Consider the following 53,732-nt stretch of genomic DNA (forward strand, 5'->3'; position numbering starts at 1 on the left):
GGCGTCTTCGACGCGGGCCGGATCATCAACGACAAGGCGGCCCGCAGCCAGCTCATGGGCGGCATGATCTGGGGTGTCTCGGCGGCCCTGCACGAGGGCCTGGAGATCGAGGCGAACGGCCGGCTCGCCAACGGCGACTTCGCGAGCTACCTGCTCCCGGTGAACGCCGACATCCCGGAGGTCGACGTCCAGTTCGTCGAGTACCCGGACACCCTGCACAACGCGGTCGGCGCGCGGGGGCTCGGCGAGATCGGCACGGTCGGCATGGCCGCAGCGGTCGCCAACGCCGTGCACAACGCCACCGGCATCCGGGTCCGGCACATCCCGATCACCATCGAGGATCTGCTCGAAGACTGACTCCCGGGGCGGGGCACGCGAGTGTCCCGCCCCGGCGCGTTGGTCCACCTGGCGCAACGGGCCCGGCCCGTTATCCATCCGCGACAACTCCCGCGACGGTTCGCCCATGACGGCGGCCCGTCCCCGGTCCTAGGCTGACGGGCGCTCGCCCGATCTTCCTCGAAGGGACCCCCCGGCATGACCGACCCCGTCGTCCCCACCACGTCCGGCGCGGTCCGCGGTCAGGTCACCGCCGCCGGCTTCGCGCTGTTCCGCGGGATCCCGTACGCCGCCGCGCCGGAGGGCGACCTGCGCTTCGCCGAACCCGTCCCCGCCCCACCGTGGGAGGACGTCCGCGACGCCAGCAGACCCGGGCCGACCGCGCCGCAACGCCGGCACGACGTGCCCGGGCTCGACCTCTCGCCCCTCACCGGCACCGGCTGGCGGCCGGGCCCGGAGTACCTGACGGTCGACGTCTGGACGCCGCAGCTCGGCGCGGCCGGCCTGCCCGTGCTGGTGTTCGTGCACGGCGGCGCCTTCCTCGGCGGCACCGGGTCGGCGCCGGTCTACGACGGCACCTCGTTCTCGCACGCCGGCGCGGTGCTGGTGACCGTGCAGTACCGGCTGGGCGTCGACGGCTTCCTGCCGCTGGACGGCGGCACGACGAACCTCGGGCTGCGCGACCAGCTCGCGGCCCTGCGGTGGGTCCGGGAGAACATCGCCGGCTTCGGCGGCGACCCCGGCAACGTCACCTTCTTCGGCGCCGCCTCCGGCGCGGTGAGCGTCGCCTGCCTCCTCGCTTCCCCCTCTCGCAAGGACTCTTCCACCGGGCCATCGTCCAGAGTGGACACCCGGACATGGTGCGCGACGGCGTCCAGGCACGCCGCCTGGCCAAGGTGATCGCCGACGAGCTGAAGGCCGAGCCGACCGCCGAGGCGTTCCGGAAGGTGTCGACCGAGCAGCTGCTCGACGCGCAGGACGCCGTCCTGCGCCCCGGTGGCGCCCCCGACCTGCGGGACGCGCTCGGCTTCGACCGCGGGTACGGGCTCAGCCCGTTCCTCCCGGTGGTCGGCGACGACGTCCTGCCGCAGCACCCCGCCAAGGCGATCCGGGCGGGCGCGGGCCGCGACGTCGACCTGGTCGTCGGCAGCTGCAGCGAGGAGATGCGGCTCTACCTGGTGCCCACCGGCGCGCTCGACGCGGTCACCGACGACCAGGCCGTGGCCTCGCTGGCGGTGTCGCACCCCGACCCGGCCGGTGTGCTCCACCGGTACGGCCTGGGCTCGGACCGCTCGGCGGGCGAAGTCCTCGTGGCGGCCCTGACCGACCTGGTCTTCCGCGACGGCGTGCGCGACCTGGCCGAGCACCACGGCGGCCGGACCTTCCGCTACGAGTTCGAGTGGGGTTCCCCGCTGCTCGAGGGCAGCCTGGGCGCGTGCCACGGGCTCGAGCTGCCCTTCGTGTTCGACGCGCTGGGACCGGCGTCCGGGCCGCGGGGCCTGCTGGGCGAGCACCCGCCACGGGAGCTGGCCCGCGACCTGAACGGCGCCTGGTACCGCTTCGCCGCCACCGGTTCGCCCGGCTGGGAGGAGTACACCGGCGAGGAGACGCTGTTCCACACGTACTGACCCCACCCCGGGAGCGGTTGACGACGCCCCTGCCGCGCTGCCAGGCTCAGACCGCCCGGACGGCCGGATGAAATGGGGACCACCGATGCCCGAGGCGGGCTCCGCCGCGCCGCCGCGCGCGCTCGTTCGCACGCTGCTGCGCAGCGGCACACCCGCGGAGCCGGCCGAGCCGCCCGACGAGCTCGGCGACCTCGCCGCCGTCGGGGACGCGACGCTCGCCCGCGCCGCGCGCTACTGGGTCGTCGTGCCGCTGGCCTACCGGATCGCGGCGTTCGTCAAGGTGTTCATCGGGTTCGCCGCGGCCAACGGGCGGCTCGGGCTCGGGCCGGTGCTGGCGGCCACCGTGTTCGCCGTCGCGGCCAACACCGCCGCGGTGGCTTGGGTGCTGCGCTCGGGCGGGCTGCGGGCCCGCCTCACCGGCCGCGCCCTCGCCCTGGACCTGGCCGTCGGCGTGGCGCTCAACTTCGCCGTCGCGGCGACGGCCCCGGCGTCGGTGCAGCCGTTCGCGGTCGACGTGTCGTGGACCTGGCTGGTCGGCGCGGTGGCCATGTGGGCGGGCACGTCCGGGCTGCCGTCGGCGCTGTGGCTGCTCGTGGCGGCCGTCCCGCTTCGGGCGGCGCTCACGCTGGCCGGCGGCCTCCCGCTGACCGACCAGCTCTCCGTGACGCGCTCGATCGGCTGCATGATCGCGCTGGGGGTGGCGATCGTGCTCGCCGCGGGCATCCTCATCCTGCTCGGCGCAGGAACCCGGTTCGCGGTCGACATCGGGATCCGGCGCGGGCGCGAGGCCGAGCGCCGGCGGACGCGGCGCATCATGCACGACAGCGTCCTGCAGACGCTGGAAGCACTGGCCATCTCGGCACCCGGCGACGACGCCCACGCCGTGAGCCGGCTGTCCGAGGTGCGCTCGGTGGCGAAGGCGGAGGCGGCCGAGATCCGCCGCCAGATCACCGAGCCGGTCCCGAACGGGACGACGCGCGGCTTCGCGGTCGAACTGGCCGACGTCGCGACGGAGATGGCCCGCGACGGCCTGCGCACCCAGCTCGTCGCCGCGGACTTCGCGGACGACCACAAGCTGTCCCAGGACCGCCGCACGGCGATGTGCGAGGCAGTGCGGGAAGCGTTGCGCAACACGGTGAAGCACTCCGGGACGAAGCAGGTGGTGCTGCGCGTGGAGGAGCGCGACGGCGGGATCGCGGTGGTGGCCCGCGACCAGGGCGACGGCTTCGACGTCCGCGAGCGGCCCCCGGGCTTCGGCATCACCCAGTCGATCGTGGCCCGCCTGGCGGAGGTGGGCGGGCACGGCACGGTGGACTCCCAGCCGGGCCGCGGCACCCGCGTGACCATGTGGGTGCCGAGCTAGACCGAAACGATCCGGGCGATCTCCGGGGCGTGGGTGAAGACCAGGCCGTGGTCGGCGTCGAGCCACGAGGTGGCGATGTCCGGTCGTGCCCGGACGAGCCGTTCGACGCCGGCCCGCCAGTTCCGGTTGCACCGCACGGCGAGGCCTTCGCCGCCCTCCCCCGCCATCGCCGTGGACATGATCATGCCGATCGGGCAGTCGATGTCCCGGTACCGGTCCAGGATGTGCGAGCGGACCTCGTCGATCTCGACGTTCAGGTCGAGGTTCTCCGGCCCGGTGAGCAGCACCTGGCGCGCGGTGCCCCGGCGAGCCTCGTTCTCCGCCGCCATGGCGTCCCGCATCGCGCGGAACACCGGCAGGTCGGCCTCGGTGAGGAACGGCTCCGGCACGGGGTTCGCCCCGTCGACGAGCACGAGCCGGCCGACGGTGCCGGGTGCGCCGCGGCGTAGTGCAGCGCCAGGTCCGCGCCCAGCGGCCGGACGGCGACGCGAGGCCGTGGCCCGCAGGTCGAAGGTCACGACGTCGTGGTCGCGCCGCAGCAGCTCGGCCAGTTCCCGCAGATAGGCCTGGGTCGAGCTCAGGCCGGGACACCGGTCGAGTGGCCGGCCGCGGCCGCCTCGGGACACCGGGATCGTGACGTCGTCGTGGTGCAGCGTGAACTGCCGCATCGCCTGCCCACCCTGGTCCCGTCAGGCCGCGCGCCGGGCGTCGCGTTCGGCGGCCAGGCTCGCGCGGCAGGCCGCGGTCAGCCGGGTGGTGGCGGCGCTGCCGCCGTGGCCGCAGCGCGGGCAGGTCATCGAAACCCCGAGCGAAAGCTCGTCGACGGCGACGGACAGCGCGGTCCGGCAGCCGCGGCACCAGCGGTGCCGGGTGACCGGGCTGACGTGCGTCGGCGAAGCGACGCACTGGTGGATCCACCGGCCGTGCACGTGGCAGGTCAGGCGGTCGTCCGGCGCCAGCAGGCCCATGTCCTCGGCGTCGTCTTCGGTGGCGAGCAGGACCGGCAGGCTGCGGACCCGGGTGGTGGTGCACGTCGTGGCGGTCATCGCGATCCCCTTTCTCTGCCTGTTCGTCGAAGGGGGACCGCCGGATTCGACATCCGGACACCCTTGGCCGGATCTCGGTGGCTCTTGGCATTCCAGCCACTGCCGGGCCCGCGGGCGAGCGGATAACTTCGGCGCGTGTCGAAATTCCTGCTCTCGGTCCACGTCCTGGCGGCGGTGCTCGCCGTCGGCCCGGTCGCCGTCGCGGCCAGCATGTTCCCCGCCGCCGTCCGGAAGGGAAACCTCGAGATCGCGAGGATGCTGCACCGGATCTGCCGCGTGTACGCCTACGCCGCCATCGCGGTCCCGGTGTTCGGCTTCGGCGTCGCGGGCATGATGCACGTCATGGGCGACCCGTGGCTGCTCGTGTCCATCGGGCTGACCGCCGTCGCGGCCGCGGTGCTCGCCGTGCTGGTGCTGCCGCGGCAGCGACGACTGCTGACCGAAGAGTCCACTTCGGACAAGCTGGGCCGGCTCGCCATGGTCACCGGGGTGTTCAACCTGCTGTGGGCGGCGGTGACGGTGCTGATGATCGTGCGGCCGGGCTCCTCGACCGGCGCCTAGTGTCGGGTGTCTGAGGTTCGTCGACAGCGGCCCGGGCCCTGCGCGCCGAAGTGGCGTCGGGTGCATCGGAGCTGGATCTGCCGAGGGTCGCGGCGGCTGGTCCGGCGACATGAATGAGTCATTCATGTCGCCGGACGAGGTGAATGGGTCATTCACTGCATCGCGGCCGGGGCCTGCACGGGCCGGGCTCTCCTGGCGCAGGTTCCCGCCGCCCCGAACGTCGAACACCTTGCAACGCACGACACTAGCCGGGCACGCGGACCGCGACGAAGTCCGGCCGCCGCCGCTGGGCGAACCCGAGGGAGAGGTAGAGGCGGATCGCGGAGGTGTTGCTCGCGGCCGCGTGCATCATCGGCGTTTCGCCGCGCTCGCGGATGCCCGCCGCGACGGCGAGGACGAGCCGGGTCGCGAGGCCCTGCCCGCGGTACGCCGGGTCCGTGCAGACCGCGCTGATCTCGGTGTAGCCCGGCGGGTGCAGCCGCTCCCCGGCCATCGCGACCAGTGCGCCGTTCCGCCGGATCCCGAGGTACGTGCCGAGCTCGACGGTCCGCTTCCGGAACGGCCCCGGCTTCGTCCGCTCGACGAGGTCGAGCATCTCCGGCACGTCCGCGAGCCCCAGCCGGACGGCTTCCGGGTCCCGCGCGGCCGCGACGCCCTCGTCGACGAGCTGGACGCCGGGAAGCGCATCGAGCACTTCCCAGCCCGACGGCGGCCGCGCGGCGGTGCCGGCGAGCACGACGACCGCTCCCGGCCCGGCCAGCTCGGCGACGTCCAGCCAGTCCCGCTCTTCGGGAGCATCGGGAAGGGCGAGGAAGGGAGCGACGTCCACGGGGTAGCGCAGCACGCGTCCACGCCGTTCCGCGAAGTGGGCGTGCGGGCCGGTCAGCGACGCCCGAGTCGGGTTGTCCAGCGGAGAATCCACGGCACCAGGATGCTCGAAACCGCCGGCCTCGCGGCGGCACTCCCACATCCTGAGCAAGCGCTCAGCCGACCGTCGTCAGCTCGTCGTCCGAGAGCACGCCGGACCCGGACGAGACGACGAGCCTGCCGCCGCCGACCTGGTAGGTGTAGTCGCCGTTCTTCGCGACGAAACCGTCGCCCGAAGCCTGGGCCGGCAGCGCGATGTGGGTGTCGTCCGAGGCCGCCTGACCGCGGGCCTGGCCGTCGTAGAAGATCCGGCCGTCGGGCACCTGGCAGATCGTGATCAGGGACTTCGCGGTCTGCGCCACCAGCAGCGCCGTCCCCTGGCCACCCGGCAGGTACCGGGCAGCGTCGCCCGGGCACGGCTTCCCCACCGGTGTGGCCGAGGTCGACGTCGGCGTGGACGTCGACGGCGTGACCGGCGGGGTGAGGGCGTTCGCGGTCGTGACCACGGTCTTGGTCGTCGGCAGGGCGGGGGTCGTGTACGACGGGAACGGCCCGGCCGCGTCCGGCGTGGGCTTCGAGCGCCCGGTGAACAGCAGAACGCCGCCGATCGCGACGCCGGCGACCAGCATCAGGGTCAGCAGCACCCACAGCGCCCGCGCGCGAGCCCGGCCCGGGGCCAGGCTCGCGCAGGTACCGCACCGCCCGGCCGCGGGGTCGTTGACCGCGCCGCACTGTGCGCACGTCCAGGGGGAACCCGTCATCGGGCCTCCTTCGCCCCGGCGCGGAAGCACGCCGGCCCCTCATCGTCACCGACGCGGGCTCGGGCTGCAACGCCCCGTTACGCCTGATGGACGACGTTGACCATCCACGGGATGCCGAACTTGTCGATGCAGGCACCGAAATGTTCGTGCCCGGGGTGTGGTCCATCCCGGTCGGCGTGTCCGCGGCCATCAGCCTGAAGCCGTTTTCCGCCACCAGCTGGGCGTGCATGATCTTCTCCGCGTCCGCCCCTTCGGGTGATCCGAATTCCCCGAACGTGTTCACCGTGAGGGTGCCGCCGAAGATGCACTCGTAGAACTCCATGGCCTGGCGCGCGTCATCGCGGAGGCCCGTGACCTCGACAAACGCGGGAATTTCAGACGACGAACCGGCGGTGCGCGTGCGGTTCCAACGGCAGCGCGCCGTGCAGCGCGGCCCGGGCGCGCAGCTCGAGCGCGCGGTCGAGGGGTGCGGTGCCGGCGGCGGGCGCGGTGTGGAACGTGCCGCGGTCGAACAGGTAGACCAGCGCGAGCTTGCGGTCGCGGCGCCCGGTCGGCTCGGCGAACTCGACGCTCGCGGACCGCAGGCAGCCGCCGTAGCCCGCCCGGGTCAGCCGGTCCGCGACGTCGACCAGGTCGGCGGTCAGCACGCGCAGGTCGCGGTTGCGCCGCCAGCAGCGGACCGTCGAGCGACCGTGGAGATCCTGCGTCACCAGCGGGTGCACCGGCAGCCGGGCCGACGTCGCGGCGATCAGCTCCGCCTCGGTGCGGGCCAGGGCGTCGCCGTCCACTTTGAAGCCGACGGTGCCGCCGCCGGTGGGCGTGAGGCCGAGCGCGGCGCGCATCCGCGGGGCGGCCGCGGCGAGGGTGTAGAGGGACTGCAGGTGCGGACGGGACGTCCAGCAGCGGACGAGCTTGCTGTCCAGCAGGGTCACGGGCGGTGTGTCCTATCTCCGGTCGAGAAGACCGCCGGGCCGGGCGCACTGGCAATGTCCACAGTGGACGTCAGGCACGGGGACGCGGGGTCGGAAAGGACAGCATGCGCCCGCGGCCACCGGTTCCGGACCGGAACCCCGCGATCACGCGGCGAACGGCAGCACTTCGCCGCCGAACGGTCACTCCGAGTCAGGTTCAGCCGATCAGCGGTATCCCTCTCGCCTCACGCCGCCGAAACGACGACCTTCCCGAGGTTGCGGCGGCTCCGGAACCGGTCGAACGCCGCGACGGCGTCGTCGAACGGGAAGACGCTGTCGACGACCGGCTCGATCAGGCGGACCGCGAGCCACCGGACGAGGTCCTCGGTGTCCTCGCGGCTGCCGACCCAGATCTTCCGCACGGTCGCGCCGCTGCGGAAGAGGTCCATGAAGTCGACCGGGGCGCCCCCGGTGCCGACGAACCCGACGAGCGCGATGTCGGCGTGGTGCGTCCCCGCCGCGACGAGCGACTGCGCGAACGTGCCGGGCCCGCCGACCTCGACGATCCGGTCCGCGCCCCGGCCGTCCGTCGCGTCGAGGACGGATTTGCCCCACTCGGGCGTCGCGGTGCAGTCGATGACGACGTCGGCGCCGAGTCCGGTCAGCTTGGCCGCCTTCGCCGCGCTCGACGTCGTCGCGACGACCCGGGCGCCGTGCTGCTTGGCCAGCTGCAGGGCGAACAACGACACGCCGCCCGTGCCGAGGGTCAGCACGACCTCGCCCGGACGCAGCGGCGTCCCGCCGTTCAGCGACGTCCACGCGGTGACCGCGGCGCACGGCAGCGTCGCCCCTTGTTCGTAGCTCAGGGAATCCGGCAGCGCGACGAGCGCGTGCTCGCCGACGGTGCGGTACTCCGCGAGCCAGCCGTCCTGGCCGTTCCCGTAACCGACCAGGGCGTCCGGCAGCCGTCCGGCGATCCAGTTCGAGTGGAAGGCGTTGATCACCCGGTCCCCGACGGCGAAGCGCGTCACGCCGTCGCCGACCGCGGCGACCTCGCCCGCGGCGTCGGACACCGGGATCAGGTTCCCGGGCCCGTTGGTGAAGTGGCCGCCGTCGAGGATGAGCAGGTCCCGGTAGTTCAGCGACGTCGCCCTGACCCGGACGAGCACCTCCCCGCGCTGCGGTTCGGGAACGGGCTCTTCGTGCCGGACCAGGCGTCCGGATTCGGGACGGTAGACGCGCACCGCCGACTCCCTCATGTTAATCGATTGGCTAACATCGACCATGGCACAGCCGGCCGCGTCCCGGCAACCAGGGATACTCGGACCATGGCCAGCCGCACCGCGACCCCCCTGGAGCACCCTGCCCTCGAAGACGTTTCGTTCCCCGAGGCCCTGGAAGCCCTGCGCGACCCGCACCGGCTGGCCATGGTCGCCGCCCTCGCGCGCGAACCCGGCCAGTCGTGCGGCGCGATCATGCCGCCGGTCAGCAAGCCCGCAGCGTCCCGGCACTTCAAGATCCTCCGCGCGGCCGGCCTGCTGAAGCAGTGGGACAGCGGCACGCAGCGGCTGAACGCGTTGCGCCGCGAAGAGTTCGACGCCCGCTTCCCCGGCCTGCTCGACCTGGCCCTCGCCGAAGCCGCGCGCCTGCCGGACTGAGTTCCGCCCATTTCTCCCCTACCAGACATTTAGCGTTGCTAATAGATCTGAGTCAGAGCTACCTTGACGGCATGACCGAACTCGCCGAACGGCTGCTCGGCGCCGTCCAGGGGATCCGCCGGGTGGTGCGCCGCCGGGTGCGCGCCGACGTACCCGGCTTCCCGCTGCCCGGCGCGCAGGTCGAGGTCCTGCGCGTGGTGGCCGACCAGCCCGGCGTCGGCGTCGCCGCGGCCGCGCGCGAGCTGCACCTGGCCGCCAACTCGGTCAGCACGCTGGTGAACCAGCTCGTCGACGCCGGCCTGCTGCGCCGCGAAGCCGACCCCGCCGACCGGCGCGCGGCCCGGCTGGAGGTCACCGACGCCGCGCGCGACCGGATGGCGTCGTGGCGGCGCGCCCGGACCGGGCTCGTCGCCGAAGCGCTCACCGGACTGTCCGAAGAGGACACGGCGGCGATCGAACAGGCGTTGCCGGCGCTCGAGAAACTCATGGGCATCCTGAAGGAGCAGCCATGACCGAACCCGCGGTGCGGTGCACCGACCTGAGCCACTCGTTCGGCACGACCCGGGCGGTGGACGGCGTCGACCTGGAGATCTCGCCCGGCGAGGTGTTCGGCCTGCTCGGCCCGAACGGCGCCGGCAAGACGACGACGCTGCGGATGATCACCACGCTGCTGCCCACCACGCCGGGCCGCATCACGGTCTTCGGCGTCGACGTCGCACGCCGCCGGATGGCCGTGCGGCGGCTGATCGGCTACGTCCCGCAGCAGCTGTCGGCCGACGGCGCGCTGACCGGCCGCGAGAACGTCGCGTTGTTCGCACGGCTCTTCGACGTGCCGCGCGCGCGACGCGACGCCGAGGTCCGGCGCGCCCTCGACCTCGTCGGACTGGCGGACGAAGCCGATCGCGTCGCGAAGGGCTACTCCGGCGGCATGATCCGCCGGCTCGAGCTCGCCCAGGCCCTGGTCAGCTCGCCCCGGCTGCTGATCCTCGACGAGCCGACGATCGGGCTGGACCCGGTCGCCCGCTCGGCCGTGTGGGAGCGGATCACGCAGATCCGCACCGACACCGGCATGACCGTGCTCGTCACCACGCACTACATGGACGAGGCCGAGCAGTACTGCGACCGCGTCGCGCTCATGCACACCGGCCGGATCCGGGCGCTGGGCACCCCCGCCGACCTCGAGACCGACCTCGGCCCGGGGTCCACATTGGACGACGTGTTCCGGGCGGTCACCGGCGACCGCCTCGAGACCGACGAAGGAGGGATCCGCAGTGTCCGTGCCGCTCGCCGCACCGCCCGCCGTCTCGGCTGACCCCGGTCCGCTGCGCCAGGTGCGCATCCTCGCCGCCCGCGTCGGCGCGATGTGCCTGGTGGAGTTGCAGAAGCTGCGCCGCGACCAGACCGAGCTGCTCACCCGGGCGATCCAGCCCGCGCTGTGGCTGCTGATCTTCGGGGAGACGTTCACGCGCCTGCGCGCGATCCCGACCGGCTCGACGCCGTACCTGGACTACCTGGCGCCCGGCATCCTCGCGCAGTCGGCGTTGTTCATCTCGATCTTCTACGGCATCCAGATCATCTGGGAGCGCGACGCGGGCGTGCTCGCCAAGCTCCTGGTGACCCCGACCCCGCGCGCCGCGCTCGTCGCCGGAAAGGCGTTCGCCGCCGGTGTCCGCGCGCTCGTGCAGGCCCTGATGGTGCTGATCCTGGCGGCGATCCTCGGCGTCGGGCTGACCGTGAACCCGCTGAAGCTGCTGGCGATGGCCGTCGTGCTCGTGCTCGGGTCGGCGTTCTTCTGCTGCCTGTCCATCGTGATCGCCGGGATCGTGCTGTCGCGGGAACGGCTGATGGGCATCGGCCAGGCGATCACGATGCCGCTGTTCTTCGGCTCGAACGCCCTGTACCCGGTGGACCTGATGCCGTCGTGGCTGAAGGTGCTCAGCCACGTCAACCCGCTGAGCTACCAGGTCGACGCGCTGCGCGGGCTGCTGATCGGCACCCCGTCGCACCTCGGACTCGACTTCGGCGTGCTGGCCGCGGCGACCGTCGCCGCGATCGCCGTCGCTTCGGCACTGCTCGGCAGGTTGGCCCGGTGAGGCACATGTCTCACCGAACGGAACCTTTATCGCGGAATGCCTAATCTTGATTCCGTGAATCGTGGCCGGGGCGTGGTCCCCTTTGTCGGATTGTGCGTGCTCGCCGGAATTCTGGTGGCCGGGACGGCGGCGCCCGCCGCCATCGGCGCGGGCTTGTTGTCGAATCAGGTCAGCGATTCGGTCGACGCCATTTCCGCCCAGCTGGCCGCCGCCGATCCGCCGCTGACCACGACGGTGACCGACCGGGACGGCACGCCGATCGCGACGCTGTACGCGCAGTACCGCCTGCCGGTGACCCCGGCGGGTATCGCGACGACGATGAAGGCCGCCATCATCGGGATCGAGGACCGCCGGTTCTACACCGAAGGCGGCGTCGACCTGCAGGGCATGCTCCGCGCAGCGGTCAACGACAGCGCCGGCGGGTCGCTGCAGGGCGCGTCGACGATCACCCAGCAGTACGTCAAGAACTACCTCGTCAACGTCGTCGACCGGAACAACCCGATCGCGCAGCAGGAAGACCGCGAAGACTCGCTCGCGCGCAAGCTGCGTGAGGCGAAAATGGCCGTCCAGCTCAACGACACCACGAGCAAGGACGACATTCTGGCGAATTACCTCAACGTGGTCGAATTCAGCGGAACCGTGTACGGGGTCGGCGCCGCGGCGAAAGCCTACTTCGGGACGACGGCGGACAAACTGACCGTGCCGCAGGCGGCGTTGCTCGCCGGAATGGTGAACAACCCCAGCGTCTACAACCCGTACACGCACCCGGACAAGGCTCTGCAGCGGCGCAACCTCGTCATCGACGCCATGGTCACCAACGGCTCCCTCCCGGCGTCCTACGCGGCCACGGCGAAGGCGGCACCGCTCGGGCTGCTGCCGAACGGGCCGGTCACACCGTCCGGAACGTGCATGGGCGCGGCGCCGGACGCGGGGTTCTTCTGCGCGTACGCGGAAAGCTACCTGGTGCACGCCGGGTTCACCGCGGACCAGCTGGCCACCGGCGGCTACACGGTCAAGACCACCCTCGATCCGCGCGTCTCCCAGGTGACGAAGGACGCCGTCGACGCGAACGTGCCGACCACGCAGGACGGCGTGGCGAACACCTTCGCCGTCGTGCAGCCGGGCTCGGGCGGCCACCAGGTGCTCGCCATGGTCGCCAACCGCAACTACGGCACGGACCCGGCGCAGGGCGAGACGTCCACCGACATCGTCGCGGACGCCAGCAACGAGTTCGGCGCGGGTTCGTCGTTCAAGATCTTCACCTCGGCCGCGGCGCTCGTCACCGGCAAGGCGGGCCTGGAGACGCCGCTGCCCAACCCGGACAGCCAGTGCTTCACGCCGCCGGACGCCGACGCGCACACGGCGTGCTACACCGTCCACAACGACGGTCACTACGCCGACCCGATCACCCTCGCCGACGGTCTCGCGACGTCGCCGAACGTCGCCTTCGTCGGGCTCGAGAGCCAGGTCGGGATGCCCGCCGTGCTCGACATGGCGTACAAGCTGGGCCTGCGGAACACCCTCGCGACCAACGACGCCGGGGCCGCGCCGAACCCCGCGTCGAGCAACCCGCAGTACAACGAGCCGCAGTCGAAGTACTTCCGGAACCTGCTGTCGTTCACCCTGGGCAACAGCCCGGTCAGCCCGCTGGAGATGGCGAACGTCTCGGCGACGCTGATGAGCGGCGGTGTCTGGTGCCCACCGAACCCGATCCTGTCGGTGACGGACCGGAACGGGAACGCCGTGCCGGTGCAGCAGCAAGCGTGCGAGCAGGTCATCCCGGCCGGCGTGGCGAACACCCTCGAGGCGGGCCTGAGCAAGGACACGACGGACGGCACGTCGGCCCAGGCCGCCCACGCGGCCGGCTGGACCCGCCCCGACATCGGCAAGACCGGCACGACGCAGCAGAGCGAGTCCGTGGCGTTCGTCGGCGGCGTCGACGGCTACGCGGTCTCGTCGATGGTGTTCGCCGACGGCCCGCGCCCGCGCGAAATCTGCCCGGGCACACCGGTGCACCTGGGCGACTGCGGCCACGGCGCGTTCGGCGGCACGGTCGCCGCACCGCCGTACTTCCACGCGATGAGCGAGTTGCTCGCGGGGGTGCCGGACCAGGCGATCCCCGGCCCGGACCCGGCGTACCTGACCGCGCGGACCTAGCGCGGTTCGAGGAAGACGAGCGGGATCTCACGCTCGGTCTTCGTCTGGTACTGCGCGTAGTTCTTGAAGTCGCCGGAGATCTTCAGCCAGAGCTTCGCGCGTTCGTCGGCGTCGGCGACCCGCGCGTGCATCGGCCGCTTCGGGGCGCCCTTGAGCGACACCTCGACGGCCGGGTTGTCGCGCAGGTTGAGGAACCACGCGGGGTGCGTGTCGTCCCCGCCGCGCGAAGCCACGACGACCAGCGTGTCGCCTTCCTGGTGCGGCGAAGTCAGCAGGACCGACCGCGGCTGCCCGCTCTTGCGGCCGGTGGTGGTGAGCTCCAGGACCGGCATGGCGGCGTGCCAGCCCACCCGGCCGCCCGTGAGCTTGATCAGGCCGCGGTGCACGGCGTTCATGGTCTTGAGGGCGAAATCGCTCGGCATGATCACAATCTAGCCCCCGAGTTCGGGGAAACCGCCACGCGGCGGCGCACCGGTGTGCGAGGCTGCGCGGCGAACACAGGACCTGGGAGAAAGAAGTACCGATGCTGATCTGGGGCTGGCGAACGCGGATCTACGTGCTGGCGATGACGACCTTCCTGTGCGGCCGGTGCGGCAACCCCGCCTCGCACGCGGTGCGCAAGGCGGTCACGAAGTTCACCCTCTTCTTCATCCCGCTCTTCCCGATCGGCGTCAAGTACTCCGCGCAGTGCACGTTCTGCGGGATCGAGAACCGGATCCCGAAGGAGGACGCCGTCCGCCTGCAGGCGCAGGAGGAGCAGGGGCAGCAGCAGGCGCCGGGGTACCCGCAGCAGCCGCCGTCGCAGGGTTTCCCGCAGCAGGGGGCGCCGCAGGGCTTCCAGCAGGCGCCGCACCCGTCCCAGCCGCAGGGTTTCCCGCAGCCGCAGCACCCGTCGCAGGGGGCTCAGCAGCAGTATCCGCAGCAGGGCCAGTTCCCCCAGCAGGGTCAGTTTCCCCACCAGGGCAGCTGATCCGGCCGACGCTCGAGCGCCGGAACTGTCACTGACCGGCCTCGGGGGTCGGAAGCCTGGGCCGTCCTTTTCGGACAATCAGGCACAAAACTCGCTTTACCGACCTCCCCGCAATCAGGCGAGGGCTACCTGCGGCCGGCGCGTCAGGCACCGACCGGCGCGAACCGCGTGGCCCGGCGCGCGATCAGGGCCGACATCCCGGCGAACCGGCCGTAAACCGCCGCGAGCAGCACCACGTCGACCGCGGCCGCCGCGCCACCCTCGCGCGCCTGTTCGCGCAGCCCCCGCTCCGCCGCCACGGCGAGCGCGACGGCGTCGCCCACCCCGGCGTCACCTTCCCCGGCGAGCAGCCCCTGCAACGCCCTGGCGGCCGCCACCGCGTGCCCGCCCAGCCGCCCGAGCGCGGGCCGCACGTCCACCGGCACCCGCCGCGGCTCCGCGACCTCCCGCGCAAGACCACCCATCCGAGTGAGATCCGCGGCGGTGTGGGCGGCCGCGACGACCGCCTTCACGTCCTCCTCCCGCGGCGCGTGCAGGGCCAGCAGCGCACACGCCTGGTCCTCGCACGCGGCCCCGAGCGCGGCGATCGCGGCAACGTCTTCCCGCACCCGTCCGCCCAGCGTGTGGTCACTTTCGAGGACGGAACGGGTGGCCTCTTCGAACGCGTTCGCGACCAGCGCGCACAGGTCCGCCAGCCGGTGGGCGAGCGTGCCCAGCTCCTTCTGAAACGCCGTCGGCATGGCGGCAGGAAACCAGCCCGGCCGGGTGTCGGCATCTCGTCGCCCGGCCCGGAACTGTCGGACCCCCGTGCTCTCCTCGTCGGCGAGAGCGGTGCACCCCGCACCCGGAGGAGAAGGAGGAGACCGATGGCAGGCGAAACGCTGGTCACCGTGGTCGGCAACCTGACGACCGACCCCGAGCTGCGGTTCACCCCGTCCGGCGCCGCGGTCGCGAACTTCACGGTCGCGTCCACGCCGCGCACGTTCGACCGCGAGTCCGGCGCCTGGCGCGACGGCGAGGCGCTGTTCCTGCGCTGCAGCCTGTGGCGGCAGTACGCGGAGAACGTCGCGGAGTCGCTCGGCCGCGGAGCCCGCGTGCTCGTCCACGGCCGGCTGAGACAGCGGTCGTACGACACGAAGGAGGGCGAGAAGCGCACCGTGACGGAGCTGGACGTCGACGAGATCGGCCCGGCCCTGCGGTACGCCACGGCGAAGGTGACCAGGCTCAGCCGGGCCGCGGGCGGCGAGGCGAGCAGTTCGTGGACACCGGAGCCGGCGGTCGCCGGGTCGCCTCCGTTCTGAGCCCTTCCGGGCTCGTCCGGCGTCCGAACGCCGTCGACGGGAAATCGACCCGGGCTCGACCGGCGGCGGTGACGATGGACGGACGCTTCTGGCCGGGCCGGTTCCGGATGTGCTGTCGAAATCCCGTCAGCTGGTTCGACGCATGGGTAGGACGAGGTCGAACCACGAGCGGGAGGGACCGAGATGAACGGGAACGAACAGACCGCAACGCCGGCCGTGCGCCCCCTGGTGAACCACCGGATGCTGGCGATGCTGCGAGCGGTCGGTGTGGGCCGCGGCCGGGTCTCCTGCAGCAGCGAGCCCGATTTGTTCATCGACGGCCTGTCGTGCGGCGACCAGTTCGCCGCGCACGCACTGGCCCACCAGGGCCTGGTCCGCGCGGGCCGCCCCGGTCTGCCGGGCGAGCTGGTCCCGGCGATCCTGACGGCCGAGGGCCGGGCGGTCGTCACGGCGCAGCAGCAGCACCACGCCGCCTGACCCGGCGGCGCGAAGATTGACAACTCCACAAAGCGAACACGGCCGTCCCCGCGCCTCGCGGCCCGACCCACCCGGGGCCTCCCGTCCGCTCACCGAGACCGAGTGCGGGCGGGGCACGCGACTACCGTGGCGGACATGAGCAACACCGAGGCCGCCCCCGCCGAGCTCGCTTGTGGCGACCGGGCCACGACCGCCGACCCCGAGCACCCGGCCCTCGAGATCCTCACCCCGCGTGAGGTGCCCCTGGGCGGCCCGCGAGCGATGCGCGTCCGGCGGACGCTCCCCCAGCGGTCGCGGTCGCTGATCGGCGCCTGGTGCTTCGCCGACCACTACGGCCCGACCGACGCGACCGGCGCGATGGACGTCGCCCCGCACCCGCACACCGGCCTGCAGACGGTGAGCTGGCTGTTCGCCGGCGAGATCGAGCACCGCGACAGCCTGGGCACGCACGCCGTGATCCGCCCCGGCGAGCTGAACCTGATGACCGGCGGGCACGGCATCTGCCACTCGGAGGTCTCGACCGGCGCCACGAAGACGCTGCACGGCGTCCAGCTCTGGGTGGCGCTGCCCGAGCGGCACCGGCACACGGCGCGCGCCTTCGACCACTACGTGCCCTCGGTGAACCGGATCGAGGGCGCCGAGATCCGGGTGTTCCTCGGATCGCTGGCCGGGCGCACCTCCCCGATCCCGACGTTCACCCCGCTCCTGGGCGCGGAGATCGTGCTGGGCCCGGACGCCCACATGTCGCTCGGCGTCGACCCCCGCTTCGAGCACGGCATCCTGGCCGACACCGGCGACGTCGTCGTCGCGGGCACCCGCGTCCGCGCGGGCGAGCTGGGCTACATCGGCATCGGCGTGCGCTCCCTGACGCTGAGCAACCGGGGCACGGCGCCGGCCCGGTTCCTCCTGCTGGGCGGGACCCCGTTCGACGAAGAGATCCTGATGTGGTGGAACTTCGTCGGCCGGACCCACGAGGAGATCGTCGCCTTCCGCGAGGCCTGGCAGGCGGAGTCCGACCAGTTCGGCAGCGTCACCGGCTGTACGGGCACCCCGCAGCGGCTGCCGGCTCCGGAGCTGCCGGCGGTCCGCATCAAACCGCGCCGGAACCCGGCTTCAGGTCAGGAAGCCCGCCACGGCTGACACGAACGCGGCCGCGTCGTCCAGCCAGGGATAGTGCGCGGCGCCGGACAGGGCGACGACCCGCGCATCCGGGAACAGCGCGGCGAACTCGACGGCGACCGCCGGGCTGGCGATCCAGTCCAGCTCACCCGCCAGCACCAGCACGGGAGCCTCGACGGCACCGAGCGCGGCCCGGGTGCGCCCGGGTTCGAAAGCACCGTCGGCGTTGTAGACGCGCGCGGCGGCGCCGTTGCGCTGACCGGGCTCGGCGGCCTGGTGCCGCCGGGCGGCGTCGTCCCAGCGGCCGTAGTACATCGGCGCCATGGCGGCCCAGTCGGCGCGGGTCGCCGTCCGGGCGGCGATCGCCTCGTAGGCCGCGGCGGCCGCGTCGAACCAGGGGGCGCCGGCACGCCGGGCCATGATCCGCCGCCGGTCGGCGACGGGCAGCTGCAAGCCGACCGCCCGCGGACTGGGCGCGACGAGCGCGAGCCGGCGCAGCCGCCCGGGATACCGGACGGCGTAGAGGACGGCGAGGCTCGCTCCGGCCGAGTGCCCCAGCAGGTCGAACCGCTCGAGGCCGAGGTGCTTGCGCAGTGCTTCGACGTCCTCGACCTGCCGATCGCACCGATAGGTCGAGGGATCACCGGGCGCCTCGGAGTCCCCCGTCCCCCGCAAATCCAGCACGGCGAGCCGCCGCCGGTCGCCGAGCCCGCCGAGATCCCCCAGGTAGGCCCCGGCCCGCATGGGCCCGCCGGGCAGGCAGACAAGAGGCTCACCGCCGGAGCCGGAAAGGCGAAAGGCGAGCGCGGTCCCATCCGGCGCGGAGAAGATCGGCATCCCCGACCCTGACACTGCCCAGGCGGCCCGGGCAACCCTCACCCGGCAATCGTCCGGCCACGCCACCCTGACGATCTCTCTCGCGCGACCTCGTCCCCTCACCACGCGGGGCACGCACGGCAAGTCGCCTGCCGTCACCGCCCCCGCGCGAGATAAGCCTCCAGAGTCGCCAGCCGATGCTCCCGCGCCAACCGCTCGACCTCCGCCGGATCGCCTCCACCGTCGATCAGCGCGAGCAGCCGCTCGTGCTCCTCGACCGACTTCGGTGCCCGGCCCGGCACGGACGCGAACGTGCTGTCGCGGACCGCGGCGAGCCGGGTCCAGCAGCGCTGCACCAGGTCGACCAGGTTCGGGTTCGGGCAGGCGCTGAACAGCACCTCGTGGAACTCCGCGTTCAGCGCCGTGAACGCGAGCGGGTCGAACTCGGCCAGGCTCCGGCGCATCCGCTCGTTCAGCGCACGGGCGCGGGCCAGGGCCTCCGGTGTGAGCAGCGGCGCGGCGAGCCCGGTGGCCGCGCCTTCGACGATCGCCACCGTCTGCATCGCGTGCCGGTACTGCGTGGGGTCGATGGCCACCACCCGGGCGCCGACGTTCCGCTCGAACTGGATCAGCTCCTCGGCCTCGAGCCGGCGCAGGGCCTCGCGGACCGGCACCGCGCTGACCTCGAGCTCGCGGCCGATCTGGTCGAGGACCAGCCGGTAGCCGGGCCCGTAGCGGCCGTCGAGGATCCTCGCCTTGATCGTCTCGTAGGCCAGCTGGGACTTCGTGATCGGTCTTCCCGCGGACGCGCTGATCATGTAGGAAACCATATATGATCCTGCCGACGGACGATGCCCAGGAGGCCGCGCCGATGCCGATTCCCCCGCCCGCACCCACCGCGGCCGACCTGATCGTCGACGGGCTGCGGGCCCACGGCGTCGACACCGTCTTCGGGCTGCCCGGCGTGCAGACCTACGACCTGTTCGACAGCCTGGCGCGCGCGGGCGACCACATCCGGGTGATCGGTGCCCGGCACGAGCAGACGGTGGCCTACATGGCGTTCGGGTACGCCCAGGCGACCGGCCGCACCGGCGTCTACACCGTGGTGCCCGGCCCCGGTGTGCTCAACGCTTCGGCCGCGATGCTCTCGGCGCACGGGGCCAGCGCGCCGGTGCTGTGCCTGACGAGCGAGATCCCGCGCGCGTACCTCGGCCGCGGGCTCGGGCACCTGCACGAGATGCCCGACCAGCTGGCCACCCTGCGGACGATCACCAAGTGGTCGGCGCTGGTCGAGCACCCGGTCGAGGTCCCGGACGCGCTCGCGACCGCCTTCCGCGAGGCCGCGGGCGGGCGGCCGAGGCCGGTTTCCCTGGCGGTGCCCTGGGACGTGCTGGGGCTGCGCGCTCCCGCCGAAGCGGCCGGCCCGCTGCCACTGCCCCGCCCGGCCGTCGACCCGGCGGCCCTCACCGAGGCGGTGGAACTGCTGGCGGGCGCGAAGAACCCGATGATCATGGTGGGCGGCGGCGCCCGGCACGCGGCCGCGGAGGTCCGGGCGCTGGCCGAACGGCTGCAGGCGCCGGTGGTGCCGTTCCGCGGCGGGCGCGGCATCGTCGGCGACGACCACCCGCTGGGCTTCACCTGCGTCTCCGGCTTCGAGCGGTGGGCGGAGACCGACGTGGTGATCGGCATCGGGTCGCGGATGGAACTGTCCTGGTTCCGCTGGCCGGAGAAGCCCGCCGGCCTCAAGACGATCCTGCTCGACATCGACCCACGGCAGACGACCCGGCTGGACGCGGACGTCGCGATCGTCGCCGACGCCGCCGACGCCACGGCCGCGCTGGCCGAGGCCGCCGGTCCACAACGGACGGACCGGACCGCGGAGTTCACCGCGCTGAAGGCGACCGTGGCCGCGCGGTTCGCCGACGTCGGGCCCGAACTGGAGTACCTGAAGGCGATCCGGGACGTACTGCCCCGCGACGGCTTCTTCGTCGAAGAGATCTGCCAGGTCGGCTTCGCGTCCTACTTCGGGTTCGAGGTCTACTCGCCGCGCACCTTCGTCACCTGCGGCCACCAGGGCACGCTCGGCTTCGGCTACCCGACGGCCCTCGGCGTGCAGGCGGCCTTCCCCGGCCGCCCGGTGGTGTCGGTGGCCGGGGACGGCGGTTTCATGTTCGCCGCGCAGGAGCTGGCCACGGCCGTCCAACACGGACTGAACGTGGTGGCGGTCGTGTTCGACAACGGCTCCTTCGGCAACGTCCACCTCGACCAGGAGCGTCTGTTCGAGGGCCGCGCGCTGGGCGGCCGGCTGCGCAACCCGGACTTCGCCCGGCTCGCCGAGACGTTCGGTGCGCTCGGCCTGACCGCGCGCACCCCGGACGACCTGCGGGGTGCGCTGGACAAGGCGTTCGCCGCGGGGCGGCCGGCGCTGGTGCACGTGCCGTGCGAACTGGGTGCCGGGGCCTCGCCGTGGAAGTACCTGATGCCGAACTCGGACCGCAGCTAGTGTCGCGTGTCTGAGGTTCGTCGACAGCGGCCCGGCCCTGCGCGCCAAGGTGGCGTCGGGTGCATCGGACCTGGATCTGCCGAGGGTCGCGGCGGCTGGTCCGGCGACATGAATGAGTCATTCATGTCGCCGGACGAGGTGAATGACTCATTCATGTCGCCGCGGGAGGGGCTGCCCGGGCCGGGCTCTCCTGGCGCAGGTTCCAGCCGCCCCGAACGTCGAACAGCTTGCCACGCCCGACACTAGCCGGCGGTCACGCGCTCGAGCGCGGCGAAGACGCGGTCGACGTCGGCCGGGGTCGTCCGCCAGTTGCTGAAGGCGGCCCGCAACGCGGGGCGGCCGCCGTACACGGTCGACGTGAGGAAGGTGGTCCCGTCCTCGGCGATGGCGCGGACGAGAGCGTCGATCCGGTCCTGCGTGACGTCCTCGGCCGGGGCGAAGCACACGACGTTGAGCCGCACCGGCGCGAGCAGCCGCCAGTGGGGCGAGCCGTCGAGACGTGCGCCGAGGTCCCGGGCGAGCGACACGCAGCGCTCGACGATCTCGCGGTGCCCGTCCCGGCCGTAGGCGACGAGCGAGAACCAGGCCGGGAGGGCGCGCAGCCGCCGGGAGTTCTCCGGCGTGAGGTGCAGGAAGTCCGGGGTCTCGCCGATCTCGCCCAGGTAGGCGGCGTTGTTGCTGAAGACGCGCAGCTGCAGGTCGCGGCGGCGGGTGAACTGGACGGCGGAGTCGTAGGGCACGTTGAGCCACTTGTGCAGGTCGACGACCACGGAATCGGCCTGGTCGAGGCCCGCGGTCAGCGCCGCGTGCTCCGGCGCGAGCGCGGCGAACCCGCCGAACGCGGCGTCGACGTGCAGCCAGAAGTCGTACCGCTGCTTGAGCGCGGCGATCGCGCGCAGGTCGTCGAAGTCGACGGTGTTCACGGTGCCCGCGTTCGCGACGACGATGGCCGGCCCGTCGAGCGATTCGAGCGCCTCGGCCAGTTTGGCGACGTCGACGGCTTCGCGGCCCGGCAGCACCGGCACCTTCCGCAGCGCCGACCGGCCCATCCCGAGGAACGACAACGCCTTCAGGATGCTCGAATGCGGCGAGCCGGACAGCACGGTGACCGGGCCGAGCGCGGCGGCGCCGTCTTCGGACACCGAGATCCCGGCGCGCTCGCCGAGCCATTCGCGGGCGATGGCGAGACCGGTGACGGTGGACATCGTGGCGCCGGTGACGAACGCGCCGGAGAACTCCGCGCCGAGCCCGAACAGCTCGGCCAGCCAGCCGACCGTCTCGCGCTCCAGGTCCTGGGCCGAGGAGTCCATGCCGCTGGCGGGGTTCTGGTCGTAGGCGGCGGTGAGCCAGTCGCCGGCCAGCGACGCCGGGGTCGCGCCCCCGGTGACGAACCCGAGGTAGCGAGGCCCGGCGCTGCCCGCGAAACCGGCTTCCCAGCGGTGCGAGAACTCCTCCAGCGCACCCCGGGCCCCGGCCCCTGCGAGCGGCAGCGGCGCGCGGGCCACGCCGACGGGCGGGACGGCGGCGGGCCGCTCATCCAGCCCCGCAAGCGCTTCCCCGGCGAGTTTCCGCGCAGCGTCCAACAGGTCGGGCAGGGAGTTCAGGTCTTCGGCAAGCCTCGGATGCACCCCACCGACGCTAGGCGCCGCCGGCCGCGCTGTCGCGGTCCAATCCCCCGAAACTGGCCCGCCCCGCCACCCAGCAATCACACGTGATGCCCCTCCAATCACGCGTGATGCCCGCCCAAGCACAGGAGATGCCCGCACAAGCACGCGAACCGACCGTCGAGGTACGCGAACCGACCCTCCAGGCACGCCAGCCGACCGCCCGGACAGCCGACCGGGCGCAGTCAGCGGCGCCGAAGCCGCCGGACCCGGGCCTCCGCCGGGTCGAACGCCACCCGCCTCAGCGGCATCACGAGCAGCAGGACCACCGCCATCGCCGAGAACGCGGCGAGCACCATCGCGGCGACGAACTGGGCGGCGCCGGAGGTCGCCGTCCCGAGGATCAGGTACCCCGCCAGTACCAGCGCGACCGGTGCCAGCAAGCCGCAGAGCACCGGCACGAGCGGCACCCGGTCACCGTCGGGGCGGCGGGCGGACACCACCGCCGCCCCGGCGCAGGTGACCGCGGCGACCAGGAGACAGCCGCCGACGGTGTCGCTCAACCGGTGCCAGCCCAGCGCCACGGCCGCGGCCGAGACCCAGGCGACGCCGACCCCGCCGGCCACCAGGGCCTGCGGGCGGAAGCGGCGCGGCAGGACGATCGCGAGCGCCACCAGCACGGCCATCGCCGCGCTGACGTGCCCGCTGGGGAAGCTGTTGTGGCTCGCGACGCCGAACCTCTCGCCCGTGCTCGGGCGGTCCAGGACGTACAGCTTGAGCAGCTGCGCCACCACCAGCGGCGCGGCGAGCATCAGCAGGGCCGTCACGCCCAGTGCGAACCGCCGCCGCGCCAGGGCGATCACCACCAGCAGCACCGCGACGCCGCCGAGCACGACCACCAGGTCGGTGTCGCGCAGCGGGTTCGCCCACTCCACCGTCGTCCCCGCGGTCTGGGCACTGCGGACGACGCCGTTCTCGACGCCGCGGCCGGCCTCGGTGCGGACGAAGAGCAAGTAGGCCGCGACGAAGGCGAAGGCGAACCCGGCCGCGCTCGCCGCGAGCACGGCGGTGCGGGACACGGCCCGGGTCACGAGCGCGTGGCGCCCGGCCGGCGGAGTGGCGGGGCGTACCTCGGAAATGATCACTGCCATGTCTTCGAGCCTGGACCCGGCATTTCGAGATCCCGTCAGGGCGATGTCATGGTTTTGCTACAAGATCCGCCCGAGTCGCCACGACGTGCGCTTTTCCGAATAATGGCGCCGTGGCCGAGGTACTGGTGGTAGAGGACGACGCGGCGGTACGGGAAGGCCTGCAACTGGCCCTGCGCCGGCAGGGACACGTGGTGCACACCGCGGAGTCGGGCGAGCTCGGCATCGAGGTGCTCGTGCACCAGCACCCCGACATCGTCGTGCTCGACCTCATGCTGCCCGGCATGGACGGCTTCGAGACGTGCCGGCGGATGCGCGCGTCGGGACCGATCCCGATCATCATGCTCACCGCGCGCAGCGACGACTTCGACGTCGTGGCCGGGCTCGAAGCGGGCGCGGACGACTACGTCGCCAAGCCGGTCGAACCCCGCGTGCTGGACGCGCGGATCCGGGCCGTGCTGCGCCGCGCCGTCGCGGAGCGGCCGGACGAGCCGCCGCAGCCCGCGGAACGCCACGGCGACCTCGTGATCGACCGGGCCGCGCTCGAGGTGACCAAGCGCGGCGCCCCGGTGTCGCTGACCCCGACCGAGCTGAAGCTGCTGCTGGAGCTCTCGCGCACGCCCGGCCAGGTGTTCAGCCGCCAGCAGATCCTCTCGGCCGTCTGGGACCACGACTACCTCGGCGACTCGCGGCTCGTCGACGCGTGCGTGCAGCGGCTGCGCGCGAAGATCGAAGACGTGCCGGCGAAACCGGCGCACGTGCAGACGGTCCGCGGGTTCGGCTACCGGTTCGGCCGGTCGTGATCCGGCAGGTCCGCTCGTGGCTGGCCGGGCTGCGGCCCCGGCTGGTCGCCGCCTTCGCGGTCATCATGATCCTCGGCGCCACCGCCGCGGCCGGCGCGAGCTACGTCTCCGCGCGCAACGCGATCCTCAAGGGCATCCAGGACCAGACGATGGTGAAGCTGCGCGACCAGATCGTCGCGTACCTGCCGACCGTGTCGCTGCCGCCGTCCCAGGCCACGCTCGACGCGTTCGCGACCGCGCTCAAGCCCAGCGGCGCGCTGGTCGTCTACCACGACCTGCACTCGTCTTCGAGCATGTCGCCGGACGAGGTGCCCGCCGAACTGCGCCGGACCGTGGCGAGCAGCACGAACATCCAGTTCCAGCGGGTCGACGCCCACGGGTTCCCGCAGTTCTACGTCGGGCTCCAGGTGCAGACCGGGTCGGGCGCGACGAGCGGTCTCGAGGTCTACGCGACGACCTCGCTGGTCCAGCAGCAGGCCGCGATCGACGAACTGGCCCGCCAGGCCTGGCTCGTCTCCGCGCTCGCGCTGCCGTTCGCGGTGGGCGTGGCCCTGCTGGCCGCGCGGCAGGTGCTGCGGCCGGTCCGCGCGCTGAACACCGCGGCCGACCAGCTCGGCCGGGGACGGCTCGACGTGCGGCTGCGCGTCAAGGGCTCCGACGAGCTCGCGCAGCTGGTCACGACGTTCAACCACACCGCGGCGGAGCTGGAGCGCACGGTCGGCACACTGCGCGCGATGGAAGCCGACGCGCGGCGGTTCGTCGCCGACGTCTCGCACGAGCTGCGGACGCCGCTCGCGGCGATGAACGCCGTGACCGACGTCCTCGACGAGGACGCCGGCCAGCTGCCGGCGGACACCGCGGTCGCCGCGCGGCTGGTGTCGGCGGAGACGAAGCGGCTGACCCGGCTGGTGCAGGACCTGATCGAGATCTCCCGGTTCGACGCCGGCCGGGCCGAGCTGCGCCGGGAGGAGCTGGACGTCGCCGCCGCCGTCACCGACAGCCTCGCCGCGCGCGGCTGGGAACCCGGTTCCGACGTGGTCACCGACCTCCCGTCCGGGATCACGGCCGCCCTCGACCGGCGGCGGGTGGACATCGTCGTGGCGAACCTCGTCGGCAACGCGCTGCGGCACGGCGCGCCTCCGGTCGAGGTGGTGCTGCGGGCGGAGGGCGGCGACGTCGTGCTGACCGTCACCGACCACGGTCCGGGCATCCCCGGCGAGGTGCTGCCCCGGATCTTCGACCGTTTCGCGAAGGCGGACACGGCCCGGGCGCGGTCCGAGGGCAGCGGGCTCGGCCTGTCCATCGCGCGCGAGAACGCGCGGCTGCACGGCGGCGACATCACCGCGGCCGACACCGGCACGGGCGCGCGCTTCGAGCTGCGCCTGCCCCGGGCGGCCCGGTTCGTGGAGGCGCGGTGAAGAAGCTCTTCGTCCTGGTCGTGGTGCTGCTGATGGTGAGCGCGTGCGGCATCAAACCGACCGGTGTCGTCCCGGCCGGGCCGGCGCCGACGCTGCGGAACCCGGGCAGCAGCGGTCGCGGCACCGACGTGATCCTCTACTTCGTCATCGACGGGCGGGTGGCCCCGGTGACGCGCTCGACCGGAAGCACCGTGGGCGTCGAGAACGCCCTGTCGATGCTGCTGGCCGGACCGACCGCCGGCGAGGCGGCCGACGGATACGCGACGGCCCTCCCGGCCCGGTCCGGGCCGATCGTGCTGACCCCCGGCCCCCCGGCGGCGATCACGTTCTCGTTCCCCCTGAGGCCGATCGCCGCCGTCGGGATCAACCAGCTGGCCTGCACCGCGTTCGCGGCGCTGGCGGCGCAGAGCAGCTACTCCGTCGACGGCACCATCGCGCTCTCCGGGACGGACGTGCAGCTGCCGTACCAGACGTGCCAGGCGTTCTGAGCGACGCCCGCCGCTTGTCTACTGTGGACACTGCGGTGCACGTCGATCCGATCGAGGCGGGCGAGCAACTGCTCCCCCGTCATGCCCGCCATCGTCGGCCGTCAAGCCGACCTGAAGTCAGGCGCCGGGGTACGGCCGGACCGTCCTGGCCTCCGCCAGCGACCGAGCCCACCAGCTCAGCTGGTCGAGCATCGTCTTCGCCGCCACCGCCGCGGCGTCGTCCGTCGGTGCTCCGTCCGAGCCGAAACGCGCGTGGGCGCCGTGGAAGCTGACCGTGTCGCGGATCGTCACCGCGTGGAGCTCGGCGAAGACCGCCCTCAGGTGCTCGACCGCGCGCAGGCCGCCCGAAGTCCCGCCGTACGAGACGAACGCGACCGGCTTGGCCGTCCACTCCGTGCGGTGCCAGTCGATCGCGTTCTTCAGCGAGGCCGGATAACTGTGGTTGTACTCCGGGGTGACCACGACGAACGCGTCCGCCGCCTCGAGCCGCGGGGTCACCTTCCCGACCGCCGCGACGACCGTCGCCGATGGGGTGGCGCCGAACGCCGGCAGCACCATCGGCAGGTCGGGCTCGGCGAGGTCGACGACGTCGACCTCGAACCCGCCGTGCTCGCGCGCCACGCAGGCCAGCCAGCCGGCCACCACCGGGCCGAACCGTCCTTCCCGGACACTTCCCACGATCACCGCGACCCGCACGGGAGCTTCGGACACACTTCCTCCTTGGCACAGCGGCGTTGTTGCCGTCCGGGCCAGGATCAGACCTCAAGCTCGCTTGAAGTCAAGCGCGCGGCTGTGGTTGGCTGGGAAGCATGGTGAACGCCACAGCCAGGACGCTGCCCGACCTCACCGTCGGCGAACTCTCCCGGCGCAGCGGGGTCCCCGCGTCGGCCCTGCGGTTCTACGAGGACGAAGGCCTCATCCGCAGCCGCCGCACCGCCGGGAACCAGCGCCGCTACTGCCGGGACGCGCTGCGGCGGGTGACCTTCATCCGGATGTCCCAGCGGGTCGGCATGCCGCTGTCGGCGATCCGGGAGGTGCTCGCCCTGCTGCCCGACGACCGCACGCCGACCCGGGCCGACTGGGCGCGGATCTCCCAGTGCTGGCGCCACGACCTGAACGCGCGGATCCGCCAGATGGAACAGCTGCGCGACCAGCTCACCGACTGCATCGGCTGCGGCTGCATGTCCCTGGCCAAGTGCAGGCTCGCCAACCCGGGCGACCGGCTCGGCACCGACGGGCCCGGCCCGCAGCGCCTGGCCGACCACCGCGGGGACGGGTACGAAGACTAGCGGCGTTCCAGCACGCCGCGGACGAACATCGCCTGCCCGGCGTGCTGGATGTCGTCGTCGAGGACGCTGATCAGCCGCACGCCGAGGGACACCGGCGGGTCCCAGGCCTCGTCGACGATCCGGTCGAGCGCCTGCCCGTCGAGCCCCTCGACGAACCGGAGGGTCTGCTCGTGAACGGCGTCGTAGTACCCGGTGAGCAGGTCCGGCCGGTCGACCCGGACCGCTTCGACGTCGGCCGGGCGGTGCCCGTAGCCGGTGTCGCCCGCCGGGAACGGGAGGCCGAACCGCGAAAGCCAGTCCTGACCGGTCCACACCTGCTCGGTCCCGGCCACGCCGGCGACGTGGTCGTCCTGCACCCGGGTGAGGTGCCACACCAGCCAGGCGATCGAGTTGGCCTCGTCGTCCAGCCGGGTCCGGAGCTGCTCGGCGGTGAGCCCTTCCACCGCCGCGTGCACGTGCTCCCGGACCCGGCCGAACCCGTCGACGAGCAGATCGGCCACGTTCATCGGCTGCCTCCCGTTGCTGAACCCGTTCACCGGCGTGCTACCCGATAATGCCCGCCGGCAAACGGGTTCGGCTACCGCGGCAGCAGCTGGTCGAAGAACGAACGGTAGCGGCGCAGCGCGACGCGCAGGTCCTCGGTGGCCGGTTCGCCGTGCTGCCACTGGCCTTCCAGCTCGCCCTTGTGCTCGGCGAAGGTGGTGGCCAGCGCGCTGATCACGGCGGCGACCAGCTCGTCGGCCTCGCGGACCGACTGCTGCGGGTCGTCGACGAACCCGGTCTGGATGTTCTGCCAGCGGTCCCGGAAGCCGGTGACCTTCTCCTCGTCGATCAACGGCGGCGCCTCCACGTCGCCGCCCGAAGCGGCGGGAGTGGTGCCCGGGCCGGCGTCCGTGGTCACGGAGCGCGTCGAAGCCGAGGCCAGGTCGGCGGTGCTCAGGCTCTGGCCGTCGCCGCGGTCCTCGCCGGTGCCCGGCTCGCGGAAGTCGGCCCGGTCCTGGCCGGGGCGTCCTGCGTCGGCGCCGAGGTCACCCGGCTCGCGGACCTCCTCACGCCCGGTGAAGCCGTCGTCGTGTTCGGTGCTGTGCCGGGTCAGGTGCTCGGTCATGGTCAGCGTCCTCCGTTCCACTCGGTCCGCGGCTGCGCGGACGCCTGGCGCTCGTTCTGTGCGGTCTCGTGACGGTCGTCGTCGCGGGTTTCGGCGTCGCGGGTTTCGGCGTCGCGCTGCTCGGTGCGGTCGCGGTCGTGCCCGTTGCGCTCGTGCCCGTTGCGACGCTCGTGGTGGTCGTGCCGGTCGTCGTCGGCGCCGTCGGTCAGCAGGTCCTCGAAAACGGTGCGGTAGCGCACCATCGCGTCGCGAAGGTCCTCAGTGGACACTCCGTCGCTCTTCTGCTGCGTGGTGTGCGCCGCGCGGTAGTTCTCGAGGGTCTTGGCGTGCCGCACGGAAAGATCGGCCAGCTGCTGCTCGTACCCCTCGGTGGGGTAACCGCGTTCGCCCATCAGCGCCACGAGGAGGTGGTCGGCTTCGGCGACCGCGGTGGACGGCTCGTCGACGAACTTTTCCTGCACCTGCGCCCATTCCCGGGCGTAGCGCTCCCGCGCCGACGCCGACAGCGGGCGGATGTCGAGCTCCTTGTGGCGGCGCTCCCGCTCGGCGAGTTCACGCTGCGCGGCACGCGGGTTGTCGCTCTCTTCGACCGTCCGGTCGTACTCCGGGCCGAACCGCTGCTGCAGGCGTTTTCGCTGCATCTCTTGGGACACAAGCCAAATCACGGCGCCGAGCACCGCGACGGCCACGACGACGATCACGACGATCAGCCATGTGGGCATTGCAAAAACACTCCTTCACGGATGTCGCCCCCGATGCGTCCGGTATTCCCGCTGCCGGGACTCCGAAACCCGGCGGGACGTGCTTGGCCCCGCGATTCGGCCGACCGGCGGCGCGGATACGGCCGGATGCCGAGCCGCTCATCCGGGTGTAACGACGATAACAGCAGGAGACTAGCGCTGTTACCATCACAGTGCTATCGTCGGTAACACAACGACGGAAGCGGTGATACACCCACCGCCCTGACGGAAGAAGGAAGCATGAGCACCCCCGGAACCCGCGTCGCGATCGTCACCGGCGGCTCCCGCGGCATCGGCCGCCAGGTCGCCGAGCGCCTGGCCGCCGACGGCATGGCGGTCGTCGTCAACTACGCCGGCAACGAGAAGGAGGCGCAGGCCGCTGTCGACGCCATCACCGAACGGGGCGGGCAGGCGATCGCCGTCCGCGCCGACGTGGCCGACCCGGCCGCGGTCGCGGAGCTGTTCGACACCGCGGAGGCCACGTTCGGTGGCGTCGACGTCGTCGCCCACCTGGCCGGCGTCATGAACGCGCCGACGCCGATCGCCGACATCGACTTCGAGGTCCTCGACCGGGTGCACCGCACCAACATCCGCGGCACCTTCGCGGTGGCCCAGCAGGCGGCGCGGCGGGTGCGCGAAGGCGGCGCGGTGATCACCACCTCGACATCGGTGCTCGGGCTGAACCTGCCCGGCTACGGCATCTACAACGCGACCAAGGGCGCGGTCGAGGCGATCACCATGATCCTGGCGCGCGAGCTGCGCGGCCGCGACATCACGGTCAACACCGTCGCGCCGGGCCCGACGGCGACCGCGCTGTTCCTCGACGGCAAGGACGAGGAGACGATCGACCGGATGGCCAAGCAGCCGCCGCTCGAGCGCCTCGGCCAGCCCGAGGACATCGCCGAGGTCGTCGCGTTCCTCGCCGGCCCGGCCCGCTGGGTCAACGGCCAGGTGCTGCGCGCCAACGGCGGAATCGTCTGAGCCGGCCAGGAGGACCTCCCATGTCGAAGATCATCGTCGTCACCGGCGCCTCCAGCGGGATCGGCGCCCTCTCCGCCCGGGCGCTGGCCCGCGCCGGCCACACGGTCTACGCGGGCATGCGCGACACCGGCGGCCGCAACGCACCCCAGGTCGAAGCGGCGGCGGAGTTCGCGAAAGAGCACGGCGTGGACCTGCGCACCGTCGAACTCGACGTTTCCGGCCAGGATTCGGCGGACGCGGCGATCGGCTCGATCGTCGCCGAGCAGGGCCGGCTGGACGTCGTCGTGCACAACGCCGGGCACATGGCGCTCGGCCCGGCCGAGGCGTTCACCCCGGAGCAGCTCGCCGAGCTGTACGACACCAACGCGATCGGCGCCCAGCGCGTCAACCGGGCCGCCCTGCCGCACCTGCGCGCGCAACGCGACGGGCTGCTGGTGTGGGTGTCGAGCAGCAGCGTCCGCGGCGGCACCCCGCCCTACCTCGCGCCGTACTTCGCGGCGAAAGCGGCGATGGACAGCCTCGCGGTCAGTTACGCCGCCGAGCTCGCCCGGTTCGGCATCGACACCACGATCGTGGTGCCGGGCGCGTTCACCGCGGGCACCAACCACTTCCCGCACGCCGGGCGCCCGGCCGACCAGGCCGTCGAAGCCGCCTACGAAGAGCGGTACGCCGGCCTGGGCGACCACGTCGGGCGGAAGCTGGCCGAGATCACCCCGCCCGGCGCGGACGTCGCGAAGGTGGCCGAAGAGCTGGCGCGCGTGGTCGGCCTGCCGAAGGGCGAGCGGCCGTTCCGCGTGCACATCGACCCGGCCGACGACGGCGGGTGGCTGGTCGCGGAGGTCGGCGACCGGATCCGGAGCGAGTTCCTGCGCCGGATCGACCTGGGCGACCTGCTCAGTCCGGCGGGCGGCTGAACCGCGTGACGATCACGTGGTCCTTGGCCGGGCCGCGGACCGCCCACTCCTGCCGCCAGCGCCGCGCGTCGAGCACGCGGTAGCTCCCGCGGTAGAGGTCGTCGCGGCAGGGGTGGTCCGTCTCCCAGTGGCCGGCGCGCAGGTCGAGCGCGTGGAAGAACCCGCCGTGGTCGAAGTGGACGTCGGCGCGGCCGGGGGCGGTCGGCCGGTAGTGGAGCGTGCGCGTCACCGGGCCGGTGTACGTGCCGAGCCGCATCTCGCCGGCTTCGCGGTAGACGAGGACGCCGTCCTCCTCGGTGAAGGTGGCCGTACCGGTCACCTCGCCCGCCGGATCGCCGTCGGCGGTGAGGATTTCGCGGTCGAGTCGCCACTCGCCGCCGAAATGCGCGGCGAGGTCCGGAACCGGAAAGTATTCGTCCATCACGACCAGTGTCGCACCGGTGCGGCGGCGGCACGCCGGAGAGGGCGGCCGGAAGTTGTCGGACCCCGGCTCTAGACTCGGCCGCGTGGCAGAGACCGAACTCGCGACCGTGTCCGACGCGCTGGAGACTCTCCGGCGCGTGTTCGGCTACGACAGCTTCCGCGGCGACCAGGCGGCGATCGTCGAGCACGTGATCGCCGGTGGCGACGCGCTCGTGCTGATGCCCACCGGTGGCGGGAAGTCGTTGTGCTACCAGATCCCCGCGCTGGTGCGGCCGGGGGTGGGCGTGGTGGTCTCGCCGCTGATCGCGCTGATGCAGGACCAGGTCGACGCCCTGCGCAACGCCGGGGTCCGCGCCGGTTTCCTCAACTCCACGCAGGACTACGCGGCCCGCCAGGAGGTCGAGTCGGCGTTCCTGTCGGGCGAACTCGACCTGCTCTACCTGGCGCCGGAACGGCTTTCGGTCGAGTCCACCGTGCGGCTGCTCGACCGCGGCAAGATCTCGCTGTTCGCGATCGACGAGGCGCACTGCGTCGCCCAGTGGGGCCACGACTTCCGGCCCGACTACCTCCAGCTCTCCGCGCTGCACGAGCGCTGGCCGGACGTGCCGCGGATCGCGCTGACCGCCACCGCGACCGAGGCCACGCACAAAGAGATCGCGGCCCGGCTGAACCTCGACGAGGCCCGCCACTTCGTCGCGAGCTTCGACCGGCCGAACATCCAGTACCGGATCGTCGGCAAGAACTCGCCGCAGCGGCAGCTGCTGGAGCTGCTGCGCACCGAACACCAGGGCGACGCGGGGATCGTCTACTGCCTGTCCCGGAACTCGGTCGAGAAGACCGCGGAGTTCCTGGTGCAGAACGGGATCCCGGCGGTGCCGTACCACGCGGGCCTCGACGCGCGCACCCGCGCGAAGCACCAGTCGCGATTCCTGCGCGAGGACGGCCTGATCGTGGTCGCCACGATCGCGTTCGGCATGGGCATCGACAAGCCGGACGTCCGGTTCGTCGCGCACCTCGACCTGCCGAAGTCCGTCGAGGGCTACTACCAGGAGACCGGCCGGGCGGGGCGCGACGGCCTGCCGTCCACCGCCTGGCTCGCGTACGGGCTGCAGGACGTCGTGCAGCAACGCAAGATGATCGACACGTCCGAGGGCGACGACGCGCACCGGCGCCGGCTGGGCGCGCACCTGAACGCGATGCTCGCGCTGTGCGAGACGGTGGAATGCCGGCGCGTGCAGATCCTCAACTACTTCGGGCAGAAGGCCGAGCCGTGCGGCAACTGCGACACGTGCCTGAGCCCGCCGGAGAAGTTCGACGGCACGATCCCGGCTCAGAAGCTGCTGTCGACGATCGTGCGGCTGCGCAACGAACGGCGGCAGAAGTTCGGCGCCGGGCAGGTGATCGACATCCTGCTCGGCAAGTCCACGCCGAAGGTCACGCAGTTCCAGCACGACACGCTCAAGACGTTCGGCATCGGCACCGAGCTGCGCGAGCCGGAGTGGCGCGCGGTGGTGCGACAGCTGCTGGCCCAGGGCCTGCTCGCGGTCGAAGGCGACTACGGCTCGCTCGTGCTCACCGAGGCCAGCGCCGAAGTGCTGGGCGGTGATCGCCAGGTGATGCTGCGCCGCGAGCCGGAGCGCGCGGCGGCCGCGAAGGTCCGCGGCACGCGGAAAGCCGCCCCCGCGGCGGATTTGCCCGCGGAGGCGGCTCCCCTGTTCGAACGCCTGCGTGCCTGGCGGGCCGGCGTCGCGAAGGAACAGGGCGTACCCGCGTACGTCATCTTCCACGACGCGACCCTGCGCCAGATCGCCACGCAACGGCCGTCTTCACTGGCCGACCTGGGCACGGTCAGCGGCGTCGGCGAGAACAAGCTCGCCAAGTACGGCGAGGGTGTCCTCGAGGTCCTGACCGCCGGGTGAGCTAGCGGGCGGCCGGCCCGGGTCCCGGCCGGCCGTCCGGCCCGGTCACGGAGTTGACCTTGCGGACCGCACCGGCGATCCGGTCGTGGTACTTGCCCTTGGTCCGGTCGTCGACGAACTTGGCGGCCTTGCCGACGTACTGGTTCACCTTTTCGGGGTTCTTCTTGGCGTAGGCGCGGGCCGCGCCCGCGGCCCCGGCCAACATGGTCAGTCTGCGCATCAACGGCACGGTGGTCCTCCCTCATCGGGTTCGGTCATCCTGACAACGCGGACGAACCACCCGAAGGTTCCCCGTGTGACGACCGCCAAACCTCCGAGCAGAGCGTGACGGACCGTCACCGGCCCGAAAAGGCCGAGCGGACCCCCGCAAGGCGGCCCTAGGCTCGTGATCATGCGCGACCTGGCCACCCTGCCGAAGGCCCACCTGCACGTCCACCTGGAGAGCACCATCCGGCCGGACACGCTGCGCGAGCTGGGCGAAGCCAACGGCGTCGACGTCCCGGCCGAGCCCCCGGTGTTCGACGGCTTCCGCGCCTTCGCCGACTACAACACGCTCGTCCGGGCCTGCCTCCGCCGCCCCGAAGACTTCGAGCGCGTCGCCCGCGAGTACTGCGAAGACGAAGCCGCCCAGGGCACGCGCTACGCGGAGGTCACGTTCACCGCGGCCTCGCACGGGGAGCGCCTGGGCGATCTGGAGATGCCACTCGCGTCCGTCCTCAAAGGACTCCACAGCAGCGGCGCCATCGAGTGGCGGCTGCTGCTGGACCACTCGCGACGCCGTTCGGTCGAACGCGCCGAGCGCACCCTCGACCTCGCGTCGAAGTACGACGACGTCTTCGCGATCGGCATGGCCGGCGAGGAAAACCACTCGCTCCGTCCTTTCGCGACAGTCTTCGAGAAGGCGCGCGCGGCCGGCCTCCACCTGCTGCACCACACCGGTGAGGACGCCGGTCCGGACAGCATCCGCGAGGCACTGGAAGTCGGCCGCACCGAACGGCTGGGCCACGGCATCCGCGTCCTCGACGACCCCGAGCTGGTCGCCGAGGTCCGCGAGCGGGGTCTCGCGCTGGAGGTGTGCCCGTCGTCGAACGTGACGCTCGGGCTGGTGCCGTCCCTGCCCGGGCACCCGCTCCCCCGGCTCGTCGACGCCGGGCTGACGGTCACGCTCAACACCGACGTCCCGTCCGTCACCGGCGCGAACCTGGCCGGGGAGTACGCCCGCGTCCGGGACGCTTTCGGCTACGACGACGCGGTGCTGGCGGACTTCGCGCGGGCGAGCGTCACCGCGTCCTTCGCTCCCGAAGGGACCAAGACGCGGATGCTGCGCGACATCGACGCGTGGCTCACACCGGCAGCAGGCGGGTGACCAGCGCGCCGAGCTGGTGCACCGTGCGGCACTCGTGCATCTCGACGACGTCGGCGTACTCCAGCGCCGCCGAGTCGCCGGTCGACCACAGCGACCGCCGCTCCGGGTTCAGCCAGTAGACGTGCCGGGCGCGGGCCTTGATCTCGCGGACGGCGTCGAGGTTCGGGTCGCCGCCGTTGGTGCGGGCGTCGCCGAGGATCAGCACCGACGTGCGCGGGCCGACCGCGTCGAGCCAGTTGGCCGTGAACTGGCGCAGTGAGCCGCCGTAGTCGCTGTGGCCGTCCCAGCGCACCAGCGCGGCTTCGGACAGCATGCGCGCCCCCAGGTGCTCGGGGTCGGCCGCGCCGCCGGTGACCAGGTGGGTGACCTCGTCGGCGCTGTCGACGAACGCGAACACGCGGATCTTGCTGAACTGGTCGCGCAGGGCCTGGACCAGCAGCATGGTGAAGTTCGCGAAACCCGCCACCGAGCCGGAAAGATCGCACAGCAGCACGATTTCCGGCCGACCGGGCCGCCGGTGGCGGTAGGCCGGGCGCAGCGGCACCCCGCCGGTCGAGAGGGACCGCCGCAGCGTGCGGCGCAGGTCGATCTGCCCGCGGGTGGTGCGCTTGCGGCGGGCGGCGAGGCGGGTCGCGAGCTTGCGGGACAACGGCTGGATCGTGCGCCGCAACTCGGCGAGCTGGTTCCGGCTGGCGATGAGGAAGTCGACGCGGTCGGGTGCGGGCGCGATGGCGTGCTTGGCCACGCGCTCGCGGCCGCGGACCTCGGCCGCGCGGCGGCGTGCCTCGGTGCGGACCTGGCCGCGGAAGCCTTCGACGCGGCGGCGGATCTCGTCGCGGTCGAGCCGGTCGGTGAACTCGCCGCGCGCGCCGCCGCCCCGCACCGCGGCCAGCACCCGCGCGATCAGCGTCTGCGGCTGGAGCCGCTCCAGCGTCTGGTGGGCCGAAAACCCGCCGCCGGGACCCGACGCCGAGCCGTACTGGCCGAGCATGTCCACCGCGAGCCCGGCGAGCTGCGCCAGCGCCTGCCGGTCACCGTCCGCGAGCGCGGCGGCGAGCTCCTCGCGCAGCTCCTCCAGCGTCGACGGCTGGTCTTCGCGGGCCCGTTCCGGCGTACCGATCCCCGCCGGGAAGTACAGGTCGAACGCGGCGTCGAACACCGCGCGCTGCCCACCGCGGCGCACCAGGGCCGTGGCCAGGCCCTCCCGGACGAGCGAGCGGTCGTCCATGCCGAGGACTTCCAGCGCGGCCGCGGCGTCGACGGTCTCGGCGGGTCCGGCCGGGATGCCCTGGGCCCGAAGTGCCCGCACGAACGACGCGAGCCGATCCGGCACGCCGCCGGTCACGACGCGTCCAGGACCTGTTCGAGCTTCAGGCCGGCGCCGGCCTTGGCGATGTCGTCCTGGTGCTTGAGCACGACCCCGAGGCTCTCCCGCACGACCTGCTCGTCCAGCGTCGACGCGCCGAGCGCGAGCAGCGTGCGCGCCCAGTCGATGGTCTCGGCGACCGACGGCAGCTTGCGCAGGTCCATCGCGCGCAGGGCGGCGATCACCCGGACGACGGAATCCGCGAGGGCGGCGTCGATCCCCGGCACCTTGAGCCGGACGATGTCGCGTTCCAGCTCCTCGTCCGGGAAGTCGATGTGCAGGAACAGGCACCGGCGGCGCAGGGCCTCGGACAGCTCGCGCGTCGCGTTGGAGGTCAGCACGGCGAACGGCGCGCGCGCCGCGGTGATCGTGCCCAGCTCCGGCACGGTCACCTGGAAGTCGCCGAGCACCTCCAGCAGGAGGCCCTCGACCTCCATGTCGGCCTTGTCGGTCTCGTCGATGAGCAGCACGGTCGGCTCGTCGGAGGAGATCGCGGTGAGCAGCGGGCGGCGCAACAGGAACTCCTCGCCGAAGATGTCGGTGCGGGCGTCCTCCCACGTCTCGTCGCGGCCGGCGGTGATCCGCAGCAGCTGCTTCGCGTGGTTCCACTCGTACAGCGCGCGGGCCTCGTCGATGCCCTCGTAGCACTGCAGGCGCACCAGCCGCGAGCCGCTGACCTGCGCGACGGCCTTGGCGAGCTCGGTCTTGCCGACGCCGGCGGGCCCCTCGACCAGCAGCGGCTTGCCGAGCCGGTCGGCCAGGAACACCGTGGTCGCCACGGCCGTGGACGCCAGGTAGCCGGCCTCGGCCAGTTTCGCCGACACGTCGTCGACGGAGGTGAAGAATCCGGTGCCCACCAGTGGCCTCCTAAGCGGTCGCTCACCCCGGACTCTACCGGACCGCCGAGTACGTCGAAGGGAGTTAGCATCGGCCACGTGACCTACGTTGCGGCTTCCGGCCGATACGAATCGATCCCCTACCGGCGCTGCGGGCGGTCCGGGCTCAAGCTGCCCGCGATCTCGCTCGGGCTGTGGCACAACTTCGGCCACGACAAGCCCCTGCAGACCCAGCGCGACATCACCCGGCGCGCGTTCGACCTGGGCATCACGCACTTCGACCTGGCCAACAACTACGGCCCACCCTACGGCTCGGCGGAGGAGAACTTCGGGCGGCTGCTGGCCACCGACTTCAAGCCGTACCGCGACGAGCTGGTGATCTCCACCAAGGCGGGCTACGACATGTGGCCCGGCCCGTACGGCGAGTGGGGCTCCCGCAAGTACCTGCTGTCCTCACTGGACCAGTCGCTCGGCCGCATGGGCCTGGACTACGTCGACATCTTCTACTCGCACCGGTTCGACCCCGAGACGCCGCTGGAGGAGACCGTCGGCGCGCTCGACTCCGCGGTCCGGGCCGGGAAAGCGCTTTACGTCGGGATTTCGTCGTACAACTCCGAGCGGACCGCGGAGGCGGCTCGGCTGCTGCGCGAGCTCGGCACGCCGCTGCTGATCCACCAGCCGTCGTACTCGATGCTGAACCGCTGGATCGAGGAGGACGGCCTCCTGGACACCCTCGAGGAGGTGGGCGCGGGCTGCATCGCGTTCTCCCCGCTGGCGCAGGGGCTCCTGACGGACAAGTACCTGAAGGGCGTCCCCTCGGATTCGCGGGCGGCGCAGGGCAAGTCGCTCGACCCGGGCACCCTCGACGAGAACCGGCTGGGCCGCGTCCGGGCGCTCAACGAGATCGCCGGCCGCCGCGGGCAGTCGCTGGCGCAGCTGGCCCTGGCCTGGGCGTTGCGCGACAGCCGGGTGACGTCGGTGCTGATCGGCGCGAGCAGCGTCCAGCAGCTCGAAGACAACGTCGGCGCGCTCGGCAACCTCGACTTCGGCTCCGAGGAGCTGACCGAGATCGACGGCCACGCCACCGACGCGGACATCAACCTCTGGAAGCGGTCCTCGGACGGCTGAGGACGGACGACGGCGGGACGCCCGGCGCGTCCCGCCGTGACCGCGCAAGCACGCGAAGCCCGGCTACGGCACGCTGTGGCCGGCGCAGTGCGGTGGGTGGGACGCGCGGACGGCGCTGCCCGCGCTCGGCACGGCGGCGGAGGTCCCCGCCTATCGGTCCGTTCTGGACAGGGAGGGCTACGGACGCGTCTCGGACAGCGCGATCGTCGGCGACGAGGAAACCGTCCGCTGCCAGGTGAAGTCACTGGAAGACGCGGGCGCGACCGAGTTGCTGGTGATGCCGTTCGGGTCGACGGCGGAACAGGCCCGCACCCGGCCGCACGACCGGTCTGCGAGTGGACGATCTGCGGCCGGCGCGGCGGTACGGCCCCGGAGTGCGCCCCGGCTCACCCGCCGAGGGCTGACGGCGTCCCCAGCCCCTCTTGCCCGTTCGCGGGCCCGGCTCCGTGCCGGGTCAGCCCGCGTCGGAACCGCGGGCCCGGCAGGCCTGGATCAGGTCCTCGCGGGCGCGGGCGACGCGGGAGCGGACGGTGCCGACCGGGCAGCCGCAGACATCGGCGGCCTCGGCGTAGGACAGGCCGAGGACCTGCGTCAGCACGAGGACTTCGCGCCGCTCCGGCTCCAGGCCGTCGAGCAGCAGGCCCAGCTCGACGAGCTCCTCGAAGCCGGCCGCGGGGTCGCGGGTGTGCTCGGCGGCGGCTTCCCAGTCGGTGTCCGCGATCTTGGGACGGGCGCCCGCGGCCCGGATCCGGTCGACGACGACCCGGCGCGCGATGGACAGCAGCCAGGTCCGTGACGACGAACGGCCGGCGAAGCGGTGCAGGCTGCCGAACGCGCGGAGGTAGGTCTCCTGCGTCAGGTCGTCGGCCGCGGCCGCGTCGGTGAGGTGGGCGAGGAAGCGCCAGACGTCGGCCTGCGTCGCGCGGACCCAGTCTTCGAGGGCCCGCCGATCGCCGCGGCCGGCCGCCATCGCCAAGGCCGTGACGCGCTCGTCGTCTTCACCGCGGGTCATGATCCGGAACTTAGCAGTGACGGCAAACCTCGCGATTCCGCCGTCCGGCTGGAGGGAGACTCGCGATATAGGGCGTTATACGGTCCTCAGTCGATCTGCTCGACCGCCCAGTCCGCCCACTCGCGCTGCATCGCGGAGAAGCGTTTGCCCCACTCGAGCACCAGGCGGCCGTAGAGCGACTGGTTGTCGTCGCCCCAGTCGATCGAGCCCTCCAGCTCGTCGAGCCGCTCTTCGCGCGCCCGCGCCGATTCCCCCATCGACGCGACGTAGCCGCGTGCCTGCGCCGGTGAAACCGAGCCGAGGAAGTACACGCGCAGCAAGCCGGCGCTGCGGGGCGGGCCACCCGGGTCGACGTCGACCAGCCAGTGCCGCAGCTCCTCGAGCCCGGCCTCGGTGATCTCGTACTCCTTGCGCCCGCGCGGGCCCTCGGCGAGGACGTGGATCATGCCCGCGGCCTCCAGCTTGCCGAGCTCGCCGTAGAGCTGGCTCTGCGTCGCGGGCCAGACGTTGGCCATCGCCCGCTCGAACCGCTTGAGCAGGTCGTAGCCGCTTCCGGGCTCGTCGGCCAGCATGCCGAGCACCGCGTGTCGAAGGCTCATGCCCCCAGTCTGGCATTCCACTCTTGACATGTCTAGCTAGGAGCTTCTACTTTCGACATGTCACAGTTGGAACGTCCGGGGGAGACCGGCATGAACTACCTGAAGAGCTTCCTTCCGTGGATCGCGTTCGCCGTGGTCGCGACACAGTTCGACTGGCGCTGGTCCGGCCTGACCGGGCTCGTCCTCTCGGCCGCCCTGCTCGTCCTGGCCCGCCGCGAAGGCCGCAAGGCGGACGCCCTCATCATCGAGTGGAGCGCGCTCGCCTTCTTCGCCCTGCTCACGGCCGTCGCGTTCACGTTCCCGGCGTCGCCGCTGAAGACCTACACCGGCGCGCTCACCGACGCCTGGCTGGCGCTCACGGCCTGGGGCTCGCTCGCCATCGGAAAGCCGTTCACCCTCGGCATCGCGCGGACGATGACGCCGCCGCAGCTGTGGGACAACCCGGTCTTCAAGCGCGTCAACGCGATCATCACGCTCGTGTGGGCCGCGAGCTTCACCGTCACCGGCCTCGCCGGCATCGCGCTGCTGAACTACGCCCCGCACGCGACGGCCGCGCTCATCACCCTCAAGGTCCTCGGCTTCGCCGTGCCCGTCGTCTTCACCGTCCGCTACCCGCGCATCGTCCGCGCCCGAGCCGAAAAGGCCGCCTGAGATGACCACCAGCGACTTCCACCTGAGCGGGGTCTACGCCCCGGTCCACGACGAGCTGACCGCGTTCGACCTCCCCGTCACCGGCGCCCTGCCGCCCGAGCTGACCGGCTGGTACCTGCGCAACGGCCCGAACCCGCGCGACGCCAGCAAGCACTGGTTCACCGGCGACGGCATGGTCCACGGCGTCCGGCTCGAGAACGGCCGCGCCGCCTGGTACCGCAACCGGTGGGTGCGCACCGAGAGCTTCGACGACCCGGATCTCGCGCTGTACAACGAAGACGGCTCGCGGAACCTGCACGCCAGCGTCGCGAACACGCACGTGGTGAACCACGCCGGCCGCACGCTCGCCCTCGTCGAATCCTCGCTGCCGTACGAGATCACGACCGACCTCGAAACCGTCGGCGCCTACGACTTCGGCGGCGAACTGACCGACTCGATGACCGCGCACCCGAAGATCTGCCCCACGACCGGTGAACTGCACTTCTTCGGCTTCGGCAGCATCACCGCGCCGCACGTGAGCTACTACCGCGCCGACGCCGCCGGGAAGCTCGTCGTCAAGCAACCCGTCGACGTGCCGGGCCTGACGATGATGCACGACTTCGCGCTCACCGCGGAGCACGCCGTCTTCTACGACCTGCCGGTCGTGTTCGACCGGGCGTCGGTCGGCCAGGGCATGCCCTACCGCTGGGACGCGGGCTACGGCGCCCGGCTCGGCGTGCTGCGCCGCGACCGGCCCGGAGCCGGGGTCCGCTGGCTGGAGATCGAGCCCTGCTACGTCTTCCACACGCTCAACGCGTTCGACACCCCGGACGGCCGGATCGTCGTGCACGTCCTGCGCTACGACCACCAGTGGCAGGCGGGCAACGACGACCCGCCGGCGTTCCTGTACCGGTGGACCCTCGATCCCGTCGCCGGGACGGTGACCGAGGACCGGCTCGACGACCGGCCGGGCGAGTTCCCCCGCACCGACGACCGGCTCGCCGGGTCCGACGCGCGCTTCGGGCACGTCACCGGCCACGACGTCCTGCGCCGCTACGACCTGCACGCGGGGACCAGCACCGAGCACACCTTCGGCGAAGGGCGCGTGCCCGGCGAAGCGGTGTTCGTCCCGGCGGAGCACGGCGAAGGCTGGCTGCTCACCTACGTCTACGACGCGGCGGAAGACCACAGCGACCTCGTCGTGCTCGACGCCGGGAACGTCGCCGCGGCGCCCGTGGCCACGGTCCGCCTCCCGCAGCGGGTTCCCGCGGGCTTCCACGGGAACTGGCTGCCGGACGCGTGAGCGCTCAGGCGAACTTCGTCTTCGGCCGCTCCTGCCGGACGCCGTCGACGAAGACGTCGACCTTCTCGTCGAGGAACGCCACCAGACCCGCGACGCGGGTGCTTTCCGGCAGCGGCGTCGGGTAGCTCCAGGCCAGGTCCGCGTGCCCGGCCACCGAGAAGTACTCACTGGCCCCCTTGTACGGGCAGTGCGTCACGGTGTCCGTCTTCTCCAGCAGGTCCATCCGGACGTCGACGCGGGGTAGGTAGTAGCGGGTCGGCAGGCCGGTCTCGAACAGCAGGTGCGGCCGGACGGTGTCGGCGACGGTGACGCCGTCGACCTCGATCCGCACGTGCCGCGAGCTCGGCAGGATGTCCACGCGGACGCCGGGGTCGCGCGGGTGCGTGAAGATCTGTTCGTCCTCTTCGAACCAGTCGAACGCGGCGAAGTCGAAGCGGACGTGGTCCCGGAGCTCCTCGATGGGCGAATCCGGGTATTCCAGCGCGCCGTCCACCGCCTCGGCTCGGCCAACCTTTATCGTCGACAGAACACCTTCTCCGCGGCTGGGCGAGTGCGACGTCCGGCCGGAGGGGGCGAGAACGCCGCTCACGACGTCCGCGCGCGGGAAGTAGTACGTGGGGTAGTACGGGACGACTTCCCACACCAGAAGGGGGTGCACCGTGTCCGCGACGACCTGCCCGCCGAGGAACACGCGTACCCGTTTCGCGCCTTGTGCCACGCGGACCCGGCCGCGTACCGGAGTGCTCATGCCCCGGTCAACGGGTCCCGAAGCGGGGGTATTCCGGCGAAACCGGGGCTCGGACGGCTAGCGTGGCGGGAAACACGAGGACGACAGGAGGCGGGCACGGGTGGCCGGCGTAGATGTTCCAACGGTCGGGACCCCCGCCGGGATGCGCAAGATCAACCAGCGGGCGGTGCTGGACCTGCTGCGCCGCAGCGGACCGGCGACCCGGCCGCAGGTGGCGAAGGACACCGGGCTGTCGAAGCCGACGGTCAGCCAGGCGCTGCTGGCGCTCGAAGCCGCCGGGCTGGCACGCCCGACCGGGCACACCTCCACCGGCACCGGCCGCTCGGCCGTGCTGTACGAGGCCGACCCGACCGCGGGGTACGTGCTGGGCGTCGACATCGGGCGCGAGCACATCCGCGTCGCGGTGTCGGACCTCGGCCGCACGATCGTGGCGCGCCGCGACGAGCGCAACACGGCGCGATCCGGCGCCGCCCTGGTCGCGGCGGTCGGGAAGATCGCGGCTTCGGCCGTCGCGGAGGCCCGGTTGTCGCCGTCCGACATCGTTGTCCGCGTGGTCGGCTCCCCCGGCGTCGCCGATCCGGAGAAGCGCTGCTTCCGGCACGCGCCGAACCTGCCGGGCTGGGGCCGGGCCGGGCTGATCGACGACCTCGAAGCCGCGCTGGGCCCCGACCTGATGGTGGAGAACGACGCGAACCTGACGGCGGTCGGCGAGGGCGAAAGCGGCGCCGCGCGCGGCGCGTCGGTGTTCGGCTGCATCACGATCGGCACGGGCGTCGGGATGGGCATGATGGTCGACGGCCGGGTGTTCCGCGGCGCGACGGGCGCGGCGGGCGAGATCGGCTACCTGCCGTACGGCCGCACGCGCGCGGCCGATTCCCCTGGGTCCCCGCCCGCACGCGGCCACCTCGAAGAGGCGACGGCGGCCCAGTCGGTGGTCCGCGGCGCCCGCGAACTCGGCCTGGGCACGGCGAAGTCGGCCCGCGAGGTGTTCCGCCTGGCCCGCGAAGGCGACGAACTCGCCCGGCAGGCCTTGGAGGCGGAAGCGGACCGGCTGGCGTACACGGTGGCCTCGGTGGCGGCGGTGATCGATCCGGAGCTGATCGTCCTGGGCGGCGGCATGGGCATGGCGGCGGACCTGCTGCTCGAGCCGCTGGATCGCGCGCTGCGGGCGTTCACGCCGTTGGTGCCGAAGGTGGTCCAGGGCGAGCTGGGCGAGGACGCGGTGCTGACGGGAGCGATCAGCGTCGGGCTGCGGGCGGCCCAGGGCCTCGTCTTCGACCGCCGCGTGGGTGCCGCCTAGGCCGCTTCGGCTCGCTCGGACGTAGTGAATGACTCATTCCTGTCGTCGGACGCCATGAATGAGTCATTCACGGCCGCGCCGGGGCCGAGATCAGGCCGCGCGCCAGGCTTCGCCGCCGGTCGAGACCCGCCACGGGGTCAGCTTCAGCACCGTGATCTTCGGGTCGCGGTGGTCTTCGCCGCCCAGGATCTTCGGGTCGTAGCCCAGCGGTTCCGGCGTCGACGCGAACAGGTCCCACAGGGACCGGCGCGTCTCCTCGTCGTCGGCGAACTCCGCCCGACACTCCGCCACCGCCACCTCGTGCTGCGGGTCCCAGTACGAGCACGACACGTACGGCGAGGCTGCCAGATGGGCCACCTTCAGCGGCGTCGGCCGGGTGAACAGCCACCCGGTCAGGCCGTCCGGACCCGTTTCCCAGATCGGGTGGACCACCCGCGACCGTGGCCGCCCCCGGCGGTCGACGGTCACCAGCGTGCACCACACGATCCGGTGCGCGACACGGACGAACGCTCCGGCCAGTTCCGCCGGCACCCTGCTAGATTCCACAACCATGGTTGTGCATCCTACGCCGGACGGCCTCGACCTGTCACTCACCGCCCTCTTCGCGGGCTGGGCGATGACGGACGAGGTGCAGCGGCGGCTCACCGCGCAAGGCTTCGGCAACCTGCGCTTCAACGACGGTGTGGTGATCCAGCACGTCCTGGCCGCACCGCTGTCCATCACCGCGCTGGCCGAACGGATGGGCGTGACGCAGCAGGCCGCGTCGAAGGCCGTCGCCGATCTCGAACGCCGGGGGCTGCTGCGGCGCGCACCGGATCCGGGTGACGCGCGCACCAAGCTGCTGCACCTCACCGAGCACGCGCACCGGGCCGTCGAAGCCACCCGGGCACTGAGAGCTGGACTTCAGGACGAACTGGAGGCGGAGTTCGGGGCCGCCCGCGTCGAGGACGTCCGCGCCCTGCTGGCGGCGGTCATCGGCCGCTTCGGCGGCGACGAAGCGATCCGGGCCCGGCGGGTCCGGCCCCCTCGGTGATTACCTCCGGCGTAATCGACCGCGGCGCCCGGGAAGCCGACGATGACCCCATGAGCGAAACGAACCGCATGATCGTCGTCGACTGCCTGGAGAACCTGTTCGTGTACAAGGACTTCGACGCCGCGAAGGCCGCGCTGCACCCCGGTTTCGTCACCCACAGCCACGGCCTGCCCAATGGCCGCGACGCGTTCGCCGACGCCGTCAAGAACTCACCACTGGCCGGCGCGACGGCGGAGATCAAGCACATCGTCGCCGAGGGCGACTTCGTCATGGTGCACCTGCACGTGGCCGGGACGGCCGTCGTCGACATCCTGCGCGTCGAGGACGGCCTGCTCGTCGAGCACTGGGACGTCAAGCAGCCCGCCTAGCGGGTGATCACGCAGGTTCCCGACGCCGTCGCCAGCAGCTTGCCTTCGGCGTCGCGGATCTCCCCTTCGGCGAACGCGATCCGCGAGCCCTCCTTGACGACCCGGCCGGTGGCCCGGATCTCGCCGCGGCCCGCGTGGATGGCGCGCAGGTAGCTCACCTTCAGCTCCACCGACGAATAGCCGACGCCGGCCGGCAGCGTCGTGTGCACCGCGCAGCCGACCACCGAGTCCAGCAGGGTGGCCGCGACGCCGCCGTGCACCATCCCGATCGGGTTGTACAAAGACTCGTCGGGTTCGGCGACGGCGACGACCTCGCCGTGGCCGATGTGCTCCCAGCGCAGCCCGAAGTGCGCGGCGATCGGCGGCGCGGGCACGCGCCCCTCCGCGATGGCCGTCATGTACTCGAACCCGGTCATCGTGGCACCGAGGCGGGCGGTCGGCAGCGGGTCCTGCCAGGTGATGGTCTTCGAGCGGGTCTGCGCTCCGGCGGCCACGTCGGTCATCTCGGCTCCTCGACTATGACGACTGTCTTAATCGCAGCCTCGCCCGCGCACCCGCCGGCGTCAAGCGCGGCGTGACCCAGGCCACCGGTGGCCCCGGCCCGGGTGAAATCATCCGGGGGTGGACAACGACGACCCCGGCCGCAGGCTCATCGACCCGGAACGGGTGGCCGCGGCGATCGACGGCCTGGGCGACCGCGCCGTCATCGACGAGTGGGCCCAGCGCTTCTCCGTCGTCGCCGACCCGTCCCGGCTCGCCCTGCTGGTCTCGATCCACTACGCCCGCGAGATCAGCGTCTCCGACCTCGCCGCGGTCACCGGCATGACCGACACAGCGGTTTCCCAGGCTCTGCGGCTGCTGCGCGCGCACGGGCTGGTCACCACGCAGCGCACCGGGCGCGTCGTGCGTTACCGGCTCGCGGACGCCACCGTGCACGAGCTCATCCACCGCGTGCGACCACACCCGGCACAGCCCGTGACCGACGAGGACCGGTAGCGTGCGAGCATGACGGGACTGCCCGAAACCATCACCGCCTGCCTGTTCGACCTCGATGGAGTGTTGACCGACACCGCGGTTATCCACAGCCAAGCCTGGAAGCAGACTTTCGACGAGTTCCTTCGCGCCCGCGACGGCGACGAGTACCGCGAGTTCACCGACCAGGACTACGCGACCTATGTGGACGGCCGCCCGCGCGCCGACGGGGTCCGCGAATTCCTGCGCTCGCGCGGGATCGAGCTGCCCGAAGGCACCCCCGACGACGCTCCGGACGCCCCGACCGTCAACGGCGTCGGCAACCGCAAGAACGAGCTCGTCCTGAAAATCATCGACGAACGTGGCGTGAACCCCTACCCCGGCTCGATCCGCTACCTCGACGCGGTCAAGGCCGCCGGGCTGCGGATCGCAGTCGTGACGTCGTCGGCGAACGGCGCGAAGGTGCTCGACGCCGGTGGCCTCAGCAAGTACGTCGAAGCCCGCGTCGACGGCCTGACCATCCGCGAGCGCAACCTCAAGGGCAAGCCCGCGCCGGACTCGTTCCTGGCCGGCGCCGCGGCACTCGGCGTCGAACCCGCGCACGCGGCCGTGTTCGAGGACGCCCAGTCCGGCGTCCAGGCCGGGAAGGCCGGCGGCTTCGGCTACGTCGTGGGCGTGAACCGGGCGGACCAGGCCGACCAGCTTCGGGCACACGGGGCCGACATCGTCGTCGACGACCTCGCCGACCTCCTGGAGGATTGATGACCGAAGAAGAACCCCGCGGCTACGAGTGCGCGCCGTGGGAGCTGCGGTGGCGCGGCATGGACGTCGACGCCCTGCAGCGCACCGAATCGGCGTTCGCCGTGTCGAACGGGCACATCGGGCTGCGCGGCACGCTCGAGGAGGCCGAGCCGCGCGGGCTGCCCGGCACCTACCTCAACGGCTTCTACGAGCAGCACGAGCTCCCCTACGCCGAAGCGGGCTACGGCTACCCCGAAGAGGGCCAGACCGTCGTCAACGTGACCGACGGCAAGATCATCCGGTTGCTCGTCGAGGACGAGCCGCTCGACATGCGCTACGGCGCGGCCACCAAGCACGACCGGGTCCTCGACTTCCGCAAGGGCACGCTGTGCCGCAGCACCGAGTGGTCGTCGCCGACCGGGCGGCGGGTCCGCGTGCGCACCGAGCGGCTGGTGTCGTTCACCCAGCGCGCGATCGCCGCGATCCGGTACGAGGTCGAACCGCTCGACGAGGACCTGCAGCTGGTCGTCCAGTCCGACCTGCTGGCCAACGAGCCCATCGAGTCCGACACGAGCGACCCGCGGGTGGCCGCCGCGCTGAACTCGCCGCTGGTCGGCGAGTTCCACCGCGCGTCCGACTACAACGCCGTGCTGGTGCACCAGACCCGCCGGTCCGGCCTGCGGATGGCCGCCGCGATGGACCACAAGATCGAGGTGGACGACGGGATCCGCGCCCGCATCCACTCCGAAGAGGACCTCGCGCGGCTCACGGTCGCGGTCGACGTGCCGAAGGGCGGGCGGCTGCGCATCACCAAGTTCCTCGCCTACGGCTGGTCCGCGCAGCGGTCGGTGCCCGCGCTGCGCTCCCAGGTCGAGGCCGCGCTGGCGGGCGCGCGCCAGACCGGCTGGAAGGGCCTGGCGACCGAGCAGCGCCAGTTCCTCGACGACTTCTGGGCCACCTCGGACATCGAGATCGAGGGCGATCCCGAGCTGCAGCAAGCGGTTCGCTTCGCGCTGTTCCACCTCCTGCAGGCCGGGGCCCGCGGCGAAAGCCGGGCGATCGCGGGCAAGGGGCTGACCGGCCCGGGCTACGACGGGCACGCCTTCTGGGACACCGAATCGTTCGTCCTGCCGGTGCTCACGTACTCGATGCCGGACGCGGCGCGCGACGCCCTGCGCTGGCGGCACTCCACAATGGACAAGGCGCGGGAACGCGCGCACCAGCTGGGGTTGCGCGGCGCGGCCTTCCCGTGGCGGTCGATCAACGGCGCCGAGTGCTCGGCGTACTGGCCGGCGGGCACGGCCGCGTTCCACGTCAGCGCGGACATCGCCGACGCCGTGCTGCGCTACCTGAACGCGACCGGCGACGACGAGTTCGAACGCGACTTCGGCACCGAGCTGCTGCTGGAAACCGCGCGGCTGTGGGCGTCGCTGGGCCACCACGACCGGCACGGCGCGTTCCGCATCGACGGCGTCACCGGGCCGGACGAGTACTCCGCGGTGGCGGACAACAACGTCTACACGAACCTGATGGCGAAGCGGAACCTGCTGGCGGCGGCGGAGTCGTGCGAACGCCAGCCGGACGTCGCGGCGCGGTTCGGCGTCGACACGGTCGAGCTGGACTCGTGGCGCGCGGCCGCCGCGGCGATGTTCCTGCCCTACGACGAAGAACTCGGCGTGCACCCGCAGTCGGAGGGCTTCCTCGACCACGACGAGTGGGACTACGAGCACACGGACATGGCGCACTACCCGCTGCTGCTGCACTTCCCGTACTTCGACCTGTACCGCAAGCAGGTCGTGAAGCAGGCGGACCTGGTGCTGGCGCTGTACCTGTGCGGCGACTCGTTCAGCCCGGAGGAGAAGGCCCGCAACTTCGCCTACTACGAAGCGAGGACCGTGCGCGACTCCTCGCTGTCGGCGGGCACGCAGGCGGTGGTCGCGGCCGAGGTCGGGCACCTCGAGCTGGCTTACGACTACCTCGCCGAGGCCGCGCTGACCGACCTGCACGACGTGCACAACAACGTGCGCAACGGCCTGCACATGGCGTCGCTGGCCGGGGCGTGGCAGGGTGCCGTGGCCGGTTTCGGCGGCCTGCGCGACCACGGTTCGACACTGGCGTTCGCGCCGCGGCTACCGCCGCAGCTGGACCGGATGACCTTCCGCCTGATGTTCCGCGGCACGCGGTTCCAGGTGGAGATCGACCGCGACCAGGCGACCTACCACGTGCTCGACGGCGAGCAGCTGGAAGTGCTGCACCACGGCGAGCGCGTCACGGTCACCGCCGAGCCGCAGCGGTTCGCGATCCCGAAGATCGACGCGGGCGACCCGCCGGCCCAGCCCCCGGGCCGCGCCCCCATGCGGCGCGACTCGGAGAAGGTGCGTCAGTACGCGGATCCGACCAACCCGGTCACCCTGGAAGGTCGCTGACGGCGTCCCGCCCGGGTGGGGCCGGAACCTCTTCGGTCCCACCCGGGTTCACGTCCGGGTCGGGCGCGGTGGGCACGTCGTGGGTGAGCTGACCGGGCGTCGGGAGCTTCGGGAGCTCGTCGTCCTCGTCGTCGCGGGCGTGGCTGTGCTGCTGCTGGCTCATACCTTCCGGAATACCCGGTTTTCCCGGCCGCGGCCAGGGGTCAGGCCGCCACGACCTTGTTCCCGGCCTTCTCCCGCGCCTTGTCCTGCAGGGTCAGCAGCAGGCCGTCGCGGGTCGACCAGGGGCAGATCGCGACCTTGCCGCCCGCGACCGTCAGCAGCGCTTCCGCCACGATCGCGCCGGCCAGTGCCTGGTGGGCGCGACTGCGGGAGATGCCCGGCAGCTTCGCGCGCTTCGACGGCGGCAGGTCGGCGAGCCGCGGGATCCAGGAGCGCAGGTCGTCGAGCCGCAGCTCCCGGCACCGGCTCGGGCGGGCACCCGCCAGCCGCGCGAGCTGCTGCAGCACCTTCGAACAGCCGACGACCAGCGGGTCGACGACGTCCGCGGCCCCCAGCGTGGTGGTCACGACGTCGAGCGCGTGCGTGCGCAGCGCCTTGACCTGCTTGGCCGACACGCGCTCGCCCGGCAGCCAGTCCCGGGTCATCGACCGCGCGCCCAGCGGCAGCGACCGCGCGAAGGTGGCCTGGTCGCCGCGGCCCGCGGCCAGCTCGACCGTGCCGCCGCCGATGTCGAGCACGAGCAGCGGCCCGGCCCCGGCGCCGTACCAGCGGCGGGTGGCCAGGTAGGTCAGTTCCGCCTCGCAGCGGCCGGAGAGGAACCGCAGCTCGACGCCGGTTTCGCCGGCGACGTGCCGGACGACGTCCGCCGCGTTGGCGGCGTCGCGGATCGACGACGTCGCGAGCGGGTAGATGTCGCTCACGCCGTGGCGGTACGCGGTGGTCATGCCCGCGGCGACGGCGGCCGTGACGGCGGCGGTGCCGCGGTCGGAGAGCCGGCCGCGGTCGTCGAGCTCGCGGTCGAGGCGCAGCCGCGTCTGGTGGTTCAGCACCGGGTCGCGGGGCGAGCCGTCGACCGGGACCACCACGAGCCGGGCGCTGAACGATCCGACGTCCAGTACGCCCACCGCGGGCTCTTCGATTTTTCGCACGACTCGGCGCACCTCACTTCCGGACGAGTGGATATCCCCGGTTCGACAGGTCGAAACACGCCATACTGCCGGAAACCGCCGACATTTGCCGGTGATTGACGGTTTTACCCCCTCCAGACGTGCCCAATTGACGCGAAGGTCACAGTGCGATAACCCGATCGAGTGAACCGCGCCACCCCTGGACACGATTCGGTAACGCCCACTCTCCCGCTCCCGACTTACCGGCGTGCGGCAGGGAAACGTGGGAGAGCGGCACTCGACGCTCGTGCGGCCGGCCGCCGCCGTGCTCGCGGTGGTGGCCGGGCTCGGCTGCGTCCTGCTCGGCGTCACGGCGGTGCTCACCCCGGGCGCCTCGGCCCGCCCCGGCGCGGCCGCGGACCCGCCCGTGACCGTCGGCGCCGGTGTCGAGCCGGCCGCGCTGGTGATCCCCGACCTGGGCCTCGCGCTGAACCACCTGGTCGATCTCGGCCACGTCGGCGGCCGCCGGGAGCAGCCCGGCACGGCGCTGGGCGTCGGCTGGTTCGCCGACGGCCCGGCCCCCGGCGCCCCGGGCGTCGCCGTGCTGTCCGGGCACATCGGCTTCGGCTACGCCAGCGGCGCCTTCGCCCGCCTCGGCACGCTGGAGCCGGGCGCCGCGGTCGTCGTGCGCAACGACGAGGGCCGCGAGGCCCGCTTCACGGTCCGCAGGACCGCGTCGTTCCCCGCGGACGCACCGGACAGCACGCTCGTCGCCCCGGAGGGCCCGGGTCCCGAGCTGCGCCTGATCACCAGCGACGGGACCCACGACCTCGACGGGATCGACTCCCCGCGGATCGCCGTCTACGCGGTACCGGTCTGACCACGGTTCGGGCCGGGCTCAGCCGAGCAGCTCCCGCAACTGGGCCACCGCCGCGACCCGTGCCTCGCGGCCGGGCAGCATCGGGTTGACGACCAGCGTGGTCGCGCCCGCTTCCGCGAACGCCGCCAGCCGCTCCTTGACGTACCCGGCCGGGCCGACCAGCGAGATCGAGCGCAGCAGCTCGATCGGCACGGCCGCGGCGGCCTCCTCCTTCTTGCCGTCGAGGTAGAGGTCCTGGATCAGCTTCGCCTCGGCCTCGTAGCCGTAGCGGCGGGCGAGGTCGTTGTAGAAGTTCTTGCCGCGCGCGCCCATCCCGCCGACGTAGAGCGCGACGAGCGGCCGCAGGTGGTCGAGCAGCGGCTCGACGTCGTCGCCGATCGCCAGGGCGACCGTGACGAACGTGTCCAGCTCGCCCAGCTCCGGGTCGCGCTTGGCCTTGCCCGCGGCCAGGGACTCGCCCCAGACGTCGGCGGCCTTCTCCGGGTGGAAGAAGATCGGCTGCCAGCCCTCGGCGATCTCGGCGGTGAGCGCGACGTTCTTCGGCCCGAGCGAGGCCAGCAGCACCGGGATCCGCTCGCGCACCGGGTGGTTGATCAGCTTGAGCGGCTTGCCGAGGCCGGTGCCCTGCTCCGGTGGCAGCGGGATCGTGTAGTGCTTGCCGTCGTGGACGACGCGCTCGCGGCGCCACACCTGGCGGCAGATCTCGACGATCTCGCGGGTGCGGGCCAGCGGCGCGTCGTACTTCACGCCGTGGAAGCCCTCGATGACCTGCGGCCCGGAGGCGCCGAGCCCGAGGATGAACCGCCCGTCGGAGACGAAGTCGAGCCCGGCCGCGGTCATCGCGGTGAGGGTCGGGGTGCGGGTGTAGATCTGGAAGATGCCCGACGCGAGCTGGACGCGTTCGGTCTTCGCGGCGAGGTAGCCGAGCTGGCTGACAGCGTCGAAGGAGTAGGCCTCGGGAACGAAGGCGACGTCGAGGCCGACTTTCTCGAGTTCGACGATGTCCGCGACGCTGTCGGCGAAGCCTCCGGCGTAGTTGATCGCGGTCCCGATCCGCATGGCCACCTCCATTGCTGAGCAAGCGCTTAGTCGCGGATCCTAACGGGACCGGCCGCGCCGCGGGCCGGCGATGTGCGCGCCGCCACTCACCGGCCGGCGAGCGTCCGGACCACCAGCTCCGCCGACGCGCCGGCGCCCAGCGTCGTCCCGGCGTAGCGGACGTCGGCGGCGAGCGTGCCGGCCGGGCGCTCGTCCCGGACCGTGAGCCACACGGTGACCATCAGCAGCCAGCGGACGATCAGGTAGACGAACAGCAGCACGCCGACGAGCGTGCCGAACGCCGCGACGGCCGGCGACCGGCCCAGCAGGTGCAGGTAGAACCCGCCGGCCTGTTGGATCGCGCCGAGCCCGGCCGCGGCGGCGACGGCCGGGCGCAGCGTCGAGCGCAGCGGCAGTGGCCGGCGCGGCAGCCGCGCCAGGCACCAGGCGATGACCAGCCAGTTCGCCGCAAGGCCGAGCAGGAGCGAGCCGGCGACGAGCACGAAGTGCGCGAACCCGCCGCCCAGCCCGGTCAGGTGCAGGAGCCAGGTGCCGGCCGCGCCGGTGAGCGCCGCCAGCCCGAAGGACACGGCCAGCGCGAGCCCGACCCCGGCGAGCGCCAGGACGTCGGCGACGATGCCGCGCAGCAGCGGCCGCGGGGTGCGTTCCTGGCCGAGCATCGCGGTGACCGCGTCGCGGACGTTGCTGATCCAGCTCCAGCCCGAGTAGGCGGCGAAGGCGAGCGCGAGCAGCCCGATCCGGCCGCGTTCGCCCACGACGGTGTGCACGACACCGGTGACCGGCCCGCCGATCTCGGGCGGCAGCGAACCGTCGATGACCCGGTCGAGCTCGGTCGCGAGCAGCCGGTCACCGGCCAGCACGAACCCGGCCACCGAGACGGCGACCATGATCAGCGGGACCAGCGCGAGCAGGCTGAAGAAGGTCACCGCGGCCGCATAGTGGTCGCCGTCGCGTTCGCGGTACCGGGCCAGGGTCGCCCCGGCCCGCCGGATCCCCTTGCCCACGACGGCTTTCCCCGCTCCACGTCCCACCGGCCGACCCTCTCATCCGCACGCGTCCCCCGCAGTACGGACCCGGCGGCGGGGAAAACGTCACGGTCTCGTGTCTTACGGTGTGATCACAGCCGGATCTCGCGTGATCCGGGCTTGCCGCGGGATCAGCCGGGGACCACCGTGCCCCGGACGTCGCCGAAGCCGATGCGCGTGCCGGCCGGACCCGGGGCCGTCGCGCTGATCACCACTTCGTCGCCGTCTTCGAGGAACGTCCGCCGCTGCCCGTCCGGGAGGTCCAGGGGCTCGCGGCCGCCCCAGGAGAGCTCCAGGAACGAGCCCCGCTGGTCGCGCTCCGGGCCCGTCACCGTGCCCGAGGCGAACAGGTCGCCGGTGCGCAGGCTCGCGCCGTTGACCGTCAGGTGCGCCAGCTGCTGCGGCGCCGTCCAGTACTGGGTCGCGAAC

Annotated in this window: 63 protein-coding genes and 1 pseudogene (2 of these 64 only partly in view); 33 read left to right on the forward strand and 31 right to left on the reverse strand. The window is 72.4% G+C overall.

Annotation, left to right across the window (positions count from 1 at the left end):
• The 3 genes and pseudogenes from QRX60_RS47730 to QRX60_RS47740 form a co-directional block, all read left to right on the forward strand.
• Positions 1–357 carry the end of a xanthine dehydrogenase family protein molybdopterin-binding subunit gene (locus tag QRX60_RS47730; protein ID WP_285998076.1) on the forward strand. Its footprint begins 1,818 nt before the window's first position, so 357 of the gene's 2,175 nt are visible here — the last part of the coding sequence; its start codon lies beyond the left edge, outside the window; it ends in the stop codon at positions 355–357.
• Positions 358–534: 177 nt separating this feature from the next.
• Positions 535–1,964: pseudogene (locus QRX60_RS47735) on the forward strand (carboxylesterase/lipase family protein).
• 85 nt (positions 1,965–2,049) lie between these two features.
• Positions 2,050–3,327, forward strand: a complete 1,278-nt coding sequence (locus QRX60_RS47740; protein WP_285998077.1) for a sensor histidine kinase — start codon at positions 2,050–2,052, stop codon at positions 3,325–3,327.
• Here the strand turns inward: QRX60_RS47740 and QRX60_RS47745 are convergent.
• Entirely contained in the window at positions 3,324–3,995 is a 672-nt protein-coding gene (locus tag QRX60_RS47745) for a hypothetical protein (RefSeq protein ID WP_285998078.1), read from the reverse strand. The genes QRX60_RS47740 and QRX60_RS47745 overlap by 4 nt on opposite strands.
• A 21-nt stretch (positions 3,996–4,016) precedes the next feature.
• A complete protein-coding gene (locus tag QRX60_RS47750) occupies positions 4,017–4,373 on the reverse strand; it encodes a hypothetical protein (RefSeq protein ID WP_285998079.1) in 357 nt (118 codons plus the stop codon).
• A gap of 135 nt (positions 4,374–4,508) precedes the next feature.
• Here QRX60_RS47750 and QRX60_RS47755 point away from each other — a divergent pair, with 135 nt between their 5' ends.
• Positions 4,509–4,934 carry a DUF2269 family protein gene (locus QRX60_RS47755; RefSeq protein ID WP_285998080.1) on the forward strand — a complete coding sequence of 142 codons (426 nt, stop codon included), beginning with the start codon at positions 4,509–4,511 and terminating at the stop codon, positions 4,932–4,934.
• 244 nt (positions 4,935–5,178) lie between these two features.
• Here QRX60_RS47755 and QRX60_RS47760 read toward each other — a convergent pair whose 3' ends face one another.
• Positions 5,179–5,856: a GNAT family N-acetyltransferase gene (locus QRX60_RS47760; protein ID WP_285998081.1), complete on the reverse strand. Its 678-nt coding sequence runs from the start codon at positions 5,854–5,856 to the stop codon at positions 5,179–5,181.
• 61 nt (positions 5,857–5,917) lie between these two features.
• The gene (locus tag QRX60_RS47765; RefSeq protein ID WP_285998082.1) at positions 5,918–6,562 is read right to left on the reverse strand and encodes a hypothetical protein; all 645 of its coding nucleotides are present in this window, start codon (positions 6,560–6,562) and stop codon (positions 5,918–5,920) included.
• An 86-nt stretch (positions 6,563–6,648) separates the two neighbouring features.
• Between QRX60_RS47765 and QRX60_RS51755 the strand changes: the two genes are divergently transcribed.
• Entirely contained in the window at positions 6,649–6,876 is a 228-nt protein-coding gene (locus QRX60_RS51755; protein WP_408630186.1) for a hypothetical protein, read from the forward strand.
• Positions 6,877–6,936: 60 nt separating this feature from the next.
• Here QRX60_RS51755 and pspAB read toward each other — a convergent pair whose 3' ends face one another.
• Positions 6,937–7,494, reverse strand: coding sequence for a PspA-associated protein PspAB (pspAB, locus tag QRX60_RS47775; protein WP_285998083.1), 558 nt, complete (start codon positions 7,492–7,494; stop codon positions 6,937–6,939).
• 224 nt (positions 7,495–7,718) lie between these two features.
• Positions 7,719–8,717, reverse strand: a complete 999-nt coding sequence (locus tag QRX60_RS47780; RefSeq protein ID WP_285998084.1) for a zinc-dependent alcohol dehydrogenase family protein — start codon at positions 8,715–8,717, stop codon at positions 7,719–7,721.
• Between the two features lie 84 nt (positions 8,718–8,801).
• Between QRX60_RS47780 and QRX60_RS47785 the strand changes: the two genes are divergently transcribed.
• From QRX60_RS47785 to QRX60_RS47805, 5 genes are all read left to right on the forward strand, one after another.
• On the forward strand, positions 8,802–9,131 hold the full coding sequence (locus QRX60_RS47785) for an ArsR/SmtB family transcription factor (RefSeq protein ID WP_285998085.1): 330 nt from the start codon (positions 8,802–8,804) through the stop codon (positions 9,129–9,131).
• 71 nt (positions 9,132–9,202) lie between these two features.
• A complete protein-coding gene (locus tag QRX60_RS47790; protein WP_285998086.1) occupies positions 9,203–9,643 on the forward strand; it encodes a MarR family winged helix-turn-helix transcriptional regulator in 441 nt (146 codons plus the stop codon).
• Complete coding sequence (locus QRX60_RS47795; RefSeq protein WP_285998087.1) at positions 9,640–10,443, forward strand: ABC transporter ATP-binding protein; 804 nt, start codon at positions 9,640–9,642, stop codon at positions 10,441–10,443. Before QRX60_RS47790 ends, QRX60_RS47795 begins: the two co-directional genes overlap by 4 nt.
• Positions 10,403–11,224: an ABC transporter permease gene (locus QRX60_RS47800; protein WP_285998088.1), complete on the forward strand. Its 822-nt coding sequence runs from the start codon at positions 10,403–10,405 to the stop codon at positions 11,222–11,224. The genes QRX60_RS47795 and QRX60_RS47800 overlap by 41 nt, the downstream gene beginning before the upstream one ends.
• A 36-nt stretch (positions 11,225–11,260) precedes the next feature.
• The gene (locus QRX60_RS47805) at positions 11,261–13,381 is read left to right on the forward strand and encodes a transglycosylase domain-containing protein (RefSeq protein ID WP_285998089.1); all 2,121 of its coding nucleotides are present in this window, start codon (positions 11,261–11,263) and stop codon (positions 13,379–13,381) included.
• Here the strand turns inward: QRX60_RS47805 and QRX60_RS47810 are convergent.
• Positions 13,378–13,803, reverse strand: a complete 426-nt coding sequence (locus QRX60_RS47810) for a nitroreductase/quinone reductase family protein (protein ID WP_285998090.1) — start codon at positions 13,801–13,803, stop codon at positions 13,378–13,380. The two genes, QRX60_RS47805 and QRX60_RS47810, sit on opposite strands and share 4 nt — an antisense overlap.
• A 101-nt stretch (positions 13,804–13,904) precedes the next feature.
• Here QRX60_RS47810 and QRX60_RS47815 point away from each other — a divergent pair, with 101 nt between their 5' ends.
• Positions 13,905–14,351, forward strand: coding sequence for a zinc ribbon domain-containing protein (locus tag QRX60_RS47815; RefSeq protein WP_285998091.1), 447 nt, complete (start codon positions 13,905–13,907; stop codon positions 14,349–14,351).
• Between the two features lie 143 nt (positions 14,352–14,494).
• On the opposite strand, the gene QRX60_RS47820 is transcribed toward QRX60_RS47815, so the two are convergent.
• Positions 14,495–15,091: a PhoU domain-containing protein gene (locus QRX60_RS47820; RefSeq protein WP_285998092.1), complete on the reverse strand. Its 597-nt coding sequence runs from the start codon at positions 15,089–15,091 to the stop codon at positions 14,495–14,497.
• A gap of 126 nt (positions 15,092–15,217) precedes the next feature.
• On the opposite strand from QRX60_RS47820, the gene QRX60_RS47825 reads away from it, so the two are divergent.
• The 3 genes from QRX60_RS47825 (at position 15,218) to QRX60_RS47835 (ending at position 17,269) form a co-directional block, all read left to right on the forward strand.
• Positions 15,218–15,652 (forward strand): single-stranded DNA-binding protein, encoded by a 435-nt coding sequence (locus QRX60_RS47825; protein ID WP_285998093.1) that lies wholly within the window; start codon positions 15,218–15,220, stop codon positions 15,650–15,652.
• Positions 15,653–15,835: 183 nt separating this feature from the next.
• A complete protein-coding gene (locus QRX60_RS47830) occupies positions 15,836–16,129 on the forward strand; it encodes a hypothetical protein (RefSeq protein ID WP_285998094.1) in 294 nt (97 codons plus the stop codon).
• A 135-nt stretch (positions 16,130–16,264) separates the two neighbouring features.
• Positions 16,265–17,269, forward strand: coding sequence for a pirin family protein (locus QRX60_RS47835; protein ID WP_285998095.1), 1,005 nt, complete (start codon positions 16,265–16,267; stop codon positions 17,267–17,269).
• On the opposite strand, the gene QRX60_RS47840 is transcribed toward QRX60_RS47835, so the two are convergent.
• Both QRX60_RS47840 and QRX60_RS47845 read right to left on the reverse strand, forming a co-directional pair.
• Positions 17,243–18,085 carry an alpha/beta fold hydrolase gene (locus tag QRX60_RS47840; RefSeq protein ID WP_285998096.1) on the reverse strand — a complete coding sequence of 281 codons (843 nt, stop codon included), beginning with the start codon at positions 18,083–18,085 and terminating at the stop codon, positions 17,243–17,245. The two genes, QRX60_RS47835 and QRX60_RS47840, sit on opposite strands and share 27 nt — an antisense overlap.
• Positions 18,086–18,219: 134 nt before the next feature.
• Positions 18,220–18,894: a GntR family transcriptional regulator gene (locus QRX60_RS47845; RefSeq protein ID WP_285998097.1), complete on the reverse strand. Its 675-nt coding sequence runs from the start codon at positions 18,892–18,894 to the stop codon at positions 18,220–18,222.
• 2 nt (positions 18,895–18,896) lie between these two features.
• On the opposite strand from QRX60_RS47845, the gene QRX60_RS47850 reads away from it, so the two are divergent.
• Complete coding sequence (locus QRX60_RS47850; RefSeq protein ID WP_285998098.1) at positions 18,897–20,567, forward strand: thiamine pyrophosphate-dependent enzyme; 1,671 nt, start codon at positions 18,897–18,899, stop codon at positions 20,565–20,567.
• A 242-nt stretch (positions 20,568–20,809) separates the two neighbouring features.
• On the opposite strand, the gene QRX60_RS47855 is transcribed toward QRX60_RS47850, so the two are convergent.
• A complete protein-coding gene (locus QRX60_RS47855) occupies positions 20,810–22,195 on the reverse strand; it encodes a pyridoxal phosphate-dependent decarboxylase family protein (protein ID WP_285998099.1) in 1,386 nt (461 codons plus the stop codon).
• Between the two features lie 221 nt (positions 22,196–22,416).
• Entirely contained in the window at positions 22,417–23,322 is a 906-nt protein-coding gene (locus QRX60_RS47860) for a phosphatase PAP2 family protein (RefSeq protein ID WP_408630187.1), read from the reverse strand.
• 110 nt (positions 23,323–23,432) lie between these two features.
• Here QRX60_RS47860 and QRX60_RS47865 point away from each other — a divergent pair, with 110 nt between their 5' ends.
• The 3 genes from QRX60_RS47865 to QRX60_RS47875 all read left to right on the forward strand — a co-directional run bounded on the left by QRX60_RS47865 (position 23,433) and on the right by QRX60_RS47875 (position 26,028).
• On the forward strand, positions 23,433–24,122 hold the full coding sequence (locus QRX60_RS47865) for a response regulator transcription factor (RefSeq protein ID WP_285998100.1): 690 nt from the start codon (positions 23,433–23,435) through the stop codon (positions 24,120–24,122).
• A 65-nt stretch (positions 24,123–24,187) separates the two neighbouring features.
• The gene (locus tag QRX60_RS47870; protein WP_286003847.1) at positions 24,188–25,540 is read left to right on the forward strand and encodes a sensor histidine kinase; all 1,353 of its coding nucleotides are present in this window, start codon (positions 24,188–24,190) and stop codon (positions 25,538–25,540) included.
• A complete protein-coding gene (locus QRX60_RS47875; RefSeq protein ID WP_285998101.1) occupies positions 25,537–26,028 on the forward strand; it encodes a hypothetical protein in 492 nt (163 codons plus the stop codon). Before QRX60_RS47870 ends, QRX60_RS47875 begins: the two co-directional genes overlap by 4 nt.
• Positions 26,029–26,145: 117 nt before the next feature.
• Here QRX60_RS47875 and QRX60_RS47880 read toward each other — a convergent pair whose 3' ends face one another.
• Positions 26,146–26,739, reverse strand: coding sequence for an NADPH-dependent FMN reductase (locus QRX60_RS47880; RefSeq protein WP_285998102.1), 594 nt, complete (start codon positions 26,737–26,739; stop codon positions 26,146–26,148).
• Between the two features lie 98 nt (positions 26,740–26,837).
• Here QRX60_RS47880 and soxR point away from each other — a divergent pair, with 98 nt between their 5' ends.
• The gene (soxR, locus tag QRX60_RS47885; protein ID WP_285998103.1) at positions 26,838–27,317 is read left to right on the forward strand and encodes a redox-sensitive transcriptional activator SoxR; all 480 of its coding nucleotides are present in this window, start codon (positions 26,838–26,840) and stop codon (positions 27,315–27,317) included.
• On the opposite strand, the gene QRX60_RS47890 is transcribed toward soxR, so the two are convergent.
• From QRX60_RS47890 to QRX60_RS47900, 3 genes are all read right to left on the reverse strand, one after another.
• Entirely contained in the window at positions 27,314–27,823 is a 510-nt protein-coding gene (locus QRX60_RS47890; RefSeq protein ID WP_285998104.1) for a mycothiol transferase, read from the reverse strand. The genes soxR and QRX60_RS47890 overlap by 4 nt on opposite strands.
• Positions 27,824–27,894: 71 nt before the next feature.
• The gene (locus QRX60_RS47895; RefSeq protein WP_285998105.1) at positions 27,895–28,425 is read right to left on the reverse strand and encodes a hypothetical protein; all 531 of its coding nucleotides are present in this window, start codon (positions 28,423–28,425) and stop codon (positions 27,895–27,897) included.
• 2 nt (positions 28,426–28,427) lie between these two features.
• Positions 28,428–29,147, reverse strand: coding sequence for a hypothetical protein (locus tag QRX60_RS47900; protein WP_285998106.1), 720 nt, complete (start codon positions 29,145–29,147; stop codon positions 28,428–28,430).
• A 258-nt stretch (positions 29,148–29,405) separates the two neighbouring features.
• On the opposite strand from QRX60_RS47900, the gene QRX60_RS47905 reads away from it, so the two are divergent.
• Both QRX60_RS47905 and QRX60_RS47910 read left to right on the forward strand, forming a co-directional pair.
• Positions 29,406–30,146, forward strand: a complete 741-nt coding sequence (locus QRX60_RS47905; RefSeq protein WP_285998107.1) for an SDR family oxidoreductase — start codon at positions 29,406–29,408, stop codon at positions 30,144–30,146.
• 20 nt (positions 30,147–30,166) lie between these two features.
• Complete coding sequence (locus tag QRX60_RS47910; RefSeq protein ID WP_285998108.1) at positions 30,167–31,060, forward strand: SDR family oxidoreductase; 894 nt, start codon at positions 30,167–30,169, stop codon at positions 31,058–31,060.
• On the opposite strand, the gene QRX60_RS47915 is transcribed toward QRX60_RS47910, so the two are convergent.
• Positions 31,041–31,481, reverse strand: a complete 441-nt coding sequence (locus QRX60_RS47915; RefSeq protein ID WP_285998109.1) for a DUF6314 family protein — start codon at positions 31,479–31,481, stop codon at positions 31,041–31,043. The two genes, QRX60_RS47910 and QRX60_RS47915, sit on opposite strands and share 20 nt — an antisense overlap.
• A gap of 85 nt (positions 31,482–31,566) precedes the next feature.
• Between QRX60_RS47915 and recQ the strand changes: the two genes are divergently transcribed.
• Positions 31,567–33,402 carry a DNA helicase RecQ gene (gene recQ, locus QRX60_RS47920; RefSeq protein ID WP_285998110.1) on the forward strand — a complete coding sequence of 612 codons (1,836 nt, stop codon included), beginning with the start codon at positions 31,567–31,569 and terminating at the stop codon, positions 33,400–33,402.
• A gap of 1 nt (position 33,403) precedes the next feature.
• Here the strand turns inward: recQ and QRX60_RS47925 are convergent, their stop codons facing one another.
• Entirely contained in the window at positions 33,404–33,622 is a 219-nt protein-coding gene (locus QRX60_RS47925) for an antitoxin (protein WP_408630188.1), read from the reverse strand.
• 171 nt (positions 33,623–33,793) lie between these two features.
• Here QRX60_RS47925 and add point away from each other — a divergent pair, with 171 nt between their 5' ends.
• Entirely contained in the window at positions 33,794–34,768 is a 975-nt protein-coding gene (add, locus tag QRX60_RS47930; RefSeq protein ID WP_285998112.1) for an adenosine deaminase, read from the forward strand.
• On the opposite strand, the gene QRX60_RS47935 is transcribed toward add, so the two are convergent.
• Together QRX60_RS47935 and QRX60_RS47940 are read right to left on the reverse strand one after the other, a co-directional pair.
• Positions 34,746–36,113 carry a vWA domain-containing protein gene (locus QRX60_RS47935; RefSeq protein ID WP_285998113.1) on the reverse strand — a complete coding sequence of 456 codons (1,368 nt, stop codon included), beginning with the start codon at positions 36,111–36,113 and terminating at the stop codon, positions 34,746–34,748. The two genes, add and QRX60_RS47935, sit on opposite strands and share 23 nt — an antisense overlap.
• Complete coding sequence (locus QRX60_RS47940) at positions 36,110–36,991, reverse strand: AAA family ATPase (RefSeq protein ID WP_285998114.1); 882 nt, start codon at positions 36,989–36,991, stop codon at positions 36,110–36,112. Before QRX60_RS47940 ends, QRX60_RS47935 begins: the two co-directional genes overlap by 4 nt.
• Before the next feature lie 78 nt (positions 36,992–37,069).
• On the opposite strand from QRX60_RS47940, the gene mgrA reads away from it, so the two are divergent.
• Positions 37,070–38,098, forward strand: a complete 1,029-nt coding sequence (mgrA, locus tag QRX60_RS47945) for an L-glyceraldehyde 3-phosphate reductase (protein WP_285998115.1) — start codon at positions 37,070–37,072, stop codon at positions 38,096–38,098.
• A gap of 177 nt (positions 38,099–38,275) precedes the next feature.
• Here mgrA and QRX60_RS47950 read toward each other — a convergent pair whose 3' ends face one another.
• From QRX60_RS47950 to QRX60_RS47960, 3 genes are all read right to left on the reverse strand, one after another.
• Positions 38,276–38,410 carry a hypothetical protein gene (locus QRX60_RS47950; RefSeq protein WP_285998116.1) on the reverse strand — a complete coding sequence of 45 codons (135 nt, stop codon included), beginning with the start codon at positions 38,408–38,410 and terminating at the stop codon, positions 38,276–38,278.
• A 142-nt stretch (positions 38,411–38,552) separates the two neighbouring features.
• On the reverse strand, positions 38,553–39,110 hold the full coding sequence (gene sigC / locus QRX60_RS47955; protein WP_285998117.1) for an RNA polymerase sigma factor SigC: 558 nt from the start codon (positions 39,108–39,110) through the stop codon (positions 38,553–38,555).
• A gap of 86 nt (positions 39,111–39,196) precedes the next feature.
• Entirely contained in the window at positions 39,197–39,709 is a 513-nt protein-coding gene (locus tag QRX60_RS47960; protein ID WP_285998118.1) for a PadR family transcriptional regulator, read from the reverse strand.
• Positions 39,710–39,766: 57 nt separating this feature from the next.
• Between QRX60_RS47960 and QRX60_RS47965 the strand changes: the two genes are divergently transcribed.
• Together QRX60_RS47965 and QRX60_RS47970 are read left to right on the forward strand one after the other, a co-directional pair.
• A complete protein-coding gene (locus QRX60_RS47965) occupies positions 39,767–40,360 on the forward strand; it encodes a hypothetical protein (protein WP_285998119.1) in 594 nt (197 codons plus the stop codon).
• Between the two features lies 1 nt (position 40,361).
• Positions 40,362–41,642, forward strand: coding sequence for a carotenoid oxygenase family protein (locus tag QRX60_RS47970; protein WP_285998120.1), 1,281 nt, complete (start codon positions 40,362–40,364; stop codon positions 41,640–41,642).
• A gap of 4 nt (positions 41,643–41,646) precedes the next feature.
• On the opposite strand, the gene QRX60_RS47975 is transcribed toward QRX60_RS47970, so the two are convergent.
• Complete coding sequence (locus tag QRX60_RS47975; protein ID WP_285998121.1) at positions 41,647–42,390, reverse strand: DUF427 domain-containing protein; 744 nt, start codon at positions 42,388–42,390, stop codon at positions 41,647–41,649.
• A 142-nt stretch (positions 42,391–42,532) separates the two neighbouring features.
• Between QRX60_RS47975 and QRX60_RS47980 the strand changes: the two genes are divergently transcribed.
• Positions 42,533–43,690 (forward strand): ROK family protein, encoded by a 1,158-nt coding sequence (locus QRX60_RS47980; RefSeq protein ID WP_408630189.1) that lies wholly within the window; start codon positions 42,533–42,535, stop codon positions 43,688–43,690.
• A gap of 90 nt (positions 43,691–43,780) precedes the next feature.
• Here QRX60_RS47980 and QRX60_RS47985 read toward each other — a convergent pair whose 3' ends face one another.
• Positions 43,781–44,242 carry a pyridoxamine 5'-phosphate oxidase family protein gene (locus tag QRX60_RS47985; RefSeq protein WP_285998123.1) on the reverse strand — a complete coding sequence of 154 codons (462 nt, stop codon included), beginning with the start codon at positions 44,240–44,242 and terminating at the stop codon, positions 43,781–43,783.
• On the opposite strand from QRX60_RS47985, the gene QRX60_RS47990 reads away from it, so the two are divergent.
• The gene (locus tag QRX60_RS47990; protein WP_285998124.1) at positions 44,241–44,723 is read left to right on the forward strand and encodes a MarR family winged helix-turn-helix transcriptional regulator; all 483 of its coding nucleotides are present in this window, start codon (positions 44,241–44,243) and stop codon (positions 44,721–44,723) included. The two genes, QRX60_RS47985 and QRX60_RS47990, sit on opposite strands and share 2 nt — an antisense overlap.
• A 50-nt stretch (positions 44,724–44,773) precedes the next feature.
• A complete protein-coding gene (locus QRX60_RS47995) occupies positions 44,774–45,091 on the forward strand; it encodes a nuclear transport factor 2 family protein (protein WP_285998125.1) in 318 nt (105 codons plus the stop codon).
• On the opposite strand, the gene QRX60_RS48000 is transcribed toward QRX60_RS47995, so the two are convergent.
• Positions 45,088–45,594 (reverse strand): PaaI family thioesterase, encoded by a 507-nt coding sequence (locus tag QRX60_RS48000; RefSeq protein ID WP_285998126.1) that lies wholly within the window; start codon positions 45,592–45,594, stop codon positions 45,088–45,090. The genes QRX60_RS47995 and QRX60_RS48000 overlap by 4 nt on opposite strands.
• Positions 45,595–45,712: 118 nt before the next feature.
• Between QRX60_RS48000 and QRX60_RS48005 the strand changes: the two genes are divergently transcribed.
• The 3 genes from QRX60_RS48005 to QRX60_RS48015 are packed head-to-tail and all read left to right on the forward strand — an operon-like array spanning position 45,713 to position 49,230.
• Complete coding sequence (locus QRX60_RS48005) at positions 45,713–46,087, forward strand: ArsR/SmtB family transcription factor (RefSeq protein WP_285998127.1); 375 nt, start codon at positions 45,713–45,715, stop codon at positions 46,085–46,087.
• Between the two features lie 9 nt (positions 46,088–46,096).
• Positions 46,097–46,825, forward strand: coding sequence for an HAD family hydrolase (locus tag QRX60_RS48010; RefSeq protein WP_285998128.1), 729 nt, complete (start codon positions 46,097–46,099; stop codon positions 46,823–46,825).
• On the forward strand, positions 46,825–49,230 hold the full coding sequence (locus QRX60_RS48015; protein WP_285998129.1) for a glycoside hydrolase family 65 protein: 2,406 nt from the start codon (positions 46,825–46,827) through the stop codon (positions 49,228–49,230). The genes QRX60_RS48010 and QRX60_RS48015 overlap by 1 nt, the downstream gene beginning before the upstream one ends.
• Here the strand turns inward: QRX60_RS48015 and QRX60_RS48020 are convergent.
• Positions 49,211–49,393 carry a hypothetical protein gene (locus QRX60_RS48020; RefSeq protein WP_285998130.1) on the reverse strand — a complete coding sequence of 61 codons (183 nt, stop codon included), beginning with the start codon at positions 49,391–49,393 and terminating at the stop codon, positions 49,211–49,213. The two genes, QRX60_RS48015 and QRX60_RS48020, sit on opposite strands and share 20 nt — an antisense overlap.
• A gap of 40 nt (positions 49,394–49,433) precedes the next feature.
• Positions 49,434–50,381 carry a Ppx/GppA phosphatase family protein gene (locus tag QRX60_RS48025; RefSeq protein WP_285998131.1) on the reverse strand — a complete coding sequence of 316 codons (948 nt, stop codon included), beginning with the start codon at positions 50,379–50,381 and terminating at the stop codon, positions 49,434–49,436.
• Between the two features lie 241 nt (positions 50,382–50,622).
• Between QRX60_RS48025 and QRX60_RS48030 the strand changes: the two genes are divergently transcribed.
• Positions 50,623–51,219, forward strand: coding sequence for a class F sortase (locus QRX60_RS48030; protein WP_285998132.1), 597 nt, complete (start codon positions 50,623–50,625; stop codon positions 51,217–51,219).
• An 18-nt stretch (positions 51,220–51,237) separates the two neighbouring features.
• On the opposite strand, the gene QRX60_RS48035 is transcribed toward QRX60_RS48030, so the two are convergent.
• The 3 genes from QRX60_RS48035 to fahA all read right to left on the reverse strand — a co-directional run.
• A complete protein-coding gene (locus QRX60_RS48035) occupies positions 51,238–52,278 on the reverse strand; it encodes an LLM class F420-dependent oxidoreductase (protein WP_285998133.1) in 1,041 nt (346 codons plus the stop codon).
• An 86-nt stretch (positions 52,279–52,364) separates the two neighbouring features.
• Entirely contained in the window at positions 52,365–53,309 is a 945-nt protein-coding gene (locus QRX60_RS48040) for a YhjD/YihY/BrkB family envelope integrity protein (RefSeq protein ID WP_285998134.1), read from the reverse strand.
• Between the two features lie 125 nt (positions 53,310–53,434).
• Positions 53,435–53,732, reverse strand: the 3' end of a protein-coding gene (gene fahA / locus QRX60_RS48045) for a fumarylacetoacetase (protein ID WP_285998135.1). The gene runs 908 nt beyond the window's last position; the window shows 298 of its 1,206 coding nt (coding positions 909–1,206); its start codon lies off the right edge, out of view; it ends in the stop codon at positions 53,435–53,437.

The organism is Amycolatopsis mongoliensis (assembly GCF_030285665.1).
Classification (GTDB): domain Bacteria; phylum Actinomycetota; class Actinomycetes; order Mycobacteriales; family Pseudonocardiaceae; genus Amycolatopsis; species Amycolatopsis mongoliensis.

Bases quoted from the DNA above. Each gene is read 5' to 3' on its own strand.
- QRX60_RS47740 (WP_285998077.1), top strand. From the start codon at position 2,050: ATGCCCGAGGCGGGCTCCGCCGCGCCGCCGCGCGCGCTCGTTCGCACG.
- QRX60_RS47745 (WP_285998078.1), bottom strand. From the start codon at position 3,995: ATGCGGCAGTTCACGCTGCACCACGACGACGTCACGATCCCGGTGTCC.
- QRX60_RS47750 (WP_285998079.1), bottom strand. From the start codon at position 4,373: ATGACCGCCACGACGTGCACCACCACCCGGGTCCGCAGCCTGCCGGTC.
- QRX60_RS47765 (WP_285998082.1), bottom strand. From the start codon at position 6,562: ATGACGGGTTCCCCCTGGACGTGCGCACAGTGCGGCGCGGTCAACGAC.
- QRX60_RS51755 (WP_408630186.1), top strand. From the start codon at position 6,649: ATGGACGACGTTGACCATCCACGGGATGCCGAACTTGTCGATGCAGGC.
- QRX60_RS47785 (WP_285998085.1), top strand. From the start codon at position 8,802: ATGGCCAGCCGCACCGCGACCCCCCTGGAGCACCCTGCCCTCGAAGAC.
- QRX60_RS47790 (WP_285998086.1), top strand. From the start codon at position 9,203: ATGACCGAACTCGCCGAACGGCTGCTCGGCGCCGTCCAGGGGATCCGC.
- QRX60_RS47795 (WP_285998087.1), top strand. From the start codon at position 9,640: ATGACCGAACCCGCGGTGCGGTGCACCGACCTGAGCCACTCGTTCGGC.
- QRX60_RS47805 (WP_285998089.1), top strand. From the start codon at position 11,261: ATGCCTAATCTTGATTCCGTGAATCGTGGCCGGGGCGTGGTCCCCTTT.
- QRX60_RS47810 (WP_285998090.1), bottom strand. From the start codon at position 13,803: ATGCCGAGCGATTTCGCCCTCAAGACCATGAACGCCGTGCACCGCGGC.
- QRX60_RS47815 (WP_285998091.1), top strand. From the start codon at position 13,905: ATGCTGATCTGGGGCTGGCGAACGCGGATCTACGTGCTGGCGATGACG.
- QRX60_RS47820 (WP_285998092.1), bottom strand. From the start codon at position 15,091: ATGCCGACGGCGTTTCAGAAGGAGCTGGGCACGCTCGCCCACCGGCTG.
- QRX60_RS47825 (WP_285998093.1), top strand. From the start codon at position 15,218: ATGGCAGGCGAAACGCTGGTCACCGTGGTCGGCAACCTGACGACCGAC.
- QRX60_RS47830 (WP_285998094.1), top strand. From the start codon at position 15,836: ATGAACGGGAACGAACAGACCGCAACGCCGGCCGTGCGCCCCCTGGTG.
- QRX60_RS47835 (WP_285998095.1), top strand. From the start codon at position 16,265: ATGAGCAACACCGAGGCCGCCCCCGCCGAGCTCGCTTGTGGCGACCGG.
- QRX60_RS47840 (WP_285998096.1), bottom strand. From the start codon at position 18,085: ATGCCGATCTTCTCCGCGCCGGATGGGACCGCGCTCGCCTTTCGCCTT.
- QRX60_RS47845 (WP_285998097.1), bottom strand. From the start codon at position 18,894: ATGGTTTCCTACATGATCAGCGCGTCCGCGGGAAGACCGATCACGAAG.
- QRX60_RS47850 (WP_285998098.1), top strand. From the start codon at position 18,897: ATGATCCTGCCGACGGACGATGCCCAGGAGGCCGCGCCGATGCCGATT.
- QRX60_RS47860 (WP_408630187.1), bottom strand. From the start codon at position 23,322: ATGGCAGTGATCATTTCCGAGGTACGCCCCGCCACTCCGCCGGCCGGG.
- QRX60_RS47870 (WP_286003847.1), top strand. From the start codon at position 24,188: ATGATCCTCGGCGCCACCGCCGCGGCCGGCGCGAGCTACGTCTCCGCG.
- soxR (WP_285998103.1), top strand. From the start codon at position 26,838: ATGGTGAACGCCACAGCCAGGACGCTGCCCGACCTCACCGTCGGCGAA.
- QRX60_RS47890 (WP_285998104.1), bottom strand. From the start codon at position 27,823: ATGAACGTGGCCGATCTGCTCGTCGACGGGTTCGGCCGGGTCCGGGAG.
- QRX60_RS47895 (WP_285998105.1), bottom strand. From the start codon at position 28,425: ATGACCGAGCACCTGACCCGGCACAGCACCGAACACGACGACGGCTTC.
- QRX60_RS47900 (WP_285998106.1), bottom strand. From the start codon at position 29,147: ATGCCCACATGGCTGATCGTCGTGATCGTCGTCGTGGCCGTCGCGGTG.
- QRX60_RS47905 (WP_285998107.1), top strand. From the start codon at position 29,406: ATGAGCACCCCCGGAACCCGCGTCGCGATCGTCACCGGCGGCTCCCGC.
- QRX60_RS47910 (WP_285998108.1), top strand. From the start codon at position 30,167: ATGTCGAAGATCATCGTCGTCACCGGCGCCTCCAGCGGGATCGGCGCC.
- QRX60_RS47915 (WP_285998109.1), bottom strand. From the start codon at position 31,481: ATGGACGAATACTTTCCGGTTCCGGACCTCGCCGCGCATTTCGGCGGC.
- QRX60_RS47925 (WP_408630188.1), bottom strand. From the start codon at position 33,622: ATGCGCAGACTGACCATGTTGGCCGGGGCCGCGGGCGCGGCCCGCGCC.
- add (WP_285998112.1), top strand. From the start codon at position 33,794: ATGCGCGACCTGGCCACCCTGCCGAAGGCCCACCTGCACGTCCACCTG.
- sigC (WP_285998117.1), bottom strand. From the start codon at position 39,110: ATGACCCGCGGTGAAGACGACGAGCGCGTCACGGCCTTGGCGATGGCG.
- QRX60_RS47960 (WP_285998118.1), bottom strand. From the start codon at position 39,709: ATGAGCCTTCGACACGCGGTGCTCGGCATGCTGGCCGACGAGCCCGGA.
- QRX60_RS47965 (WP_285998119.1), top strand. From the start codon at position 39,767: ATGTCACAGTTGGAACGTCCGGGGGAGACCGGCATGAACTACCTGAAG.
- QRX60_RS47970 (WP_285998120.1), top strand. From the start codon at position 40,362: ATGACCACCAGCGACTTCCACCTGAGCGGGGTCTACGCCCCGGTCCAC.
- QRX60_RS47975 (WP_285998121.1), bottom strand. From the start codon at position 42,390: ATGAGCACTCCGGTACGCGGCCGGGTCCGCGTGGCACAAGGCGCGAAA.
- QRX60_RS47980 (WP_408630189.1), top strand. From the start codon at position 42,533: ATGCGCAAGATCAACCAGCGGGCGGTGCTGGACCTGCTGCGCCGCAGC.
- QRX60_RS47990 (WP_285998124.1), top strand. From the start codon at position 44,241: ATGGTTGTGCATCCTACGCCGGACGGCCTCGACCTGTCACTCACCGCC.
- QRX60_RS47985 (WP_285998123.1), bottom strand. From the start codon at position 44,242: ATGGTTGTGGAATCTAGCAGGGTGCCGGCGGAACTGGCCGGAGCGTTC.
- QRX60_RS47995 (WP_285998125.1), top strand. From the start codon at position 44,774: ATGAGCGAAACGAACCGCATGATCGTCGTCGACTGCCTGGAGAACCTG.
- QRX60_RS48000 (WP_285998126.1), bottom strand. From the start codon at position 45,594: ATGACCGACGTGGCCGCCGGAGCGCAGACCCGCTCGAAGACCATCACC.
- QRX60_RS48010 (WP_285998128.1), top strand. From the start codon at position 46,097: ATGACGGGACTGCCCGAAACCATCACCGCCTGCCTGTTCGACCTCGAT.
- QRX60_RS48015 (WP_285998129.1), top strand. From the start codon at position 46,825: ATGACCGAAGAAGAACCCCGCGGCTACGAGTGCGCGCCGTGGGAGCTG.
- QRX60_RS48020 (WP_285998130.1), bottom strand. From the start codon at position 49,393: ATGAGCCAGCAGCAGCACAGCCACGCCCGCGACGACGAGGACGACGAG.
- QRX60_RS48035 (WP_285998133.1), bottom strand. From the start codon at position 52,278: ATGCGGATCGGGACCGCGATCAACTACGCCGGAGGCTTCGCCGACAGC.